The sequence below is a fragment of the Paenibacillus sp. 2KB_22 genome, assembly GCF_052115745.1.
Taxonomy (GTDB): domain Bacteria; phylum Bacillota; class Bacilli; order Paenibacillales; family Paenibacillaceae; genus Paenibacillus.
In genome coordinates this window covers 288,357-346,027 of the sequence record NZ_JBFRHG010000002.1, presented here as the reverse complement: position 1 = coordinate 346,027, position 57,671 = coordinate 288,357, and the positions used below count along the sequence as shown (strand labels likewise).

Below are 57,671 nucleotides of genomic sequence, written 5' to 3'. Positions count from 1 at the left end.
GGCATGCTGCTTGTAGGTAATGTAGGTGTGAACCGGGTGTTGGTGGATTGTTTGGACTTCAGAGATATTCGTGACATCAACCGCATGGTATTCCAGAACCCCGGAGGCTTCGAGTCAACACAGAAGGGTTACTTCTACCAACGGGCGAGACAATCCGAGATTCGTCTGGCACAACGTGTCATTAATGGAGAGCGCGTCTGGCCAGCGAGCAATGCATTATGGTTTTTCCGACCAGTGGGCGACTGTCCACCAACGTGGTATGACCAGCAAAATACAGGACGTTTCAAAGCACATTGTTTCTTCAGTCCGACAGGCGATGACTGTCCGGAAGTATATTAAACTTTAGGAGGAATCATTCATGATTAATCAGCCTTATCAACCAACGACTCAAACACTGGGTCAGCAAGCAAATTCCGTGTTGGGTCAACAAGCCAACTCTCAGGTTCAAGGTACGTCATACAAAATCGGTAACGGTATGCCTTCCATGTCGCCAACACCAGGGATGGTATCACCAAGCTCGACTAGTGTACCCCCACTCGTATCCAGTGGAAGCCCAATGACACCGACGGGTGCAGTGGTCACGACAACGGCTCCACAGTTTGAGCAATCGTACATTGAGAATATTTTGCGTCTTAACCTTGGTAAATTCGGTACGTTCTACATGACATACGAAGGCAACAAAGAATGGAATGCTCGCATATTCCAAGGTGTTATTGAAGCAGCGGGCCGTGACCATATTATTATCAGCGACCCGAAGACAGGAAGACGGATCATGCTATTGATGGTCAACTTCGACTATGCTACATTTGATGAGCCATTGTTGTATCAATATCCGGGCGTGGTAGGTAACTACCCACAAGCTCCAAGCAGATTTTAATTGGCACTTCACAACGATTTTAATGGATAGTTGACATGTCTAACACATAGTGAATTGCAGGCTGTCCCGAGAATGTGGAGGTTATCCGCAAACGGGACAGCTTTTTACATAAGCATTTATGCGAAATTGACTCCAATAGATCGAGCCAGACGTAACCTTTTGATAAAAACATGGCACTTATATATGAACGGAACAAGCAACATGCCTATAAGAAGGGAGTTCACAGCATTGAAGTCTTGGATTGAAGGAGCGATGAAGGGGGAACCCGAAGCATACGCACAACTGATGTCTCAATATCGCGGGATGGCTCTTGCTGTTGCCTACAATCGTTTGGGAGACACATTTTGGGCTGAAGATGTCGTACAGGAGGCATTTACAGAGGCCTTTGGCAATCTGTCCAAGCTGGAGGATTCGGAGGCTTTTCCAGGATGGTTCAAGGTAATCGTGGAGAGACAGTGTTATCGCTGGCTACGACGCAAGCAGCATACCCTGATTCCCGTTCAGCAGTTGGAACATGTTTTCCAGGAAGAGGATCAGGCGCATAATCCGGAAAAACAAGCGATGCAAAACGAAATGCATCGTACGCTGCGTGATTCTATTGCAATACTGCCATCATCGATGCGGCTAGCTGTGGAACTGTTTTATTTGGAAGGATACTCGCTTAAGGAAATATCGGATTTCCTCGGGGTCAAGGTACCTGCATTAAAGAAAAGACTGTTCGATGCCCGATCCAAACTTAAGCGCTCAATGCCAGTAAGGGATCTGGTTTCGGTGTTCAGTGATTTGTATGAAGGAGGGAAAGGATTGTTACACATTATGAATGGGGATCACGCTGCCAATCGTTTAAGAGAGAGTGGAATTGAGGGAGATATCCTCGTATGGAGAGAGTTGTACACGTTCGGACCGGTAGTCCAAGATATGGATGATGCGAAGGAGCGGAAGAATCGGGCATCCGTATTAGAACTTCAGTTGGGCATTCCACAGACGGAATACTTGCAGATTGAGGATCTTGAACGCAAGTTGCATTCATTTCAACAATATAAGGAGATTGTCCTATGGTTTGAATACGACCTCTATGATCAGACAATGTTATCTTACCTGTTACATTATTTCAAAGGACAAGCGCTCCAGAATACGAAATTGAATCTGCTCTGTATTGACTCATATCCAGAGATCGAGCACTTTAGAGGACTGGGACAGCTTACCTCCACACAGATTGAGCGGCTGTCTGGCAGCTGGCATGTGATTAACACGGACGAGCTACAAGCCGGTGCACAGTTCTGGGAAGCCTATACGTCCAGTGATGTCCGGCATCATCTGGATTACTTGCAGACGGACACTTCTGCGCTCCCCTTTGCAAAAGCTGCCTTTAAGGCACATTTGTCTCGTATGCCATCTGTATCTAACGGTCTAGGGATCATTGAGCAGACAACACTGGAGACCATAAGAGCAGGTGTGGAGCGTCCATATCCTTTGTTTCGTGAGGTAGGGGACAAGCTGCATATTCTTGGGATGGGTGATCTTGAATACTGGGCACATCTGAGGCGGATGACAGAAGGACCTCAAGCTCTGCTTCAAATGACCGGTGCAACAACGTTCCCTAATTTCATGCAGCATGATGAAACATTCCGTGACGGAGTCCTGTCGCTAACCGAACTCGGAATTCAGGTGTTGAATGGAGAAGTCGATTGGGCGCTGCTGAAGCAGGATGAATTCTGGATCGGTGGTTTGCATAACGAAAGCGGAAAACAAGCCGGGTGGCGCTGGAATCCTGCTTCTGAGACCGTAGTGGAGATTGAGTCTACATCGTAATTAGTGGATATAATCTGAGAAAAAAACAGTATTGCAAAAAGAGAGTATCCAGCGATGCGAAAGCATGAGCGAGGATACTCTCTTTGGTTTGGTTAGATCATGGTTTGTGAAATGTTAAAAAAAACAGCGTAATCATTACTTTTGTTAAAGAAAAAAGGCGTTTGTGCCATTTCGTTGTCATAGGACACGGATTGACTGTGTAGTGTAGAATTATATAATAAAAGAAGCATATCTTTATTATTCGACAGAACAAGGTGGAGGTGGAAGCATTGGGAAGTTGAAATTGCATATGAGCGGCAGAATGGCTAATATCCTACATTTTCGAAGGAGGTGGACCTATTTGCCGAAGAATGACGGCGAATAGGATGAAAATTTGAGTGACCCCTTACCGAGTATTTTAAATTTAGTATTAATCGGTTTACTTGTATTAATGAATGGTTTCTTTGTGTCGGCGGAATTCGCGATGGTGAAAGTTCGTGGAAGTCGGATTGAGGCTTTGGTGGAAACAGGCAACAAAAATGCAAAATATGCTTCCAATATCATACGCAATATGGATGCATATCTGTCAGCTTGCCAATTAGGTATAACGCTGGCTTCACTGGGACTTGGATGGTTGGGTGAACCTGCAATTGCACACTTGTTAGAGCCCATGTTTACCGCATTTGGACTGGGACCGGTTTATGTTCATGGAATCTCTATTGCCATTGCATTTGTAATTATTACAATCCTGCATATTGTACTGGGGGAACTTGCTCCCAAGACGATGGCGATTCGAAAGTCTGAAACGATCACGCTGTGGTCTGCAGCCTTGCTAACGTTCTTCTACAAGTTAATGTATCCATTCATATGGGCACTGAACGGTATGGCTAACGGCTTGTTGAGACTGTTCCGAATGGCACCCGCTTCCGAGATGGACGACGCGCATAGTGAAGATGAATTACGTATTCTCATGAAAGAAAGCAATAAGAGCGGTTTAATTGATAACACTGAATTAGCACTTGTTGATAATATATTTGATTTTACGGATACAACCGCCCGTGAAATTATGATTCCGCGGACGGAAATGATCTGTCTGAATGCCAATGAGTCCATGCTGGAAAATCTGGAGATTGCCAGTGAGAGTATGCGAACAAGGTATCCGGTATATAACGGAGACAAGGATCATATTATCGGCTTTATTCACATTAAGGATCTGATGCGATCCCAACTTACAGATACCATATCCGTAATCCGGCCGATCCTGGCTGTACCAGATACCACACTGATCAGTGATCTGCTCAAGCGTATGCAGCGTAGCAAGACACAGATTGCGATTCTGATTGATGAATATGGTGGAACCTCCGGTCTTGTCACGCTTGAAGATATCATGGAAGAGATCGTAGGCGAGATTCAGGATGAATTCGACCAGGAGCGTCCTGCCATTGAGCAAGTGGATGAGATGGAATACTCCATAGATGGATTGATGCTGATTGAAGAAGTCAGTGAACGATTCGGACTGGAGATGGATCGTGCCGATTACGATACCATCGGGGGCTGGTTATACTCCAGAGTAGATACCATTCCACCTGAGGTCGGTCAATCGGTTGAGTATGGGGGGTATGTATTTGTCATTCAAGAGACAGAGCATAAGCGGATTTCCCGAGTGAATGTGATTAAGCTGGAACTGTTGGTTGAAGAAGAAGGCGCATAGCCAGATCGAAATCGGTACAAATGAAGCTGTATGGTGACGTAATGGTCATCGTACAGCTTCTTTGCATGCTCATGATTCTTGGGGTGCGTGAATGACAATATCGGCGTAACGGTTCTCTGTGACCAAGCTATTTTTGATATAAATTCGCTTATAAGTAACATAAACATTCTCTCCAGGAGCGAGATCATGCTGGATATTCAGCTTTTTTCGAGTGGATTTGGTTGTCGTCGGTGTCTTTATCGTGATGATATCGTACATGTCAACGAAAGTAACCTCGTAGGAATTGTAGTCCCCCACCTTAGTGGTGGATAACACCGGATTTTGTTTATACTGGGTTAAGTGATCATTCACCATGCCGAGTGTTGCAGGTAACACGTAAAACAGAAGAGCCAGAGGCAGAACGCAGAAAGCAACCCCGAAAACGCGTAAAAATTTGACGTGGGAATGGGTTTGGCCACTCTGTCTGAGGAAAAGAAAAGCAAGGATGGGGGATAGTACAAGTCCCCAGATCATAAAGGGCAATACATAGCGGTCAATCCCCATGCTTATCCAGCTTTCCCGGGCTGTAGCCAAGAAATATATTAAGGTCCCGATGGTAAGTGCACTCATTATAATGACAAGCCAACGTTTGAACGAGCGGGAAACTTCGATGTGTAACTCATTCGAATTGGAGCTGTGACGATGTCTTCTGGATTTGGATTGAAGTTTACTCAAGGGATACACCTCATTTGCAACTCATGTTGGTTAATTTGGTTTTGTGCATACATTACTGAATACATACGGAATGGAATAATTTAGGTTTCACCTTGTTAGAAATGTATAAAAAATACAAAAGACGCTGCCGACAGAAACATCGGAGCGTCTAATTTTTTTGAAACCTGTCACCTGATCCGTCCGTTTATACCCTTACACAAAATGAAGTATAGAAGCGGAGGATGGATCAATATGCGGAAAATGAAAACGAAGAGTGCAGCATCTATTCTAAAAATAACACTTGTTGCCTTGTTCATGGTGCCAACGCTCCTGGTTATACCTACGTCTGAACCAGCCGTTGCAAGCCCGATTATCAAGGTGTCCTCTGGTGCACTTACAGCTCCACCACCGCCAGAACCATCCATCCATTCTCTCGCTAACACTCGCGAACGTGGACATATCTATCAAGCGGTCGGTGCAGTCATCCCTGGGGGAGGACTGTCGGCTATCGTCAATACCAAGACCACGACCTATACAGCAATGAAGACACTTTCCGTAGATTATCGACTTGAGCGCTGGACAGGAACAGTATGGGTGACTTTCAAAGCCAATTCCAACACTGCAACGAATTCAAACTTACTGAATGCTACATCGGATTGGACTGTTATGCCAGGATATTATTATCGCGTTACCAGTATCCATACAGCGTATGATGGAAGCACCACGGATACAAGCAAACATGTCTCTGGCACCGTGTTGTTTTGATCTTATCGGCTGGTGCTGCCGGGAAACTTCTGCTCTTGAAAATCGTTGGCAATCGCAGTCATTTCTTCTTCCGAAAGGGTGCCAAACAGACTCATATTGTTGGAACCCATCATCCACTGAAAGGAGTTATAGGGTGGGCCGATATACATTAGTGCTTCCGTGCCGTCCGCCAACTTGACTGTGCTCATATCACGAAGCATGGCCCCTTCAATTTTCTCCCCAGGCATGACATAAACATAATCAAACTGGATGATCTCATCCTCTATGCTCTTGCCTTCACTGGTATATTGAACTCTCATTTGGTTGGACTCATAATAATCGTCTGGATTCACTGGGTTTTCCGTATCAAGTACGAGTTCGAATTTGACCTTATTGAATCGCTCGGGAATGGCCTTGGATAACAGAAAGTCACCCATGAACCCTTCGCGGGCGATTTTTTCCGTAACAAGTACCGGACGAAGCATATGGCTCGATAACTCATACGAAGGTGTATTAAGAGCCTCTTCTTCTTGTACTTTAAGAATGTCATCTAAGCTCGTTTCCGGAGGTGGAGGCGTTTTGGCTGTTGACGGATCAGCCCCCAGATGGGTCGTGCGATCCTCGATGACAATGGATTTCATGCCATTACCCCAATCCTTGATGGATTGCACGAATGGGGATACCGCTTGTGTACCGGACGGCAGGCTGAAAATAACGGCCCCAATGGTCACCGATGCAGCTACGACAACGGAAAGTCGCAAGGTACGTATTCTTTTTTTACGTAAACCGATTCTGTTAATTTCCCTGTGTACCTTCTGCCAGGATTGCTGCATGGATTCGGTATGGGAGGCGGAAGGGGCAGAGACGGCCTGATGGAAAGCCTCATCAAAAGCCAGATCAAACGCAGCGTCGAAATATTCGTCTTCCAGCTCTGAATCGAATCGCTCCACGTTCTTATCGGACTTGCCTTTGCTCAATGCTTCCACCCCATTCCTTATGTAATTTCTTCTTGATACTGCCGCGGGCTCTGAACAAGCGTTGCTTCACAATGTCTTCGGAGGTATCCAGCAGTTCGGCCATCTCTCGGTAGGAGAGACCTTTTTTCCACCGTAACTCCACCAGTACACGATATTCCGGTTTGAGCTGTCCGAGATAATATTCAATGGACTCTTCCATCATCTGCGTTTCTACCATGCTTTCCACGGAAGCTGCTGTCTGATTCATCGTCTCCATATCTATAAAAACACTATCCGTATCCAATTGGTTACGGTTATTTTTATTTTTTCTCAGATAATTAATAGCTGTGTTCCGTGTGACGACCTTGAGCCAGGCTTTCAGTTTGACCTCGTCTTCGAAAATGGGTTTGTTTTTAATGATTTTGATAAAAGCTTCCTGAATAATATCTTCCGCTGCAGCACGCTCCTTGATGATATAAACGATAAGACCATGTACCATATTATAATATTCATAATACACTTCTTCCTGAAGTGCAGAGCCTAAATTATGGAAATCTGAGGCGAGTAGTAACTGGAGCCGATTGGCCATGATGTTCTCCTTTCTGGTGAACAATCCACAAACATTGGTATCATTACATTTTACAACATAATATGGAAACGATACAATGGGAGGTTGGTCCGGGACAAACCAGATGAGGGAAGTGGGTATAGTCTATGGAACAGTTTGCTGAAAACTAATAAAAGGCCGTCTCGCCAACCATAAACACATGGTTGCAAGACAGCCTTATGACCGTTCATTGAGAATATTTACTTCTGAGCATTCTTCCGTAATCTGTTAGAATGCCCAGTCTCCCTTAAGGAAGATGGCTTCACGTTCACCGTTTGCCGTAATACCGTAGATGTCCGTCTCGGGCGAGCCCATCATGAAGTCCACATGGGTGATACTGCTGTTCATGCCACGAGTTGCAAGTTCTTCAGGAGACATCGTTTTGCCACCTTCGATATTGAATGCATAGGAACTGCCAATCGCGAGATGGCACGACGCATTCTCATCATACAATGTTGTGTAATACAGGATGCCACTCTCAGAGATCGGTGAATGAAAGGGAACCAAAGCGACTTCGCCGAGGTAATGTGATCCCTCATCCATCGAAATGAGTCTTTCCAGCGTATCCTGACCTTCTTCAGCATGAAAATCAACGATGCGTCCGTTCTCGAATGTCAGTGAAAATCGATCAATGATACTGCCACCGTAGCTGAGTGGTTTGGTGGCTGTCACCTTACCATTAACGCCATGCTTGGATGGAGCGGTGAATACTTCTTCTGTCGGGATATTGGCAACAAAAGGGGTTCCTTGCTCATTTACGCTACCCGCCTGTGCCCAGATATGACCTTCTGGAAGCTCGACTGTAAGATCCGTCCCTGGGGAGAGGAAATGCAGTGCTTGATACTTTTTGTTATTCAGTGCTACAGCCTTGGTTTCCAGTCGTTCAATATGCTGTTCCCAGGCCGCTACAGGGTCCTCCAAATCAGCTCTCACCGCAGCAAAAATGGCTTCCCACAGCTGGTTGACCTGCTCCGTTGCCGGGAGATCCGGGAATACTTTGGCTGCCCAATCGGGGGAAGGACAAGCCACACCCGTCCAGCTCATTTTATCCGCCTGTTGATACTGACGGTACTTGGCCATTGCCTGACCGAATGTACGCTGATGGGTCGAGATCCGCTCAGGGTTAATACCTTTCATCAGGTCCGGGCTGGATGACAATACGGTAAGGAAGGCTGCATTATTGGCCGCCAGTTCTTCAAGCTCCGCTGCATGCCATTTCGGCGGCTCTTGGAAGGATTCCTCAGGGGCCATCTCAAACCGCAATCGATTCACCGTTTCATCACCGTATTTTACAATCACCTGCTTGGCACCAGCCTCGTATCCCTTACGCACCAACAAGCGTACGAATTCAGCGGTATCAATCATCGCACTAATGACAAATACTTGCCCGGGCTGCACGTTAGCACCTACTCTTACAGCAAGTTCAGCGTAACGATCCAGTTTTTGTTCAAAACTTAACATATGATTTCCCTCCAATTGTTGAATTTTTGGCCTGTTGACGCAGGAAAAGAGAGGAGTGATCTCCTCTCTCCTAATCCATCAAAGGGGATTAAAATGCCCAGTTTCCTTGCAGGAAGATAGGCTCTTCCGTACCTTCGGAGGTTACACCGTGGATGTTCATTTCTCCAGATCCAATCATGAAGTCTACATGAGTGAGACTGGAGTTCATGCCACGTTCAATCAACTCTTCTTTGGACATCGTTTTACCACCTTCCAGACAGAAGGCATAGGCATTACCAATCGCCAAGTGGTTGGAAGCATTTTCGTCAAAGAGTGTATTGTAGAACAAAATATTCGTATCAGAAATCGGTGACTGATGTGGAACAAGGGCTGCTTCACCCAGATAGTGTGCACCTTCATCCATCTCGATCAGGTTTTTGAGTGCGTCCAGTCCCTGCTCAGCGGTATAATCTACAATTCGACCGTTCTCGAATGTCAGGGAGAATCCGTCAATCAGGTTGCCTCCGTAGCTCAGTGGTTTCGTGCTGCGGACGGTACCGTTAACACCCGTTTTCAGCGGAGCTGTGAATACTTCTTCGGTAGGCATATTGGCAATAAAGACATGTCCTTGCTCATTCACACTTCCACCGGATACCCAGATATGTCCTTCTGGAAGTTCAATGGTCAAGTCTGTGCCTGGAGCTGTATAGTGGAGCTTCTTGTATTTCTTGTTGTTCAGCAGGTCAGCGCGGGAATCGAGATTTTGCAAATGGGTTTTCCATTCGGCAACAGCATCCTGTTCACCGATCCGTACGGTTTTGAAAATAACATCCCACAAGCGGTCCACTTGCTGTGCCTCCGGCAGGTCCGGGAATACTTTAGCTGCCCATTCCGGAGAAGGAACGGCTACAATAGACCAGCTGAATTTGTCAGCCATCTGATACGAACGATATTTTTCGAGCGCTTTGCCGCGCACTTTTTGGCTAGTAATAATGCGTTCCTGAGCTACACCGTTCAGCAGATCCGGATTCTCAGCGATGACGTGCAGTACAGCGGCGCCTTCTTCGACGAGTTCAGTCATTTCAGCTGCAAACCATTTCGGTTCAATGGAGAAGGCTTCATCAGGTGCAAGATCGTAATGTAGACGTGTAACGGTTTCATCGCTCCAGTTTACTTTGACCAATTTGGCACCTTTACCGTAAGCTGCTTTGACAATCAGTCGTACAAAATGCGCTGCCGAGATTGGCGCGTTAACCACAAGCGTCTGTCCAGGGTGGATATTGACACCGACTTGTACAGCCAGTTCAGCATACTGCTGCAGATTCGTTTCGAAAGTATTCATGCTATTTTTTCCTCCAATGTGATAATAATATCGTAGCTTGTTGGCTATTATAGATGTTGGTCAAACACGTATTTATAATCCTCATTACAACTATGTAAGGACTCAAATGGTTCCTTCATTGAATAAGGTATACGTTGCTACGTTATATATTGTACAATTAACCAATAATAATTACCAAACTAGGTTTACCAGAAATGTTGGAGACCGCCTGTAGATGAAAGATTAAAGGAGAGAATGATTGTGAATATTGAAATTATAAGTGCTGAAATGCGCCGTGAAGGTGAAAAAGGATACGTGGGAAATACCGTTTACCGCACAGAAGGCGAAAAGTCAGTATATGAGATTACCTTCATGAGCAAGAACGGAAAAGATTGGGACTATAGCTTGCATTTCACGGAGCAATCCGGTGATGAAGAAGAGTTACTGCGTATGGACGAGTTGCTTGAGAATGATGACGATCTGTACAATCAATTGCTCGATGCTGCTTTGGAGGCATTTCCGGCTTAACTAGCCGAGATGTTCTTGTTCTATTGTGTTGTGTCGATGACTATACTAGACGGTGTATGCCCGAAACAGGGTGTATACCGTCTATTTTATTGGAAATGTTGAATAGATGATCCAGAAAAGGGAAGTCTACGAGATGAATGGAACCAGAGAGACAATCCGCCTAATGGGAGGTAACCGTGAATGGCATCTGACAATCTGATTACAGAAGGGTTGACGGGACTTGAAGAAGTCGCGCCCGATATTCTCAGTCTACGTACACTATTCGTTAATGTCGTGTTCATCGGAGAGCCAGGAAGCAGGAACTGGGTCCTCGTGGACACCGGAATGGCGAGGTTCACAGATCATATTGTTCAGGTTGCAACAGAACGATTTCAAGGTCCGCCATCTGCGATCATATTGACGCATGGTCACTTCGACCATGTAGGAACCGTTATTGAGCTGGAACAATTCTGGGGTGTGCCCGTGTATGCTCATCCGCTTGAAATTCCGTATTTAACGGGATTGAAAGATTACCCGCCAGCGGACCCTTCTGTAGGTGGAGGTTTAATGTCCAGGTTGTCATTCGCTTATCCTAATGAAGCAATCAATCTGGATGATCGGATATTCAGTCTACCCAAAGATCATTCCGTTCCAGGTCTAACAGGATGGGAGTGGGTGCACACGCCAGGTCATACGCCTGGACATGTGTCGCTGTTTCGGGAAGCGGACCGTCTGTTAATTGCGGGAGACGCGATCATTACAGTGAAGCAGGAATCGCTGTGGAGTGTGTTGCTTCAGGACAAACAGTTGCATGGCCCGCCTTCCTATTTTACAACCGATTGGGAGGCTGCTCATCAATCCGTTCAGCATATAAGGCATCTGGAGCCAAAACTTGCGATTACCGGGCATGGGCATGCCTTGAGCGGAGATATGCTGAAAGAATCCTTGAAGCGGCTTGATATCGACTTTGAAGAGAGTGCTGTGCCGGATCACGGCAAATATGTGGATTAATTGAACCAACATAAGAAAGCAAGCAGAGACAGCGGCAGCGGATTGCAGCTGTCTTTTTTGTTTTTCTAACATGAATTTGTTCTCTATCATAGATTGGTATTTTGTGCTCGGGCATGATATAGTCGAGCCGTATAATATAACCTTAGTATGCAGGAGGTACATATAACGATGACACAACAAAATGCAGCATTTGAAGAACAATTTGGAGGAATACCGGCCATTTGGCTTCGTTTTAATCAGTTTGAAGCGGCCGTTATTCCAAGCGTAGGTGCCAACCTCGTTGCTTTCCGTGATACAGAAAAGGGTTTCCGTTACTTGAGAGAGCCGAATCAGGATCAGATGGATGAGTTTATGGCTGCACCAGCGGTCTATGGAATTCCGATTCTTTCTCCACCGAACCGTTATGAGGATGGACGTTTCCCCTGGAATGGTAAAGTCTATCAATTGCCTGTGAACGAACCGGCTACAGGTAACCATTTACATGGATTTTTGCATGATGCCGATTGGAAGGTTGAGGGATACGGTTCTGACCAGTTGGAGAGCTATGTGCTGCTTAGCCAGGACGTGAAAGAAGGACATACATTCCATCAATACCTGCCGTTTACGTTCACAGTGACGCTTCGTTACTCTTTGAGTAGCCAAGGACTTCAGCAGCAATTGATCGTCCGCAACACCGGAAAGGAAACCATGCCGAATTTGTTTGCATTCCATACAGCAATTGCAGTACCTTTTGCACCGGACAGTCAATCCTCGGATTACACGGCCAAAGTTACGATTGGACAACGACGTGAATTGAATGAGCGTTCTCTGCCAACAGGACAATTTCAACCGCTTACACCTGAGGAAGAACAATTGAAGAAAGACGGAGTTAGTCCGTTCTTTGCTGCCATGGATAATCATTACACTGCAGAACCGCAGAATGGTCGTAACTATATGGAACTTACGGATCATCGTACTGGAGACAAACTGGTATATGATGTAGGTACTTCCTACAAGCACTGGATGATCTGGAACAATAACATGGGTGGCGAATTCTTCTGTCCTGAACCACAGATGAACCTGGTTAACGCTCCTAATGTTGAAGGCATCCCGGCAGAAGAAATCGGATTGGTCGGTTTGGAACCAGGTGAACTATTCGAACAGAGCAGCCGATTGTATCCAATTGCGTCACAAAAATAATTCACGCTCATTTTGCGCTACGCTTACAATTTTGTCGAAAAGGTGAAAACCTGCTCGCAAATCATGTATAATATGACGAGATACACAAGCTTTGTAGAGACCCAAACCATCTTTTTGGAGGAGGACAAGCAAGTGGAATACCGCATTGAGAGAGATACGTTAGGCGAAATGAAAGTACCAGCCGACAGGCTGTGGGGAGCTCAGACGCAGCGCAGCAAGGAGAATTTCCCGATTGGCAGTGAACATATGCCTATGGAAGTTATCCGTGCCCTTGCCATTTTGAAAAAAAGTGCTGCGGCCAGTAACCATAAATTAGGTAAATTATCTGCCGCTAAGTCCGATGCCATCGCTTATGCAGCAGACGAGATTATTGCAGGTCGTATTGATGACCATTTCCCACTGGTCGTGTGGCAGACTGGTAGCGGAACGCAATCCAATATGAACGTGAACGAAGTGATTGCGAATCTGGGGAACCAACTGTTGGAGCAAAAGGGAAAAGAAGAGCGTCTGCATCCGAATGATGACGTGAATATGTCCCAGAGCTCCAACGATACATTCCCAACGGCGCTGCATGTCGCAGGTGTTCTGGCTGTTGAGGATCAACTCTTGCCGGCAATTGCGGTATTAAAAGCGACTTTTGCAGACAAGTCGGAGGCATTCAAGGATATTATTAAGATTGGACGTACTCACCTTCAGGATGCAACACCAATTACGCTTGGTCAGGAGATTAGTGGTTGGGAAGCGATGCTGGGCAAGAGTGAGCGTATGATTCGTGAAAGTGTACAGTACCTGAAGGAGCTTGCGATCGGCGGTACAGCTGTCGGAACGGGCATCAATGCTCATCCGGACTTTGGGGACTTCACTGCCAAGGAGATTGGCAAACATACAGGGAAAGATTTTGTATCTGCACCGAACAAATTCCACGCCCTTACAAGTCATGATGAAGTTGTATATGCGCACGGTGCCGTTAAAGCGCTTGCAGCTGATTTGATGAAAATTGCCAATGATGTTCGCTGGTTGGCCAGTGGCCCTCGAAGTGGATTGGGCGAGATCCGTATTCCTGAGAATGAGCCAGGCAGTTCCATTATGCCGGGTAAAGTCAACCCAACTCAGAGCGAGGCCATTACGATGGTGGTTACGCAGGTCATGGGTAATGATGCAGCGATTGGTTTCGCGGCAAGTCAGGGTAATTTTGAACTGAATGTATTCAAACCGGTTATTATCTATAACTTCTTGCAATCCGTACAACTCCTGGCGGACTCCATTGTTGCGTTTAATGACAAGTGTGCCGTAGGCATAGAGCCTAACCTGGATCAGATTGAACATAATCTGAACAATTCGCTCATGCTAGTTACAGCGCTCAACCCGCATATTGGTTATGAGAATGCAGCCAAAATTGCGAAGCTTGCGCATAAAGAAGGCTTGTCTTTGAAGCAGGCGACGTTACAAACGGGCCTTCTTACTGAAGAGCAATTTGATCAATATGTCGATCCAGCCAAAATGATCGCTCCAAAGGCCTAAAATCAGCCCAAATGAGCAATATAGATCAATGAAGAGGACGACCTGCACAAGCAGGTCGTTTTTCTTATGCTTACCGATGAACTTAAAGCTTGTCAGACTATACGTATCCATATAAACTACATATGCACCAGTTTTAATATAATGGAATGGGATTCGTATATATTTGGAGGTTTCCGCGTTGTCAAAAACGAGAAGATTTACGATACGCTCCAAAATTCTATTGGGCTATCTTGTGGTTGTGCTTTTGTTTGGAGCTGTTCTGTTAGTGCTTACGGCCCAAATTAATGTGCTACAGAAGGAAAATGATTTTATCTCTCATCATGATCTGGAAGTACATAATCTGACCAACGCAATTGAAAAAAATGTCTTGAATATGGAGACAGGACAGCGTGGATTCATGATTACAGGCAATGAGAGTTACTTGGAGCCTTATTCCCAAAGTCTGTCCCAGTGGAGTTCCAACTATGATCAGTTGAACGCTCTCATTAGCGACAATCCTTCACAGCAGCAAAGCTTGCAAAGCATCAAAGCCCATATTACGCGCTGGATAGAGATTGCTGGGGAGCCGTTGGTGGAGTTGAAAAAGCAAGGGGACCAAGCAAAAGTTGTTGCTTTCTTTCAATCTGACCCGGGTAAAACTGAAATTGATCTAATTCGCTCCCAACTTACCACCTTCCGAAACACGGAGATCGCTCTGACCGAGGCGAGGGTTACTGAGCTTGCCAAACGCAGTTCCACACTGTTGACAATTATGTATACGCTGTGGGGGGTTATCGCGGCGTTATCAATTGCTGCGGCTCTTGTGATATCAGGCAATATCGTCAAAACGTTGCGAGATGTTATGCAGACGATCAGTGATATCTCCAAAGGTGGAAACCTGAAACAGCGAATTCAGGTGCGGACACATGATGAAGTGGGGGACCTGGGCCACGAAACTAACAAATTACTGGATGAAGTACAAGAACAGAATCGGGTCAAAGATCAGATCGCGGGGATTGCCACACTCTTGCAGAACCCGACCAATCTGGAGGGTTTGTCCCGCTTGTTCCTGAACGAGCTTGCCATGTTGTTTGAAGTGCCTTACAGCGTCTTATATTACTGGAAAGACAATCGACTGCTACGCGTGGCGGCGTATGCTGCGGATGGAGAGAAAGAACGTTCGCTCGGTAAAGTGTCGCTTGCCCCAGGTGAGGGGCTTGTAGGTCAAAGTGCTGTGGAGAAGCGAGTCTTGCGCATGAATGATCTGCCACAGAATTATATTCGAATCTCTTCGGGTCTCGGATATACATCTGCCACCTCTCTTACCGTAGTACCCGTCCTCTTCGAAGGCAGAACCATTGCGGTCATTGAGCTTGCTTCAATGAAGCCATTGCAAGAGAATGATATGAAGCTGATGCAAGAACTGGCGGATATTTTTGGTGTTTCTTTACACTCGACCGTCACTCGCATGGAATTACAGCAGTTATATGATGAGTCACAAGTTCTGAATGAAGAGTTACAGGCACAATCGGAGAAACTTCAGTCTCAGACCGAAGAAATGCTGTCTCAGACGGAGGAACTGCAAATGCAGACCGAAGAGCTTCATATGCTTAATGAACGCCTGGAAATACAGAAGAGCGCTGCTGAGACATCAGCCAATGAACTTGCAGTTGTGGCAGATCAGTTACGAACAAGCTCGGGGTACAAATCCGAATTCTTGGCGAACATGTCTCATGAACTGCGGACACCGCTTAACAGCATGTTGATTTTGTCTGAAATATTGTCTGAAAATAAAAATGAACACTTGAATAATGAAGAACAGAACTATGCTTCGGTCATTCACAAGTCAGGCAAGGACCTGCTGAATCTGATCAATGATATTCTGGATTTATCCAAGGTAGAGGCTGGGCAGATGGAAGTGGATTTTGATGATGTCTATCTGAGCAGTCTGCCTGAAGTCATGAACCAGTATTTCCTGAAAACAGCGGAACAGAAAAAAATAGATTTCCGGATTCAGCTCCAAAGTCCTTTACCAGAAACCATCGTGACGGATGAGATGAGATTGCACCAGATTCTCCGAAATCTGCTCTCGAACGCATTCAAGTTCACGAGTGAGGGTGAAGTTGCCTTAACCATCTCGAAAATGAGTCTGGCTCATCCTGAATTGAAAGATCAAGAGACCGACGTGATTGCTTTCTCCGTCAGTGATACAGGGATTGGCATTGCGGAAAACAAACTTCTACAGATCTTTGATGCATTCAAACAGGCGGATGGGGCTACGGCACGTAAATATGGCGGAACGGGACTTGGGTTGTCGATCTCTCAATCGCTTGCGAATTTGCTGGGGGGTTCAATCTCGGCTACAAGTCGTGAAGGACATGGCAGTGTGTTCACACTGTTCCTGCCACTGCGAAGAGATGAACCTGAGACTATGAATGCATCGCGGTTGTTCTTGAATGAAGTGGCTACCACTACACCTGAGGTCAATAAGCTTCCTTCAATAACTTCCGGACAATCTGATGTTTTATTGACACCTCTGGAAGAATCTTTGCTCAGTGGTCGTCAAGTGCTTGTTGTTGATGATGATATTCGAAATGTATATGCGCTGGCTAACGCTCTCGAACAATACGGCATGAATGTCATATCAGCCCAGAATGGGTACGAATGTCTGGAATTGCTGGAGCGTGGAGGAGTCAAGCCTGATATCATCATGATGGATATTATGATGCCGGAACTGGATGGTTATGAGACGACTCGCCAGATCCGTGAACGACTCGGCATGACCCAGCTTCCGATTATTGCACTGACAGCCAAGGCCATGAAAGAGGATCGGGAGAAATGTATTGCAGCAGGTGCTTCGGACTATCTCAGCAAACCGCTTAATATCAAAGATGTATTATCCCGTATGAAATTATGGATGAATCACGAAACCATGGAAATTTGATCATAATTGAACTAAAAGTTATTTACACTGACACTACGATGACAGAACAACCCTCCAATCGCTGTTATCCCCAGATTTTTTCGATTCCCTTTTTTAAAGGGGGAAATCCTGGGATAAAGGCGAACGCTTCGCTTTTTCAGGTTTTTTCTGCCCTCTCCGTTATCGTGTAAATGGATTACTTCAATGTTATGTGGATCATAGTAACTTATAAAACCTATGCTGATTACAGGAAAGTGCGCTGTAATTAGGTCATAGGTTTTATTTTTTTGCCGTGTAAGCTTTATTGAGACAGTTGATGTTATAATACTTAACAACAAATAAAAATTAAAGACTGGAATATGGATTTAATTCGAAAAATAATGTGAAATTTAGTTTAGCTTATTAGAATGAAATAATATCGTGTTATATATATGGGAGGTAGTGTCCATGCAACTTACGGTTAAAGAGGCTTTACAGGTATACCCGTTGTCCGAGGCCAAACTGGTTGCGGGTGGAGAAGGGACTTCACGGATGATGAAATCCGTTAATGTCATGGACGCTCCTGATATCGCGGATTGGATCAAATCCGGAGAAATGTTGTTCACCACCGCTTTTATTATGAAAGACAGTGAAACAGATGCACTGCGTTTGATGCGGCGCTTGAATGAACGTGGCTGTGCAGGGCTGGGCATTAAGCTGGGACGCTTCTGGCAGTCCATTCCCCAAGGCATTGTCGAGGAAGCGGATCGACTTCGTTTACCATTGCTGGAGCTTCCTTTTCAATTCACCTTCTCGGACCAGATGAATGCCTTGTTCAAGGCTGAACATGAACGCAGTAACCGATTGCTGCATGAGGTTGTGCAGAAGCAAAAGAAATTAATGCAGTTTGCACTGCAACAGCAGCCACACCGGAATGTGTTTGCCGAACTTGCCACGGTGTTGAACTATCCGCTTGCCGTCATTGGTTCACGTGGGCATGTGCTCTATGGCAGTGAAGGCATTGCAGGGGATGCTGTAACCCAGGGCTGGCCATGGAAATCCGTCATGCACCGAGTGAAATGGAATCAGGGAAGTTGTCATCGCGTACCGATCAAGCAGAATGATGAAGAATACGGATCATTGCTGGTATTTACCGATTCAGCCTTATCGCTTCGGGCAGAGGAGGAACTGTTCCAACAGGCTGCCGATGTATTGGCATTCTATATGGATATGACTTATCGCGAGCATATTAATCCAACCGTTCAAGATGAGATGCGTACGCTGCTTTCACAGTATCTGGATAACAAAATGACCATTCAGGAATTGACCACTTTGAGTGAAAACAAAGGTGTACATCTGTTCCAGGGAACTTATCAGTGCGTACTGATTACGCTTGAGCCGACTCTGTTCGCCGAGGGAAAGCTGCTTAAACAGATTCATCGTGAATTACAATACAATCCACTGATGCAATTCACGGCCTCACAGCATTTTCAGATCGAAGATGGCATTCTGTCCATCTATACCTGTCCAACAGGGAGAGACTATGGAGAGGAACTGTCAGGTTTTTTGTTGAACCGGTTCGGTGATGTGCTGGCAGCACAAGAAGCAAAAGGGGCACCGGCACCGCGTTTCTGGATCAGCAAAATGAAACACGAACCCAAATCGCTCCGTGAAGCGTACCAGGAGTGTCTGGATACCCGACAACTGGCTCGTCGATTCGGTATGAAGGATCGTGCTTTGCAATTTGAAATGCTCGAATTTGCCTATGTGTTCCAACATGTACCGGATAACATCATGGAGAACTACTGTAATAAAGTACTTGAACCGTTACTTGCCAGGGACGGTGATCCCAATCAGGTATTGATGAATACATTGGAGTCCTTTATCGAGAATGATGGATTGATCAATGAAGCTGCCAAGCAGCTGTTTGTACATCGCAACACGGTCACTTATCGTATGGAGAAAGTAGGCAGCTTGCTGCAAATGGACTTTAAGAAAACGAATGATCTGCTGAAATTAAAGCTGGTATTCACCTTCCGCAAGTTTGTGCGGGACAAAGCAGCTGCAAGACCGCACAATGTGCAACTCTAAACCGCGCATTGTGCAAGATGACAATGCTACTGGGTCTCAGACCCATGAACCGCATTCCCTTGATGGAATGCGGTTTTTTCATGTTTAAGGACAATAAAAGCTGAACTTCCCGTGCATAGCAAACAAATCACAACTCTGATGTTATGTTATATTACAAAATTGCGTAAATATTGTTGTCGCGATATTGAACGACACTTAGAATGAAGAACAATAATCCACAACAGACCGGAGGTTCTAACATGAGCGACTTAATTAAACTTGTTAACAACTGGTCTATCACGCAGTTCGTGCATACGTTTGGCGGCTTATTTGAGGAATCACCATGGGTGGCTGAACGTTCCGGGCTTTTACGACCTTTCGATTCATTTGAACAGATGATGAAAGTGATGAAGAATGTGGTTCAGGCATCGGATGACCAGGTGAAGTTGCAGTTGCTTCGAAATCACCCGGATCTTGGAGCACGAATCAGCATGAGCAGTAACTCCGTTCAAGAACAGGCAGGTGCAGGCCTTGATTCACTCTCGCAAGAGCAATACAACGAACTTCAACAATTAAACAAAGCATATACAAGCCAGTTTGGCTTTCCTTTCATATTGGCCGTAAAAGGCCATACCGCGAGCTCCATCCTCGAATCCATGAGGCAACGTCATCGCCGAGGCAGGGAAGAAGAATTCGAGACTGCATTGAAGGAAGTATTCAAGATTGCAGGCATTCGCTTGGAGCAATGGCTTGCACAGATCGGTCATGAACATGAGTTCGTGAGCAAGCCAGCCGCAGTGCAGCAGCGGACTATGTATTACGGAAAAGGGGATGTGTGGATGTACCGTTCCTACGCCAAACCGTTGACGGGTATACAGTCCATTCCGGAATCTCCTTTTATGGGACGCAGCAATATTCTGTTTGGATTAAACATTAAGGTCGCTGTGCAGGGCGATGAATTCTTGCCTTCTTTTGCAGAAGGGGATAATTCGCTGGTGGTCGCTACCGATTCGATGAAAAATTTTATTCTCAAACACGCAGCGGATTACACAGGGGCAACGGTGGAAGGATTTCTTGCGCTGGTAAGTCGTCGTTTCCTGGAGACGTATCCGCAGATGAGCAAGGTTCAGATGACAGCGGACCAGATTCCTTTTGAAGATATACCCATTGGATTAGAAGGAAGCTATCGACCGAGTACGCTCGTATTTCGTTATTCGCAGAATGATCGTGCGACAGCTGCCGTGGAAGCAGAACGAACAGGAGACTCAATCGAATTAAGCAACCATTTCAGTGGTGTAGCCGATCTGAGACTGATCAAAGTCAAAGGCAGTGAATTTGCCGGATTTATGCAGGATGAATACACCACTCTTCCAGAGACATGGGATCGACCGTTATTTATTTTCCTGAACATCAATTGGCGTTATGAAGATCCGAGAGATGGCATGGATGATCAGCGTGGACGGTATGTAGCGGCGGAACAGGTCAGAGATTTGGCTGCTGCGGTGTTTCATGAGTGTCGATCCGCTTCCATTCAACATCTGATTTACCAGATTGGACGAAGGTTGTTAAGTCGATTTGAGCAACTGAGTGAAGTTTCATTTGAATCCAACAATCGGACCTGGGAGACGGTGCTGGAGGAAGTGAAAGAGGGAGAAGGCAAAGTGTTTACCGAACCGAGACCACCTTATGGATTCCAGGGTTTCTCGATGACAAGGGTTGATCTGGGAACAGACGGCCGTGACGCCGAGAAAGAAGGTGATGTCTAGTGTCGATGTCTGATGGCCGAATTACAACACATGTGCTGGATACTTCCAAAGGCGTCCCTGCTGCGGGTGTTCGGATCGAACTGTATACCCTGAATAGGAATGGAGAACAGGAAAGCAAGACAAAAGTAGCTGAGTCGGTGACCAATGCGGATGGGCGTTTGGATGCACCGCTGCTGGATGGAGGCAAGTTGGAGCCAGTGATATATGAGCTTCAATTCCATGTTGAGAGTTATTACGCACATCGTTCATTGGAGGAGCTGGGGCAGGCATTATGGACTATCGTTCCGATACGTTTTGCCGTATCTGATGCCTCAAGCCATTACCATATACCATTATTGATTGCTCCAGGAGGTTACAGTACATACCGGGGAAGCTGAACATGCACATATCCGGTTCTGATTCAGGGGGAGGGTCATCCACATGACAACATTTGATACCATCATCCGGGGGGGCCGGGTGGTGCTGAGAGATCGGGTAGAGCAACTGGATATTGGCATTACTGGTGAAAAGATAACAGACATATCCACACGCCTGACCGCTGGCGAAGCGACTTGCATCATAGAAGCTGAGGGGCTTACAGTGATGCCAGGTGTCGTGGACATTCATGTACACTTCAATGAACCCGGACTCGCCAGTTGGGAGGGATTCCGGTCTGGTTCGGCAGCCCTTGCCGCAGGGGGAATCACGACCTATGTCGATATGCCGCTTAACGGCGTACCACCAACCACAAGGCCGGAAGCATGGGAAATGAAAATGAAAGCAGCGACAGACCAATCGTATGTTGATTATGCCTTCTGGGGAGGTTTGGTTCCCGGCAACCGAGATGAACTTGCTCCACTGGCACGGCTAGGGGCTGCGGGATTCAAGGCATTTATGTCCGAGCCGGGTGGAGATGGGGAAGACATCTTTGCCAGAGCTGATGACCATACCCTGCTGGACGGGATGAAAGAACTTGCAACATTAAACCGTGTGCTGGCACTTCATGCAGAGGACGAAGGCATCGTTGCCGAACATGCTACGAGAAGCATCGCTGAGGGGAAGATTGAACCGATGGATTATATCCGGTCTCGTCCTGTGGAAGCTGAAGTCGTCGCGGTTGCTCGAGCGTTGAAATACGGCGAACAGACCGGGTGTGCGCTGCATTTTGTGCATATTAGCACCCGGGAAGCGATAGATCTGATTGCAGCAGCCAAACGGCGTGGGCAAGACGTAACTTCGGAGACATGCCCTCATTATCTGACGCTGACCGAGAAGGATGTGGTCCGATTGGGTGCTGTAGCAAAATGCGCTCCACCTCTTCGCAGCTCTTCTGAACAGGAGCAGTTATGGGGTGCACTGACTTCAGGATTGATTGATGTTATTGCCTCTGACCATTCTCCTTGCCCGCCATCCATGAAACAATCTGATAACTTCTTTGAAATCTGGGGCGGCATATCCGGGGCACAAAGCACACTGCTAATCATGCTGGAGGATGGACATCTTCAGCGAAATATCGACCTCCCGTTGCTCGGAAGAGTGCTCTCTCTTCAACCTGCCAGAAGGCTTGGTCTGGAGAGTAAAGGGGAGATTGCAATTGGCATGGATGCAGATCTGGTTCTGATTGATTGGGAGAAGAGTACAAACCTGAACACGGAGGATCTGCTCTACACGCATAAACAGAGCCCTTATGTGGGACGTACCTTTAAGTGTCAGATTGCAGACGTATTTTGTCGTGGGCAGCGCGTCTACAACTCGGAATTTGGGTTATCTCATGTGCCTATCGGGCAACACATTGCGGCTTATTCTTCTAGTCCCATCGAAGCGGGAACGGAGGAGACGTCATGACGGAGTCTGGAGTATACCGGTCATCCGGTACCAATAACGCACCGCTTCCTTTGCCAAATGTGGAACAGGTGGAGCTGCAAGCCATGCTTGACTGGCTGTCGACATATGGTGCGGATGCACAGGGCGGCGTCACACGGCTGTTGTATGACTCGGCTTGGTGTGAAGCACAAGGTGCCCTTGCTGCCAAAATGCAGGAAAAAGGGCTGTCTCCCGAGTTCGACCAGTCCGGTAATCTGTATGGCACACTGGAGGGTGAGGGTAAGGGATCAGCGACTGGTACTGAAGAATTACCAATCGTCACCGGATCACATATCGATACCGTGGTGTACGGTGGCAAGTATGATGGTGCTTACGGTGTAGTGGCGGGTGTCCTTGCTTTGGAGTATTTGCAGAAGCATTTCGGAGCACCGAAGCGCACACTTCAAGTGGTATCCCTATGTGAGGAAGAGGGGAGTCGATTCCCTTTTGCATATTGGGGTTCACGCAGTATAACAGGAACAACGTCTCTGCAAGATGTGCAGCATTTGAGGGATCAAGATGGCGTTACCTTTGCACAAGCGATCCGCGATGCGGGCTTTGGACCCGATAGTGCATATAGACCGGCCGCAAAAAAATATGGTGCTTTTATTGAGCTTCATATTGAGCAAGGTCAGATTCTGGAACGTCTCGGACATTCGATTGGCGTTGTATCCGATATTGTAGGTCAGAAGCGGTTCAGTATTACGGTAAGCGGGGAAGCAAATCATGCGGGAACGACGCCGATGTCCTGGCGCAAAGATGCACTTGCTGGAGCAGCTGAGATGATTACTGCAGTAAGGGATATCGCATTGGAAGCAGGAGAACCGCTGGTAGCCACGGTTGGGCGAATCACTGCCGATCCGGGTGTTGGGAATGTGGTTGCAGCACGGGCGGTGTTTTCACTGGATATCCGCCATATCCGGCAGGAAAGTATTGATCGTTGCTGGCAGGATATGCTTCAGGCTTTTAGTCGGGTTGCAGCCGAGCAGCAGCTCGGACTGGACTGGGAAGAACATCTGTCGGTGACGCCTATTCCTATGAATGCAGAGATGATCTCAGACATCCAAGATACCTGTGAGCAGGAGCAGTTGTCCTATTGGCTAATGCCAAGCGGTGCGGGACATGATTCGCAGATTTTTCAGCCGGCTTGTCCGACAGCCATGATTTTTGTGCCGAGTCAGGACGGTATCAGTCATAATCCACTTGAATATACAGCTGAATCAGACCTGATGCACGGTTTTCGGGTTCTGGTCCGGCTACTATATAAATACGGTTACGGGAGTTGAATGCAGATGTCCAACTATAAAGAGTTATCTCCGTCCTTGCGGACCATTATGACCCCGGGACCGGTTGAAGTTGATCCACGTGTTCTCAGAGCATTATCCTTCCCGATCCTGGGGCAGTTTGACCCCGAGTTCACGTCCTTGATGAACGAGACGATGGCGATGCTGCGTGAGTTATATATGACAGATAACGAGTGGTGTTATCCGGTCGATGGCACATCCCGTTCAGGCATTGAAGCTGTGTTGGTCAGTCTGATCCAGCCCGGTGACAAAGTTCTCGTCCCGATCTACGGACGATTCGGACATCTGCTGGTTGAAATCTCGGAACGCTGTGGTGCAGAGGTCGTTTTCTTTGAAACGGAATGGGGGACGGTATTTGATCCGGAAGAGGTGATCAAGGCGATCCATGCCCATAAACCGAGTCTGGTTGCGATGGTGCATGGTGAGACTTCCACCGGTCAGATGCAGCCTCTTGCCGACATTGGCAAAGCCTGTCGCGACCTTGATATATTACTCGTCGTGGATGCTGTAGCAACGATTGGCGGGACTCCGGTGGAGACGGATGCCTGGCATCTGGATGCGGTGATGGGCGGAACGCAGAAATGCCTGTCCGTTCCTTCAGGGATGGCACCTCTCACGTACAACAGTCGTGTGGAACAGAAACTGATGAGCCGCAAAACTGTTGAACGCGGACTCCGAGACGCAACCAGTGCGCGGGCAGAAGGCCGCACCATTGCCAGCAATTATTTTGACCTGAGCCAATTACAGGATTACTGGAGTTCGGCCCGGCTGAACCACCATACAGAAGCCACCTCCATGCTCTACGGTCTTCACGAAGGATTACGTATTCTGCTGCAAGAAGGATTGGAGGCCAGGTTCCAGAGACACCTGGTGAATGAACGTGCGTTGGTTGCCGGAATTCAGGGAATGGGACTACAACTGTACGGGGATATGTCCAGTAAACTTCCGGTGGTCACCTGTATTACTATCCCGGAAGGAATTGATGGTGAGTCGGTGCGCAGCATGTTGCTAAACGATTTCAGCATTGAGATTGCCAGTTCATTCGGACCGTTGAAAGGGCAAATCTGGCGGATCGGTACAATGGGATTCAGCTGCCAACGCAAAAACGTACTTCATGTGCTGGGAGCGCTGGAAGCTGTTCTTCTCCGTCATCGTTACGTATTACCAGCCGGTGAAGCGGTGCAGGCGGCATTGGATGTGTATGCAGGGAAGGAGGGCGCTTTATGTTAAATCAGATGCCAATCTCCAGAGAGGTCATGGTTACTACTCCTCATTATCTGGCGAGTGCAGTGGGAAGCTCGATCCTCCAGCAGGGCGGGAATGCTTATGACGCTGCTGTTGCGGTCAGTGCAGCACTGGGCGTGGTATATCCGCATATGACCGGACTTGGCGGGGATGCCTTCTTCCTGATTCATGACGGAGCCAGCGGTGAGATTACCGCCTATAACGGAAGTGGTCGCTCAGCCGCAGGCATTCATGCCGATACGTTCAAAGCGATGGGTATGAATGCCATTCCTCAGCGTGGTGTACTTAGTGCCATCACGGTTCCGGGAATGGTCGATGCCTGGTGGGAAGTTTGGTTCCGGTACGGTAAGTTACCGTGGGAGCAACTGCTTGAACCTGCCGCGCAGTATGCGGAAAAAGGATGCCCTGTATCCCGGAATCTCCGCCTGTGGATGGAAAGGGATGAAGATTACATCATGGGGCATACACCGCTGCGAGCGGTATTTGCGCCTTTGGGTACACTTTTGCAGGAAGGCGATCTAATGATCCAGCCTGATCTTGCTGCCTCGATTCGTCTGATTCAGACAGAAGGGCGAGATGCTTTTTATACAGGAGAACTCGCGGATCGTCTGACTTCGGCTATTCGTGAGGATGGGGGCATGCTTGCACCAGAGGACTTTGCGGGTCATCAGGGAGAATGGGTGAAACCGGTCAGTACAGGTTATCGTGGCTACGAAGTTCATCAGATGCCGCCCAACTCGCAGGGTTTCTCCATGCTAATGATGTTAAATATGCTGGAGCATATTGATCTGTCCTCGGTTGCACGTACCTCACCGGAATTCTATCATCTGATGGCGGAAGTGGTAAAAAAGGCGTTTCGTGATCGTGACCAATATCTGACGGACCCGGATTTCAGAGACATTCCGCTGGAACATCTGTTATCCAAGGATTACGGAGACCAATTGTGGAATGAGATTCAGTCTGCTCCACCTGTGGCACAGCCGTTTTTGTCCAAAACGATAGGGCAGGACACAGCTTATGCAGCAGTAGTCGATAGCGAAGGTAATGCCGTTTCCTTCATTCAAAGCCTGTATTTTGACTTTGGTGCAGCCTATGTCCCAGGGGATACGGGGGTGATCATGCAGAACCGGGGGTCGTTTTTCTCCTTAGACCCGAGGGATGCCAACGTTTTGGAACCCAACAAACGCTCATTCCACACGCTCATGCCGGGCCTTGTTACACGAGATGGCAAACCCTATATGCTCGTGGGTACACAGGGGGGAGAAGGCCAGCCGCAGACCCAATTATCGGTGCTTACCGGCGTACTTGATTACGGGTTCAACATTCAGGAAGCGATCAGCTTGCCGCGTTGGGTGTATGGACGTACATGGGGCGAAGAAGGCGATACGATGCGTGTGGAGAACCGATATCACGATGACGTATGTGCAACCCTGGCCAAGTGGGGACATAACGTTGAAGCGAGAGCACCGTGGGACGGTATTATGGGACAGTCGCAAGGCATTGTCATTCGTGAGGACGGCATGATTAGCGGCGCGGCAGACCCAAGAGGCGATGGTATGGCTATTGGGTGGTAACAGTTACATGAACAGTTATAATTTCAACTGGATAATTACACGATAACAGCGAGTTGAACGATATAGACAGACACAGATAGGGGAGATTGGCATGGGAACGATCCTGCTGAAAGGCGCACAGCTTGTGACGATGAATGCAGAAGAGGAAGTGTTCATTGGAGATCTGTTGATCGAGGATAACAAAATCAAGGAGATTGCAACGCACATCGATGTTCAGGCTGACCAGGTCATTGATGCGCGCGGCAAAGTGCTGTTGCCAGGCTTCATCCAGACGCATATTCATCTGTGTCAGACCTTATTCCGTGGACGTGCGGACGATCTGGAACTGATGGATTGGCTCCGTCAACGGATCTGGCCGCTGGAAGCAGCGCATGATGAGGAGTCCGTGTATTATTCAGCAATGCTCGGACTTGGCGAATTGATCTCCAGCGGAACCACGACCATTCTGGATATGGAGACGGTACATCACACAGACTCGGCGTTTCAGGCGATGGCACAGAGCGGCATCCGGGTCATCTCCGGCAAGGTGATGATGGATCATGGAGACGAGGTTCCGGAACCTCTGCGTGAGAATACAGCAACTTCGCTGCAACAGAGTGTGGATCTGCTGGAGAAATGGAACGGGTTTGGCGGAGGTCGCATTCAATATGCGTTCTGTCCACGCTTTGTTGTATCGTGTACCGAAGAATTGCTGATAGAGGTACGCGACCTGTCCAATAAATATCATGTCAAAGTCCACACCCATGCCTCCGAGAATCGCGGAGAGATCGAACTGGTAGAACACGAACGCGGAATGCGTAACATCGTATACCTCGATCATATTGGTCTGGCTACCCCAAGATTGGTGCTGGCCCACTGTGTATGGCTGAGTGAGGAAGAGAAAGAGATCATCCGCAAGCGCGGAGTCAAAGTCACTCACTGTCCTGGATCGAATATGAAGCTTTCCTCCGGAGTAGCGGATATTCCTGATCTGCTGAATCGTCAGATCGCGGTTGGGATCGGGGCTGATGGTGCGGCGTGCAACAACAATCTGGATATGTTTCAGGAGATGCGCCTCACAGCGCTGATGCAGAAGATTCCTCATGGCCCTACAGTGATGGATGCCCGGACCGTATTGCGCATGGCTACCATGGGTGGTGCGGAGGTGCTCGGCTTGTCGAAGGAAATTGGCAGTCTCGAAGTGGGCAAAAAGGCAGATATGTTACTGCTGGATCTGGATGATTTCCACACGTACCCTTCTTATGAGACGGATGTCTATTCACGCGTGGTCTATTCCGCAACACGTAGTTGTGTGGACACCGTAATTATCGATGGCAGCATTGTACTCAAGAATCGCAAGATTCAGACAATTGATCGTGGTATTGTGCTGCGTGAGTCGGATAAAAGCATTGCGAGATTGATGAAGCGCATCTGATCGAAGGAAACGTATGCAATTCAGAAAGGATGGAGACCGATATGGAAATGCATGATCTGTGTACAATCGCAGCCCGTGAAATGCGCTGCTTGCTCGCAACAGCGATCAAGGTAGAGGGTCATGCTTACCGTAAGCAGGGAGTCTCTATGCTGTTGACCGAGGAAGGCCAAATGTATGGCAGTATCAGTCCGGGATGCCTGGAGAGTGATCTTCAGGCCCGGGTGAGCCATGTGCTGGATACGAAGCAGATGGAGTTCGTGGAGTACGACATGCGTCCCGAGGATGATCTGTCCTGGGGGGAGACAATTGGCTGCGGCGGACTCGTTGTTGTGCTGCTTGAACCTGTGTGTGGTGAACTCCGATCTACGTTGCAGAAGATGCATGAGTGTTTGCAATCCGGCGCTGCAACAGCGTTAACCCGAACGTTCCAAGATGATTACACAAGGGTTCAATATGAATGGAAACGGATTGGGACTACGGAAAAAGGGCACCAGCCAGTCTTGCGTCCTTCGCTCGTCCCCCCTCATGATCGTGTGGCATATTATAATCTAACTTCATTGCAGGTTGATGTACAACACAGCAGTGGGAATATCAAGCATGAACATACGGCATTAACACAACATTCTCGCGATATACCTCGCCTTACGCTTGTGCCTGAAAGGGTACCTGCTACGTCAAACGGATCTCACTCTACCACTCCGTCCGGTGATTCACAACATATCTCTGAGGCTGATATACCGACTAACGATGCGATTTCAACGAATCCCTGGGATCTCCCGCAGCAACTTACTTCGCAGTACACACCCAAACCTCGCCTGATTATCATCGGAGCCGGAAATGATGTTATTCCTGTTGCCAGACTCGCCCGGTCCGCAGGATTCCGTGTAGTGGTAGCCGATTGGCGAGAGTCCTTATCCACTTCGGAACGATTCCCTGAAACCGAACTCGTACTGGGTTTCCCATGTGAGATCATGCCTCTGTTAAAGGTAACCAAAGGGGATTATTTGATATTGATGAGTCACAATTTCCCCCGCGAACGTGAACTGTTGGAGATGTTAGTGGACTGTGAGTATGCGTATCTTGGGATCATGGGTTCCAAAACACGAACAGCCCGTCTGCTGGATGGTTTACCACCGTTGAAATATGTACATTCTCCCGTTGGTTTGAGCATCGGGGCGGACGGTCCCGAACAGATCGCCATCAGCATTGCAGCGGAATTGATCGCATGTAAACATAAGGTTTCTTCCTTGAGTTCCGAGGTGGGGCAGAAGGGAAGCGTTGCACATGCGAATGACGGGCATAGTTCTGGCAGCAGGTAAGAGTTGTCGCCTTGGTCGGGATAAACTCTCGGTTGTCATGCCAGACGGGAGGTCACTGGCTGCATGGTCACTGGAAGCTGCGCTGAATTCGGAGCTGGATCAAGTGGTCTGTGTGGTCAAACCGGAAGATTCGTTGGCATGGCTGCCTGTAAAATGGATTGATTCTGCCACTTATGCCTATCATCCCACAGCGAGACTTCGAATTGTTGTCTGTGCAGACTATGCTTTTGGTATGGCGAATTCTCTTCATTCTGGCGTGTTGTCGGCCATGGAGTACAAACCGGAGGGCATTCTCATGTTGCTGGGTGATCAGCCTCTATTAAAAGCGAAGGATATTAATCGGGTGACTACAGCACTGGCGACTCACAAATTGTGTGACTATGTGGCAGCTACCGACGGTGAGGGTGGCAAGCCGCCCGTTGCTTTTCGCTCCCATATGTTCGGACCTCTGTTGTCTCTGCATGGAGATGAGGGGGCACGCAAGATTATGCGCAGCGCTAACTATTCAGGCGTGCATGTACCACTGTCTGAGACTAGTTTCTGGGACGCGGATACAGAACCGGAATTGGAACGCATTTTGAATCATGTATATGAATCGGGGCAGGCAGACTATATAACAGGAGAAGATTAATGACTATGTATAATTTAATTACATGATGAGGTCAGCCAGGCAGTCTGGTTGGCCTGTTTGTCTTTTTTTCACGTGTGGTGAAAGAAACTTCATGTTAGCTTTTGATAGATCATAATGCATCAAGCACAAATAGAACACAGGTTTTATACATTTATCCAAAACGATGTGAAGGTAATTGACGTTGCTGCTTAACTCTCATATGATTTGAAGAATTATCTGGATCAGACGGTTGAATGTCCTGCCCATGGAAGAGAGAGAAAGGGGATGCGGCGATGGTAACACCGGCATACGGTTCTGGAGCATTGCCATCGGTATGGCAGCCTGAGAACCTGCAAGAACTCCAAACGTTAAGAAGTAGACTCAAGGGGATATGTTGTTTCACGGCAGGCGGAACATTGCTGCGAACCCAGTGGGAAGGAGGCTTGATTCCTGCACCTGAACACATGATAAGCCTGGCTCGTGTTCCTGAAATGAGAGGGATATCTAATCGTGGAGATGAGATCGTCATTGGCGCAATGACCCGATTAAAGGAATGTGCTTCACAAGGGTTGCTGTATCAACTGCCGATCCTGCAAGAAGCGGTGAATGGAATTGCTGCCCCTTCCATTCGTAATGTGGCAACCATTGGCGGGAATATTGTGTCCGGAGTAGGGGATACACTGACTGCTTTGCTTGTATATGATGCGGAGCTGCACTGGTTGACGGATAGCGGAATTGAAATCCGCAGTGTGTCTTCCTGGCTTCAGGGTGGACCGGATGGCAGGCGTAATCCAGGGGACGTATTAATCTCGATTCATATCCCGATGAGACCGTCCTCTCTGCTTGATGTGGACAGAGGGCACAAGCCTGCTGCACGAGAAGTTTCCTTTTACCGCAAGTTGGGTCGACGGGAGACGTTCAGTGCATCGCTGGTGACGGTTGCGTTATACGGTGAAATTGATTCGGATCATCGCTGGACTAAGATTGCGATTGCTGCAGGCGGGGGCTCAGGCATGGCAATGAGACTTCTGGAGTCAGAACAACAGCTTCTTAACAGCGAAGCTTCTGTCATGCAAGCGGCGACTCTTACAACAGCTGTGACTGACGAATTTACGACTTATGGCGATGCATTTGCAACGGAACATTATCGTAAACAGACCGCAGGCAACCTGCTTGGTGCCGGGCTATGGGAGGCACTTCACGTATAGATAAAAGGGATCAAGCAAAGGGGGAGAGGATTATGCTGCTGAATCGGAAACAGAGCGGGAAACGCTGGCACCTGCGGCCAGATGGGGCACCCAAAGTAACAGGTCAGCTTCAATATCTGACGGATATGACGCTACCTGACATGATTCATGGCAGAGTATTGCGAAGCGAATATCCGTATGCTCGCATATTGTCTATAGATACTTCGGAAGCTGAGGCGTTGGAAGGTGTCTATGCGGTTCTGACCTCCAAAGATGTGCCTGGTCTGAATCGTTTTGGCATAGCAACCCCGGATCAGCCCGTGTTCTGCGAGGATATTGTCCGTTATGTTGGGGATGCCATTGCAGCGGTTGCTGCGGATTCCCCGGAACGTGCGGCACTTGCGCTGGATGCGATTCGCGTAGAGTATGAGGAATTCACTCCGCTGAATAGCACAGACGCTGCATTGGCTCCCGGCGCACCAGAGCTGCATGAGCATGGTCCAGGTAATGTGCTGCATCGGACGGAGATCAAACGTGGAGACGCCGAGCAAGCTTTTGCCACGTGTGATCATATCGTGACAGAGACGTATTATACGCCTCGCCAGATGCATGCGTACATGGAGACAGAAGGTGGCCTGTTTGTCCCGGATGAAGAGGGAAGGTTGAATGTATACGCTGCAACGCAACATGGTTATAAAGACCGGATGCAGCTTGCGCGCATTATTGGCTGTCCCGAAGAAGATATCCGGGTAGTGTCTTCACCGATTGGGGGTTCATTTGGCGGAAAAGATGAACTCAACGTACAGCCTTATGGTGCTTTGCTGGCCTTGAGATGCGGACGTCCTGTGAAAATGCATAATTCACGTAAAGAATCCGTGCGTGCAGGGTTGAAACGGCATCCAATGAAGATTGAGATGCAAACGGGTATGACTCAAGAAGGTATCATACAAGCGCATCGTGTCCGCATTACAGCAGATACGGGAGCGTATGCCACCCTGGGTGCACCGGTGCTGAACTTCTGTACCGAACATTGCCTTGGACCCTACGCCATTCCGAATGTGGATGTGGAAGGTGTGTCTGTGTATACGAATAATGGATTGTCGGGTGAGTTTCGCGGATTTGGCGGGAACCAGGCGATTTTTGCCATGGAAGGCCAGATGGATCGGCTTGCAGAAATCATGAACATGGACCCTTGGGAGTTCCGCAGACGCAATATGAGGGAAAAGAATGATCCCGGACCGCTGAATCAACGCATTCTGGTCACGGATGGACTGTCCCAAGTATGGGAGGCATTGGATCGCTCCGAACTGTGGCAAAAACATCAGCATGCCCCGACAGATCCTACTTTGCCGCCATGGATCAAGCGTGGTGTCGGAGCAGCAATTGCCATGCATGGTGCAGGGCTCGGTTATGGCATTCCAGATCCTGCGGGCGGTCGCTTGTCCCTGAATAATGAAGGCAAGATTGAGGTGGCATTCAGCTACGAGGAATTCGGTCAGGGGCTCGTTGCAACGCTGGAAATTATGTTATGTGATCTATTCCAATGCAGTACATCGGATCTCAGTATCATCATTGGAGATACGGATCGTGTGCCTCACAGCGGATCAAGTACAGCTTCACGTTCAACAACGATGGCCTGGATGGCCCTTCAACGTTTACAGACTCCTTTTCGTTCCCGTGCTCTCGCTGTTGCATCTGAGTTATCGGGCATTCCGGTGGATGAACTGGCAACAGGACCTGGGGGGATATGGCGCAAAGGCCAGCTTTCTGCCGAAACTTCAGAAGTAGAAACAGATGTGCAAAGGACAGGAAAGAGCGAGCACGAGGAAATGCCAGGGCTGAATGTAGCAGTTCAAGATGCTGAACTTGAAAGTGTATCTGATCCCATAGCGAAAGCAGGAATGCGTTCAGGCTTCGTGATCCCGTATGCTGAACTCGCGACGCAGGGCGAAGCCGATGAATGGATTTTTGATACAAAGTTTGATTATCCAACTACGCCGGACAATGTGGTAGGCGGGCATTATTTGTATACGTATGCGGCGGTTGCGGCAGAGGTGGAAGTAAATACTCTGACCGGAGAAACCAAGCTGCTCGATACACGCCATGTTGTAGCGGCAGGTCCAGTTATCAACCCTATGGGCTATATCGGACAGATTGAAGGCGGCAGTGTCATGGCGCTGGGATTCACGTTGACCGAGGATGCGGTCATGCAGGACAGCCGTTATGTAACCACTAACCTTGACACGTATATGATCCCAACCATTCAGGATATTCATACCAATCTGGAGGTTGAAGCTATTGAAGACTTACCCGAAGGGGATGCGTTTGGACCGAGGGGGATCGGTGAGATTGGTTCCGTAGCGCTTGCGCCAGCCATTACTGCCGCAATACATCAGGCGACAGGCGTATGGGTTAACCGTCTTCCTGTACCGAGGGAACAACTGGTCAGACCTTTAAATGTACCTTTGCAGGAAGGAGTGAGTCCATCATGAATAAGCCACTTGAGAATCACTGGACAGCCGTTGTGAATGGTGAACATAAACATCTGGAGATTGCGCAAACGACCCGACTTGTCGATGTGCTTCGGACTCATTTGCAACTGACGGGTACCAAAGTATCCTGCGAAGTTGGTCGCTGCGGCTCATGTATGGTTCTAATGGATGGAGAGCCCGTGAATTCCTGTCTTGTCATGGCTTATCAATGTGAAGGCAGTGACATTATGACCATTGAAGGTCTGCATGGCGAGGAGAAAGGCACCCTGCATCCGATTCAACAAGCTTTTGTGGAGGAAGGTGGCTTTCAGTGTGGCTACTGTACTCCCGGTATGGTGATCTCAACCAAGGCATTACTGGATGCACATCCTGAGCCTTCTCAAGAACAGATTGAAACGGGGTTGTGCGGGAATCTGTGTCGTTGTACCGGCTATGGTGGCATTATTCGGGCGGTACGCAAGGCAGGGGAACGCTGTGCGATAAAGGAGACGTCTGCCGAGGAAACCGTTAGTTGAGTTGGTGCGCAGGACGTAGGACGTAGGCATAAGAACAAGAACAAGGAGAATTGAAGAACCATTCTTTAAGCATTCGATCCAGGAATGCTTTTTTTGTTTTTTAGGTTTTCTGCCAAGTAAAATCATATAACGGGAGATGAGGTTTAGGCCCGATTCTGGTTAGATAATGAATCGTTTTCGATTTTTATCAATTTGGGTTGAATGAAGAAAAAATAACACTCAAAGTACTGGTACAAAAGAATTTCAAACATTTACTTTCACCATATATTTACAAATATTGGTACGCGTGCTATGTTTAAAATGAAAGCGCCATCATGAATGGGTTCATTGACATTTCATTATCATATTTCACTTGGGAAGGAAGATGGAATTGATGAAAAATTTGCTCAAAAAGGCAACCGCAATGATGCTGGCATTGATCTTACTGCTTGGATTAGTGACAGCGCCCGTTCATGCAGTCCCCCCACTTTTCACCATCGAAAGCGAAAATGCGCAGCTTACCCCAGATCTTCAAGTGGTCACTTCAATCTATGGACAACCCAAGCCCGGATTCTCAGGGGACGGATTTGTCTGGATGCAGAACTCTGGCACATTAACCTTCACAGTTACTGTCCCGGAAACCGGCATGTACGCAATCTCCACACGATATATGCAGGAGCTCAGTGCTGATGGAAGGTCACAAAATTTAAATGTAAACGGCGTTACGAAAGGTGCGTACATGCTGCCTTACACGACAACATGGTCAGACTTCGATTTTGGCTTTCACAAGCTGAATCAGGGTGCCAACACGATTGAGCTGAAGGCTGGCTGGGGCTTCGCGTATTTTGATACTTTTACAGTGGATTATGCTGATCTGGGTCCCCTGAATGTGCAGCCAGTTCTCACTGATCCTGAAGCTACACCGGAAACTCAAATTTTGATGAATTATTTAACGGAGGTATACGGAAACAACATTATTTCTGGTCAGCAAGAGATCTATGGAGGAGGGAATGACGGAGATTCAGAGCTTGAATTCGAATGGATTCATGATCTGACCGGAAAGTACCCGGCTATTCGTGGCTTTGATATGATGAATTACAATCCGTTGTATGGTTGGGAGGACGGTACAACCGATCGCATGATTGATTGGGTGAATAACCGTGAAGGCATTGCAACAGCTTCCTGGCATATCAATGTACCTCGAAATTTCAATACGTATGAGCTCGGGGACTTTGTTGATTGGAAAGAAGCAACGTATAAGCCAACCGAAACGAATTTTAATACTGCAAATGCGGTAATTCCCGGTACCAAAGAGTATCAATACGTGATGATGACCATCGAGGATCTGGCAGAACAATTGCTGATTTTGCAGGACAACAACGTGCCGGTTCTGTTCCGTCCGTATCATGAAGCAGAAGGCAACGGCGGACTGAACGGGGAAGGAGCTTGGTTCTGGTGGGCTTCAGCAGGCGCACACGTATACAAACAGCTGTGGAATCTGCTCTATACCGAACTGACCGAGACGTATGGCTTGCACAATCTGATCTGGACCTACAACAGCTATGTATATAGTACTTCTCCGGCTTGGTATCCGGGTGATGATCAGGTGGATCTCGTCGGATACGACAAATACAATACGATCTACAACCGTTATGACGGTTTGTCGGGCGTGCCCAATGAGGATGCGATTACCTCGATTTTCTATAAGCTTGTTGAGTTGACGGGCGGTACAAAAATGGTAGCGATGACGGAGAACGACACGATTCCAAGCGTAAAAAATCTGACAGAGGAGAAATCAGGATGGCTGTACTTCTGTCCTTGGTATGGCGAACATCTGATGAGTTCTGCATTTAATTACCCGGCAACACTGAAAACGCTTTATCAAAGTGATTATGTCATTACGTTGGATGAGCTGCCGAATTTAAAGGTTAACAATCCTAACCCCAGCGCATCCATTACACCTGCAAACGTCGAATTTGACAAATATGCACCCAATCAAGCCGACAAAGCCGTAACGGTGAATGCAAATGGTAATACGCTGACCGCTCTTCGGGCAGGCAACCATGTGTTGACCGTAAATACGGACTATACCCTGAGCGGAAGCACGCTGCTGCTGAAAAAAGCTTATCTGGCGACACTGCCAGTTGGCGAGCATTCGATTGTTCTGGATTTTAATCAGGGTCAGGACCCTGTGTTGAAAGTCAAAATCGTGGATTCAACACCGAGTACCGATGCTGCGATTTCACCTGTGAATGCAACATTCGATAAAGCGACGAATTCCGCGCAAGATATGAATGTATCTCTCACCTTGAATGGCCGTCAACTTACAAGCATCACGAAGGGGAATGTGACTCTTGTATCGGGTCAGCATTATACAGCATCCAGCGCTGCTGTTGTGCTGAACAAATCCTATCTTGCCACGCTGCCGCTGGGCCAAAACGTATTGACCTTTCACTTCAATGGAGGAAATAACGCTGTGCTTACAGTGAACGTAGTAGACAGCACAGTTACTATACCTGCCGGAGATTTGACGATTCAAGCTTTTAACGGCAATACAAGTGCATCTACGAACGGAATATCACCCAAATTCAAATTGGTCAACTCTGGTGATTCGGCAATTCCGTTGAGTGAGGTCAAACTTCGGTATTACTATACGATTGACGGGGAAGAAGCTCAGAGTTTCTGGTCCGACTGGGCCAGTATGGGCAGCGCGAATGTAACGAGCAATTTCGTTAAATTGGCGACGCCAGTTGCCGGGGCGGATTATTATCTTGAAGTGGGCTTTACAAGTGCAGCGGGAACATTGAATGCAGGTCAGAGCGCAGAGGTTCAAGCTCGCTTCTCCAAAAACAATTGGACGAATTACACCCAGACTAATGATTACTCGTTTAAGGCATCTGGCAGTCAGTTTGCAAACCATGATAAGGTTACCGGGTATGTGAATGGTCAGCTGGTATGGGGACTTGAGCCGTAAGCAAGAGAGAACAGTTGAGGGGCTGGATCAGGGGTTGAACCTCTGATCCAGCTTTTTATGATGTAGATGGTGTACATCCGCTAGACGGAATGTTCTTTTTTACGATCAGTACGTGACGATGTATGCATATCTGTTCATATGCGATCTATTATCTTTTTCGTATGGCCCATGATGAACTGAAGAAGCAGACCTGCGCAACATACAGTTAATAATGTACCAAGCCCGATTGGTCCACCAAACAGGAATGCTAGCATCAAAAATACAAAGTAAATCAATGTTCTCGATACAAATAAGGGGGTTCGCGTGATTTCGTGCAGAATTAATGTTAAGCGGTCAATTGGAATGGGTGCGAAATTGGTCTGTAAATAGATGGCCGTGCCGATACTTATGATCACTAATCCAATGACAAATGTCATTAGTTTGCTGTACCAAACTTCGGGCGTGATTAAAGATTCAGATACATATAGCCATATATCGATCCCCACACCAGTAATGAATGCGGTGACGAGCCCCAAAAACTCGGGTTTTTGCTGCTTCAAAAGCGAATTGCATCCAATTAATAGGAAAGCGATGATGACCTCCCAGCTTCCTACACTTAGCCCTACGTTGTGGGACAGCCCTACAAGAAGTGCATCAAACGGTGAGGTACCGAGTTCAGATTGGATGGTAAGGGAGATACCAAGCGTTAAGATTAGAATACCTGCGACAAAAAGCACATATTTCAATTCATTCAACCTCTTCTATAATATTATGTTGCAAATACAACAAAAATGAGATAAATTCAATGTAACCCTTTTTTATTACATTTGCAACAAATAATTAACATGTTAAAGGAATGTGAATATAGATGACGATTCGTATAGAGTTATGTACCATTGAACATGTATGTGAATTACAGGAGATCAGTTATGAGACGTTTAATGAAACGTTTGAAGCGCAAAATTCACCCGAAAATATGAATGCTTATCTGGAAAAGGCGTTTAATCGGGAGCAATTAGAGACTGAACTATCCAATGCGGAATCACAATTTCTTTTTGTTTATGTCAACAATAAAATTGCAGGGTACATGAAGGTAAATATCAATGATGCGCAGTCTGAGAAGATGGGCGCGGAGTCCCTTGAGATTGAGCGGATATACATCAGGAAAGAGTTCCAAAAACATGGCCTTGGTAAAGTATTGCTCCATAAAGCCATAGAGATGGCAACAGAACATCACAAAACGAGTATCTGGTTAGGGGTATGGGAGAAAAACGAAAATGCCATCGCCTTTTATGAAAAGATGGGGTTTGTCCAGACAGGAGCCCATGCTTTTTGCATGGGAGATGAGGAACAGATTGATTTGATAATGACCAAAACGATACTGTAACTGGTTCATTGAGGGGAAAGCTTGGGAGAAAAAATGCTAATTAAGCAGATTTCTTTCGGGCTTTTTTATGTTTTACCAGAACCGTTGAATAATAAAAGGTAGAAATGAATGAGAAACGTTTCATAATAAATATTATGTAAACTTATTATTTTCGATGACCATCATAAGCTGTATCTATGGCTTTAGTAAAAGTTAAAGTCCTGATTAATACATAATTGGCAGTCTTGTTTAGTTCAATATCCCTCAAGGGAGCAGGCTGGTCTCAAGGTATGTTATTACAATGTATTAGTTTATTTCTGCGTTTGGACAGCCAGTTGAAAATCGTTTTCGTTTGTCGTCTAATAGATCGTGTTACATTCTTAATAATCACTATATTAGTTGTATATATACCATGTTAAAAGAACTTTTTGCGCATGAAAAGGGCGTGCTAATTCATCATGTTAAACTATTTGGGTTTAGACGCGGAAAATGGAAAATGAAATTAATATTTCAAGTGAGAAATCAGGTGGATTGGACTCTTCGACGAGCCAAAATAAGGGTCGAAATCAATCAAAATATTAATTGGATAAATAAGGGATAAATCGTCCAAAAGGCGCTGCTGCGCCGATTACAGATCAATTTCATATGGATTTGCGATGGATTTAGTACCGCTTTCAAGTTATGCTTTTGGAAATTGGAAAGGAAGTGGGAAAAATGGAACGCGAACTGGCGTTGGAAATTGTCAGAGTAACAGAATTGGCTGCGTTAGCTTCAGCACCCTGGATGGGACGAGGCGACAAGAACAGTGCAGATGAAGCGGCTACTTTGGCCATGCGCGCCATGTTCGATTCCGTGTCCATTCGCGGCACGGTGGTAATCGGTGAAGGAGAAATGGATGAAGCACCCATGTTGTACATCGGCGAGGAAGTGGGCAACGCTGAGGGGCCTGAGGTTGACGTGGCTGTAGACCCGCTCGAAGGTACAGAAATCGTGGCCAAAGGACTAAACAACGCTCTATCGGTTATTGCAGTGGCGGGAAAAGGTAACCTGCTCCACGCACCGGACATGTACATGGAGAAATTGGCGGTAGGGCCTGCCCTTGTAGGCAAGGTCAGCATTGAAGACCCGGTTGAAGTCACACTGGAGAAAGCCGCTGCCGCATTGAACAAAAACATCTCGGATCTGACGGTGATGATTCTGGATCGTGTGCGACATGAGAGCACAATCAAGACACTCCGCAAGGTCGGCGTGCGGATTAAGTTCCTCAGTGACGGTGATGTTGCGGGTGCAATGGCACCGGCTTTCCCGGAGGCAGGCATTGATCTGTATGTCGGTTCTGGAGGAGCACCAGAAGGTGTGCTGGCTGCCGCAGCGCTGTCTTGCCTTGGGGGCGAGATCCAAGGTCGCCTGATGCCTGCCAACGCCGACGAATTCCAGCGCTGCCTGCAGATGGGGATTGATAATCCATACAAAGTGTTAACGATGCAGGATATGATCGGTACGGAGGACGTCATTTTTGCCGCAACGGGTGTGACGCCTGGGGAGATCCTAGGAGGGGTAAGGTATCTTGCCGATGATCGCGCCGAGACGGATTCGATTGTCATGCGTGCCAAAACCAAAACAATTCGATTCATTCGTTCCCAACACTTCCTGCCTAACAAAGAAGTGCTGCACAAAGTAAGACAGCTCCAATCCACGCCGGAACCATCGGACCGCATTCCGAATCATGTGAAAACAATGGAGCAGGCTGAGTTTAGTCAATCCTCCGTTGATCATGGCGTTACAACCACGTTGTGAGCTGGACTCTCCATTCATTGATCAAATAGGATCAACTGAAATCGTTGTACTGAGTTTGATAAGTACCTTGAACCCTTAAGGTTAGCGGCTGTATGGAGTTAATGAAAGTATCATCTCTGGCAAGACAATAATGAGGGCTTGGATGAACCTAAGCCCTCATTATTTTTTGTTTGAAAGCATTGACAACGGTTACATGGCATGAGAAAATGTACGCGCGTACATAAATATCGATTTTTAATTATTACACCATTAATAGGTGAGCTAGAAAGGGTTGAAATTCATGGCATCTCGTAAAGAAGTGGCTGATCTTGCGGGTGTTTCCGAGGCGACGGTCTCTCGGGTGCTTAATGGGGTAGGTCCTATTAAAGAAGAGACACGCCGCAAGGTTCTTGAAGCTTCCGAACAGTTAGGCTATGTGCCCAGTGCTCTTGCTCGCAGTTTTGCCAGAAGTAAAAGCGGGAACCTTGGCGTAGTATTACCTTATGTTCCGAAAGCGCATCTGTTCTCGGCGTATTTTTTCTCGGAAATGCTGAGTGGGATTGGAAGCAAAGCCAGAGACAATGGCATGGATCTGCTGGTTATGTTCCGGACACCCGGTGAAGTGATGAATTATACGGATCTGTTCCGGCGTCAGAAAGTGGACGCCTGCATTATCCTTGGTGCTAGAGATGATCATGAAGAACTGGCGGCCATGCAGCAGCTTCACCAGGAAGGACACCCGTTCTGTGTCATGAATCAGCATTTTGAGGGCCAATTGTTCACGGAAGTGGATGCGGATCATGTGGAAGGAAGCAGGCTTGCCATACGTCATCTTACGGATCAGGGGTATCGCAAAATCGCTTTTCTCAATGGTCCAGACAGCTATTCCAACAGCCAGGAGCGAATGGAAGGTGTCCGTCTTGGCCTGCAAGAAGCAGGTATGGAACTGGACCCGAGTCTATTGCTTGAGGGGAATTATAGTAGACGAAGCGGCATTGAGGCGGCAGCGATTGTAGCAGATCGGCTACATGAGATTGATGCTGTATTTGCGGCCAATGACCGGATGGCAATTGGTGTGATGCATGGTTTGCGTGAGCGGGGAATAGGACCTGCGGATTTTCCGGCATTTGTGGGTTATGACGACTCCGATGCCGCCGAGATGGCGGTTCCGCCACTGAGCAGCGTCAGGGTTCCATTTTTCGAGATGGGTGAACTTGCAGCATCGAAGGTTATGCATGGGTCTGTGGGTGAGACGCATCAAGTGAATAACCCTGTTCCAGCGGTAACCGAATCAGCGAGAGCGTTGTTGCCTACCGAACTGATCATCCGTGCTTCTTCTATCCGTCAATAGTTTATTGGTACACATATTGAAAGACTTTTTATTATTCCAAAGGAGGAAATGACCATGTCAAATCGTCTTCGTGTCGGAATGGTTGGATACAAGTTTATGGGGAAGGCCCACAGTAATGCCTATCGCAGTCTGCCAATGTTTTTCCCTTCTGCTCCGCTGCAGCCTGAGATGTCTGTGATCTGTGGACGTAACGAGCAGGGAGTGCAGGAGGCGGCGAATCAGTTCGGCTGGTCCGAAAGTGTAACCGATTGGCGTGAACTGGTGAAGCGGGATGATATCGATCTGATTGATATTAACGCGCCAAGTGATGCTCACAAGGAAATTGCGTTGGAAGCAGCCCGTCAGGGCAAGCACCTGTTTTGTGAAAAGCCACTTGCTCTGTCCCTCGCGGATTCGCGTGAGATGCTTCAGGCAGCAAAGGATGCCGGAGTCGCCCATATGGTGGGGTTCAACTATCGTTTCTCACCAGCGGTGCAATTAGCGAAGGATCTGGTGGAGAGCGGACGACTGGGCAAAATCTATCATTTCCGTGCGTTTTTCCTTCAGGACTGGATCATGGACCCTTCGTTCCCGCTGGTGTGGCGTTTGCAAAAAGAAGTGGCTGGCTCCGGTTCCCATGGGGATCTTGGCGCGCATTTAATTGACCTGGCTCGTTTCCTCGTTGGTGAATTCCAGGAAGTTATCGGTATGAGCGAGACATTTATCAAAGAACGACCACTTGCAGCCGAGATGACCGGGCTGAGCGCAAAGGGCAGTTCGAATGCGGATGCACCGAAAGGAGAAGTGACCGTCGACGACGCGACGCTGTTCCTGGCACGATTCGCAGGAGGTGCGCTGGGTAGCTTCGAGGCTACACGTTTTGCAGCGGGCCATCGCAGTACGAACTCGTTTGAGATTAATGGCAGTCTCGGCAGTGTACGGTTTGATTTTGAGCGGATGAACGAACTGGAAGTATATTTTACAAAGGATGAAGAGGACGTACAGGGATTCCGCCGTGTACTGGCAACCGATCCTGCACATAAGTATTCCGAAGCCTGGTGGCCTGCCGGACATACAATTGGATTCGAGCACACGTTCACGCATGAAATGCTGGAGTTGGTAACTGCAATCTCTGAAGGACGACAACCATCACCGAGCTTCCACGATGGGGTCGCCTGTCAGGCTGTTCTGGAAGCGGTAGAACGTTCGGTGACGGAGCGACGCTGGGTGACACTTGAAGAGATGTAAGTGAGCAAGCAAGGCGGAGGAAGTCAGGATTAGCGTTGAGCACAACTAAACTAGTTGAAAGCGAGTGGATAAACGATGAGTAAAGCACTGATTGTATGGGGCGGCTGGGATGGTCATGAACCGGAGCAGGTAGCAGCGATTTTTGAGCGTATATTGAAGGAAGAGCAGTTTGAGGTTGAAGTCTCCAATACGTTGGAGTCTTATGCAGATGCAGAGAAGCTGATGGGTCTGGATTTGATCGTACCCTTGTGGACAATGGGACAGATTGAGCAGGAACTGGTCAATAACGTATCAGCGGCTGTTCAGAGCGGTGTGGGCTTGGCCGGTCTTCATGGCGGGATGTGTGATGCCTTCCGAAATAACGTAGACTGGCAGTTTATGACGGGGGGACAATGGGTTGCTCATCCAGGTAACGATGGTGTGGAGTATATGGTGAACATGAAGCGTGGCTCTAGCCCGTTACTGGATCATATTGAAGATTTTCAGGTAAAAAGCGAACAGTACTACCTGCACGTAGACCCGGCAGTGGAAGTACTGGCCACAACTCGGTTCCCAGTGGTGACTGGTCCGCATGCAGCGAATGGACCCGTAGATATGCCTGTTGTCTGGACGAAACGATGGGGTGCAGGACGGGTATTTTACAACTCACTGGGACACCACGCAGACATTGTAGACATGAAACCTGTGACAGAAATGATGCGCAGTGGTTTCAAATGGACAGCAGCAGGCAAAGAGCTTGCCAAGAGTCGAGTAAGTGCAGCAACCGAAGTGTATACAGGTATGGCGGACAACCAGAACTAATGAGATTGTAGTTTGAACGTAAACGTAACTTCAGTGTCAACGATTCATCCTCAAAGGATAAACCATTTCTGATCCACGGCGAAGGGAGCCCCAGGCATGAAAACAATGAAAGTAGGCATTATTGGCTGCGGTAAAATCAGCGGTATTTATATGGAAAACTGTCACCGGTTCGAGGTGCTGGAACTTGTTGCTGTTGCGGATCTTGATCGGAAACGTGCAGAGGAGCAGGCTGCAGCCTATAACGTGCCAAACGTATACAGCGTGGATGAAATCTTGGCTGATCCCGAGATTGAGCTGATCATCAACCTGACGATTCCTTCCGTTCATGCGGATGTATGCTTGCGGGCCCTCGAATCAGGCAAACATGTCTATGTGGAAAAACCGCTTGCAGTTACCCGTGAGGAAGGTCAGGCTGTGCTCGAAACAGCGAAGCGTAAAGGACTGCTCGTGGGCTGCGCACCGGAGACGTTCTTTGGATCAGGCATCCAGACTTCACTTCAATTGGTGGAGGAAGGAGTGATCGGCAAGCCGGTGGCGGCGACCGCATTTATGATGAGCCGTGGTCATGAACACTGGCACCCAGATCCGGAGTTTTATTACGCATCAGGCGGTGGGCCAATGTTTGACATGGGTCCGTACTACCTCACGGCATTGGTTCAACTGATGGGACCGATCAAGTCCATTGCGGGCATGACAGGTAAAGCCATGGAAGAACGGACGATTACGAGTGAGAAAAAGAGAGGCCAAGTGGTTCCCGTCGAAATTCCAACTCACGTTACGGGTCTGTTGCAGTTTGAACAGGGTGCCATTGGCACGCTGATTACGAGCTTTGACGTATTTGGCGGAAGTGCACTGCCACCGATTGAGATATATGGCACGCACGGCACATTGCAGGTACCTGATCCCAACACCTTCGGCGGTCCGGTTCGTTACCGCTTGCTGGGTGAACAGGAATGGACGGAAGTTCCGCTTCTCCCGGGGTACCAGGAAAATACTCGCGGCATTGGTGTGGCAGATATGGCCTATGCAGCTCATAGCGGACGTGCACATCGGGCGAGTGGGGAACTGGCATACCATGTTCTTGAGGCCATGTGGGCATTCCACGATTCATCAGACGAACAGACTTTCTACCAGATGAAAAGCTCGTGTCATCGCCCTGCTGCATTGCCAGTGGATCTTCCATTATACACATTGGATAAGTAAGATAACTATTATGGCTTATATCATGGCGAACAGCCCCTTTCCTTCGAACACGGAAAGGGGCTGTTTTTATTAAATTTAAGGAAAAATTGGAGATAACAGCGATCGGAAGGTTGTTTTGTCATCGGAGTATCCAGTGTAAATATTCTTTGGTACAACCTATATAGTCATTTATGGCTCAAATCCCGCCTGACTGATCCAGATTTCATCCTCGGAAAAAAAGTCTTTCATCCGTTGAACAACAGTCTGATACGCATCTGGATGATACCAGTGCTCCATCCCCACTTGCTGGTAGAGCGACTCCATGCCGAGTCGCCGGGTGCGCTTGCCCTCACTGCCATCGCCCATGAAATAATCGTCAATGCATACACGCTGAACCAGAGGTCTCAAGATGGCTGCAAACTGTTCACTGCTGGGTAATACGGGAGCGATCGCAACTTGTGTTGGTATTCCGGCATCCCGCAACTGTTCCAATGCACGTAATCGGCCTGCAATCGGGGGAGCGGAAGGACTGAAATGTTTGCGCATATCGTCCAGATCTGTCTCCACAGTCATACTGACCCGAACCCGGTCACCTAACTGCAGTAGCAGATCTATATCCCGGGTAACGAGGGGACTGCGGGTTTGGACCAATACAAAATCGGGCGGATACTGTACCATCGTTTCAAGCAATGAACGCGTGATACACTCCTTGTACTCAGCGGGTTGATACGGGTCTGTACTGGATGACATGAACAGCGTGACTTTGCCTTTCGCCAGGGCACGCTGCAATTCTTTGGCGAACACTCGGGAGGCCTCCTGTTTCACATCAACCCAGCTCCCCCAATCCTCTTTGCGAAATAAAGAAACTGGCATCTGTCTGACATAACAATAGGAACAACCGAAGGCACAGCCTGTGTAAGGATTCAACGTATGTGTATATCCATTAAGGAAGCCTGTCCCTTTGTTCAGTAACGTTTTGGGTACTTTGTAAGAAAGGTTGGTTTTCATGAGTTGTCATACCTTTCGCGATAGTGTGCAGGTGTAAGACCTGTGTGTTTGCGAAATACAGTAATGAAATAAGCTGAGTTAGGTATACCGACATGGCGTCCAATATCCGTGACAGTAAGTCTGGTATGTTCAAGCAACTTTCGGGCTTCGGTGATTCGTTTTTCCTGAATATATTGAACCGGTGTGCGGCCTGTAATCCGCTTGAACACACGATGCAGATGATAAGGACTGCCATGACTTACGGTGGCAAGGACATCCAAGGTTAGAGGTTCGGCGTAATGATGTTCAATGTAATCGGTGATCCCATATATCCACTCCTGATCAGGTACCCGCTCGCCTGTAGGTTTGCAACGTTTGCAGGGTCTGAACTCTCGTGCCAACGCTTCTTCAACACGTTGAAATATCAGTACATTTTCAGCTTTGGGTGCTCTGGACTTACAAGAAGGGCGGCAGAAAATACCCGTTGTCTGCACACCGTAAAAGAACGTTCCATCATAAGAATTATCGTTGTGGATGATGGCATGCCAGTATTTTTCATCTATCGATTTGGGCAGTATGCGATCTTGATCCGGACTTTCCATGGTGCTCACCTCATCTCTAATTATACCCCTGATTCCAAGGAATTGACGAAGTTTCAACTTAAAAAGCAAGATATCAATATCTGGGATACCGTACCTTCCTTCAATCTGAATGAAATATAAGCTACAATATACAAGATGGTAAGCAGTTTATATCTCAAATGAAATTTATAGATGAAAGAGGTAGGTAGGCATGGTTCGTTTTGGCGTAGTGGGTACCAACTGGATTACAGAAAGGCTTCTTGAAGCCGCAGCACAGGTTGAAGGATTCAAATTAACCGCCGTGTATTCAAGAACTGAAGAAAAGGCTAATGCATTTGCAGATAAATATGATGTTGAACACCGCTTCACCGATCTGGAAGAGTTGGCGGCAAGTGATGTGATTGATGCAGTCTACATCGCGACACCGAATACGGTTCATGCGGAGCAGGCTGAACTTTTCCTGAGCAACGGTAAGCATGTATTGTGCGAGAAACCTCTGGCTGCGAATAGTGCCGAAGTTCGGAGTATAATCGATACAGCACGAGAACATCAGGTTCTGCTCATGGAAGCGATGAAATCTACCCTTGTTCCCCAGTTCAAAATGGTACAGGAAAACCTGCATAAAATCGGTCCTGTCCGCAAATACGTAGCAGGATACTCTCAGTATTCTTCGCGTTACGACAAGTACAAAGAAGGGATTGTCCTGAACGCGTTCAAGCCTGAACTTGCTAATGGAGCGTTAATGGATCTCGGTGTATATTGTCTCTATCCGTTGATTACATTGTTTGGTGCACCTAACCGTGTTCAGTCCCAAGCGATGATGCTGGAATCTGGCGTGGATGGACAGGGCAGCGTGCTACTGGATTATGATGGGATGGATGCGATCGTTACATACTCCAAAATCTCCAACTCTCATCTACCAAGCGAGATTATGGGGGAACTGGGCAGCATCATCATTGACAAGATCGGTTCACCAGAACATGCAGAGATACGATACAATGACGGTACGGTTGAGCAACTCACAGTCGAACAAAACCATCCGGCGATGTATTATGAAGTGGAGGAGTTCGTGAATCTGGTTCAGGAAGGCAAAAAGGAATCCGACATGAACACGTATGAACGTTCTTATGTTACGATGCAGGTCATGGATCAGATTCGGAAGCAGATCGGGCTTGTGTTCCCTAACGATTGATTCCAAAACAGGAAAGGTAGCTGAGACGAGATGAGCAGAGATGAGCAGAGCAACAATAGAGATGATCAGAGGAACAGCAGAGAAGATAACCGTGTTAATGATTCTGGTGGTTTGGAACTGTCACAGATTGTTTTCATAGGAAGAACCTTCGAGGAATATATGAAGATGTTCAACTTAACGGTAGAGGAGATTACTGGCAAGTCGATTCTGGATTGTCCCGGCGGAGCATGTTCGTTCAGCAGTCAGGCGCGCAAGTTGGGTGCAGACCCTATAGCGGTAGATATTGCCTACGAATACGGGATCGACGAGCTTGAAGTAAAGGGATATCAGGATATTGAGCATACGATGAAACAGATGGAACCCGTGCAAAACATATATGTGTGGGATCAATTTGGATCAATCCAGGGGTTAACGGAAGAGCGAACTCGTGCCATCACAGATTGCATCGCAGATATGAGAATGTTCCCTGACCGTTACGTAGCATCGGTGCTCCCAGATCTTCCTTTTGCCGATGAACAATTCGATCTGACGTTATCTGCCCATTTCCTGTTTACGTATGCGGATCGATTGCATGTTGATTTTCATGTTGCAACCGTAATGGAGCTGCTGCGTGTGAGCAAACGAGAGGTTCGCATTTTTCCAACAGTGGATCTGTCTGGCGAACGTTACAAGCACATGGATGAATTAAAATTAATACTCGAACAGCGTGGATACGCCGTTTCCGAAGAACTAACTTCATATGAGTTTCAAAGGAATGCTCACACCATGCTTCACATTGTTAAACATAATTGAACATGATAGGAGGTTTTTCGGATGAATAAAGTCCTTATACTTGGGGGTACACGCTTTTTTGGCAAACGTCTCGTGGATCACTTACTGTGGGAAGGGAAGTCGCAGATCACAGTCGCCACTCGTGGTAAAACGGATGTCGACTTCGGACCCGAAGTGAATCGGATCAAGATGGATCGTGAAAACCCGGAATCTCTGGCAGAGGTTGCGCAGACAGACATGTGGGATGTCGTGTACGACAATATCTGTTATTCACCAGATGCGGCGAAATCGGCATGCGAGGCATTCGCTGGGCGAACCAAAAGATACGTTTTGACATCCACACTTTCGGTGTACGGTTATCCCAGACCAGGATTTAAGGAAACGGATTTTGACCCGTATACATATCCGTTACAGTATGGGAGTGCGGAGGATTTTACGTACGGAGAAGGCAAACGGCTTGCGGAGGCTGTCTTTTTCCAGGAAGCAGATTTCCCGGTTGTAGCGATGCGAATTCCAATTGTACTTGGGATTGATGATTATACGAGAAGACTTCATTTTCATATTGAACATGTGCAAAAAGGAAAACCGATTGGCATGCCAAATCCGGATGCGGAGATTGGATTTATCAATTCCACCGAAGCGGCAAGATTCCTCGCTTGGCTTGGACATTCGTCCATTACCGGGCCGGTGAATGCAGCCTCCAAGGGTGCGATTACGTTGTCAGCCATGATACATTTGATCGAGACGGTCACTGGCATGCAGTCCCAGATCCTTACGGAAACGGTGAAAGAGGATATGTCACCCTTCGGAATTGAGCAATCATGGACGATGGAGACAACGAAGGCAGAACAAGCTGGATATACGTTCGAACCTCTTATGGACTGGTTCCCAGGACTCGTTCGTGAGGTCGCTCTCGCATTACAGTCAGAGCGGTAGAGCGGGTCATTCTAACACATGAACATCAAACAGGGTGCAACCGGAGCGTAATCTCCGGTGCACCCTGTTTGATGTTGTATATTTTTTTGAATTTGAACGGGACTTAATATAGTCCAATCTTGCGTTTAACTCTATTATGGCTCACGTGGGGCAGAGGCAGAGGCCCGTATGCGCAGTTCTGACGGTAGAATAATGGTTTGGGCTTCGGAAGGAGCCTTGCCTTCAATTCGGTCAATCAGCATCTGTACGCCCTGAAACCCAAAGTCATATGCTGGCTGTGCAGCTACAGTTAGGAAAGGATCAAAAGCAGAAGCCAGATCCAGATCGTCGAAGCATACGACAGAGATGTCTTCTGGCACACGTAGTCCTCGTTTGCGCAAAAGCCGGATGACCCCAATCGCCAGCATGTTGTTGGCGGCAAAAATGGCTGTTGGTTTCTCCGGTTGTGAGAGTAGTTGATCCAGTCCCTCTTCATCGCTGAAATCCCGGTACCCGGTTCGAAGCACAAGCTCGGGATCGATATCAACTCCGACCTCACGCATACCCTCTATATAACCTTCCTCCCGCAGTCTGGCGGTAGAAACCTCTGAAGAACCATTGACCAGAGCAATGCGCCGGTGCCCCAATTGCACCAGATAACGGATTAGCTCAATTGCACCTTCCCGGCTATCTCCGGCAATGATATCTGACGTAATGCCCGGGACGGTTCGGTCCAGAAAGACAAACGGTATGTGACGTTCCTGCAACTGTTTCAAATGAGTTAGAGAACGATCTCCCGCCGGGGCAAAGAGTACACCATCGACGCGAGTTGACAGAATTGCATCTACGTAGTCCTTTTCCTTATTGTAATCCTCGTCACTATTGCCGAATAAAAGACGGTACCCACGAAGATGGGCTGCATCTTCAGCACCACGGGCGAGTGTTGTATAAAAAGGATTGGTAATATCCGTAATAAGCAGCGAGAGCATCTGGGTTCGCTGAAGCACAAGGCTGCGTGCATTGGAGTTCGGGATGTAGCCAAGTTCGTCGATCACCTGTTGCACACGTTCGCGTGTCGCGGAACTTATGCGGCCTGTATGGTTAATGACCTTGGAGACCGTCATGGCGGAGACGTTGGCTTTTTTGGCAATATCGTAAATGGTAATCATTAGGGATCTAACCTTTCCGCAACATAGTCTTACCATTCTATAGGATAATGCCAATTGACAGCAAGATAGGCTCGTGCTATGTTAGGGTTACCGATAACCCTAAAGGGTTCTGAACGTCACTACTACATAAACCATTTTGTTAAATTCGCTCATGCACGTTCCATTTTCTAGAATAGGGGAACTACATACATAGCTGATTAATGAGATGGTTTATTGGTATTTTTTTAAATATGTAAACGTATTCAATATTCAAGAAGGCTCTTGATAATCTGTGTATACAGTTCTTATGTGCCACCTGGGTATCGGTTGTAATACCGTCATTATCTCACGCCATTCAATACACTTGGATCAGACAAAAGATTTCTCAATTCAACCCAAATTCTATGAAACGAATTGAAGGAGGACACTTTAGTATGACACATCAGGATTATCGCTATAAGCAGGCTTTTCCCAAGATTGGTATTCGTCCGACGATTGATGGAAGACGCAAAGGGGTTCGTGAGTCACTGGAAGAGCAGACGATGCGGATGGCGACATCCGTTGCCGAGCTGCTTGCAGCCGAACTTCGTTATCCGGACGGTTCCGCGGTGGAATGTGTTGTCGCTGAGACTTGTATTGGCGGTGTGGCCGAGGCGGCCGCAGCATCTGAACTGTTCAGTCGTTCCAATGTGGGCGTAACGATCACCGTGACACCATGCTGGTGTTATGGTACGGAAACCATGGATATGTCGCCATCCATCCCTACAGCCATCTGGGGTTTTAACGGGACTGAACGTCCAGGTGCGGTATATCTGGCAGCGGTACTCTCCGCTCACGCACAGAAGGGGATTCCGGCCTTTGGGATCTATGGAGAGGATGTGCAGGACGGCGGAGATACTACGATTCCCGATGACGTGCGTGAGAAATTGCTTCGGTTCAGTCGTGCGGGTCTTGCGGCCGCTAGCTTGAAAGGGCAAGCGTATCTGTCCATTGGATCGGTATCCATGGGGATTGCAGGCTCGATTGTGAACGATTCATTTTTCCAGGAGTATCTGGGCATGCGCAATGAATACGTGGATATGAGCGAACTTACTCGCCGTATCGAAGAAGAAATCTACGACCCCGAGGAGTATAAGCTCGCGCTGGCATGGGTGAAGGAGAATTGTAGTGAAGGTCCGGACAACAACGCTGCCCATCTGCAAACGGATCGCAAACGCAAAGAGTACGAATGGGAAACGGTTGTGAAAATGACCCAAATCGTCCGTGACCTCATGGCGGGCAATCCAAGACTGGCAGAGCTGGGGTTCACAGAGGAATCGATGGGTCACCATGCAATTGTATCCGGCTTCCAGGGACAACGGCAGTGGACGGATCATTCTCCGAACGGAGATTTTCTGGAGTCCATATTAAACTCTTCCTTTGACTGGAATGGCAAGCGCGCGCCTTATCTGGTTGCAACAGAGAATGATAGCTTGAATGGTGTGTCCATGTTGTTTGGTTCGCTGCTGACCCATACAGCACAGATTTTTGCTGATGTGCGTACGTATTGGAGTCCGGATTCAGTACAGCGTGTGACGGGGCACCAGTTGGAAGGAAACGCGAAGGATGGCATTCTGCATCTGATTAACTCCGGTTCCGCAGCTTTGGATGGCACAGGACAACAGTTCAGAGACGGGAAGCCTGTCCTTAAGCCTTTCTGGGAAATTACAGATGAGGAAGTTCAGGACTGTCTGAAAGCCACATCGTGGAGACCGGCATCCGTAGAATATTTCCGCGGGGGCGGCTATTCAGCGGATTTTCTGACCAAAGGTGGCATGCCTGTAACGATGACACGTCTGAATCTGGTCAAAGGGCTGGGACCAGTGCTGCAGATCGCTCAGGGTTACACGGTTGATCTGCCTGAAGATGTACATGATACGCTGGATCAGCGAACAGATCCAACCTGGCCATCCACCTGGTTTGCTCCTGTACTAACTGGATCGGGAGCATTTACTTCTGTATACGAGGTTATGAATCAATGGGGCGCGAACCATGGCTCCATCTCGTATGGGCATATCGGTGCTGACCTGATTACGCTCGCTTCCATGCTTCGCATTCCTGTAAATATGCACAATGTACCCGAGACGGAAATTTTCCGCCCGCGTGCATGGGGATTATTCGGCACAAGTGAACCTGAGAGTGCAGACTACCGTGCTTGCAGTGTGTTTGGCCCGTTGTATCGTTAACATAACGTTCCATTCCTGTTAAACGCCATGTTCCTTATGAAATGAAGGTAACATGGCGTTCTCTTGAAGGCTGTGTTCAGATAGCGACCATGGCTTATCTCGTAGAGTTAAGGAGGCTTGGGAGATTGGGCGATCAAGCAACACATGTACTTGCAGCCGATTACGGCGCCGGTAGTGGACGTGTAGTCCGGGGTTCTTTTGATGGAAGCAGACTTTCGTTACAAGAAGTGCATCGATTCAACAACGAACCCGTGCAGCTGGGAAGCAGATTGTATTGGGATTTCCTGCGACTTTTTCATGAATTAAAACAAGGCATTGTGAAAGGGACGCAAGGCATCTCTCCAACGGTCCGATCTATAGCTGTGGATACGTGGGGAGTGGACTATGGACTGGTAGATGGGGCGGGAAGATTATGCTCGAATCCACGTCACTATCGGGAGGCACGCAATGCGCAGTGGATGGAAGAAGTTCTGTACCTTGTGAAAGAAGAAGAACTGTACGCCATGTCCGGCGTTCTGCCGCAGCAAATCAATACGGTATTCCAATTGCTAGGCAGTGTGCGAGAGCATGTCGAAGGTTTGCGTCCGGATGTACGCATGTTATTTATGCCTGATTTGTTTCACTATTTTCTATCCGGTCGGCAGGCTTGTGAGTATACGATTGCAAGTACCAGCGGGCTGTTGCATGCAGGAGAGGCGCGTTGGAATGAGCACCTGATTGGACGTCTTGGTATACCGGAAACATTATTTCCAAAACTCGTTCAGCCTGGTACCGTGCTGGGGCAGTTAACGAATGATTTATGCGCCGAATTACGGACTGGACCGATGCAGGTAGTGTCTGTGGGCTCACATGATACCGCATCGGCCTTGGCAGCCATCCCTGCGATGGATTCGGATTTCGCTTTTATCAGCTGTGGAACCTGGTCTCTTATGGGTGTGGAGCGTGATACACCTGTATTGGATGACCGAAGTCTTGCATTGGGATTCACCAATGAAGGGACCGTAAGTGGTAAAGTACGTACCCTGAAAAATCGTTCAGGTTTGTGGCTGCTACAGGAATGCAAACGGCAATGGGAACGGGAGAATCAATTTTTTACACATGAAGAACTGATCCAATTGGCTGCCTTGGCAACGCCGCATATAAGTTACGTATCTCCGGGAGATGGCGTATATTTGGCGCCAGGGAATATGGCTGAGCGAATACGGCAACAATGCAGTGCCAGCAGACAGACTGTACCCGAAACGACTGGAGCGGTTGTACGCTGCATTCTGGAAAGTCTTGCTCTGGAATTCAGACAGACGCTGGATGAACTGCAGTTGATTACAGGTACAAGACCTGGTGTCATTCATATGGTTGGTGGCGGTGTGCACAATCGACTATTGTGCCAGTTTACAGCCAATGCAGCCGGTGTACCGGTAGTGGCAGGCCCGGCAGAGGCAACTTCAGCCGGGAATTGCATGCTGCAATTCCTTGCTCATGGAGAAGTGAGTAGCTTGACCGAGGTTCGGGAGGTCATGGCTGCTTCCTTTTCCCCCGAGACCTACGAACCTGCGGATTCAGAGGTGTGGCAAGAAGCTTATGAAAACTACCAAAGTCTGAATCAAATCATAAGGTAATGAACAGATTCAATGCTATGAGCATGGACGTAAAATGCTAAAAAGAAAAGTTCGAGGAGTGGTGAGGAACATGTCTGAACAGCAAATAAGGGAAGAGTTGACGAAATATGCCCGCAGAGCAGTTGCCCAAGGACTGGTCGTAGGCCCAGGTGGTAATCTGAGCGCCCGTTCGGAGGGGACGATGTTGTTGTCTCCGAGTGGTTACGCGCTTGAAGATCTGGAGCCTGAAGAATGGATTGCAATTGATATTGAGACAGGAGAGACTCGGGCCGGAGCAACACGCCCTTCCTCTGAAGTATTGATGCATCTGTACAGCTATCGTGTGAATCCGGATATTCAAGCCATTGTACATACACATCCGGCATATACAATCGCACTCAGTCTCGTTTTCGATGAATTGCCACACTTGTTTCCTGATCAGTCGGCATTGGTGGGCGATATTGGATTCGTGTCATACGTTCTGCCAACGACCAAACTTCTCGCGGATGCAGTCTCAGCAAAAGTAGAGGAACATACGGCGCTCATCCTCGTCAATCACGGATTGGTCACAACGGGTAAAAACCTCCGTGAAGCCTATTACCGCACCCAGGTAGTGGAAGAAAGTGCGAAGGTGTATATGATCGCCAAGGCAGCCGGGGAACCCAAAGTGCTTACTGCCGAAGAATACAAGGAAATCCAATCCCTTGAAAGTGAAGCATACCGTGTGCAGTTGCTGCAACAACTCAAGTCCTGAGACCTTATTTGTTCATTCGTGAGTGTGTTTATGATTCAAAAATATTACTACCTTAAGGGCAGTTTACATCCTCCAGCTAAATGTTGGAATAAAGGATGTGAAATGCTCTTTTTTAATGTCGAATTAGAAAACGTAATAATGAAGCGGGAGTGAATAATTCGTACTAATTTGATGAGATTTGTTGAAACTGAGATGGCTTGAAGTTATACTATCGTTAATCATCAATGAGTAACAACTAAAAGCATAATAAATAACAATTAAGTATTTAAGAGGGGGAAATGCAGTGGGTCCTGAGCTAAACGAAATGGAGTTGGAATACGAACTGCTGAAGCAGCTTCGAGACGCCAGCGCTCCCATCGGGGCTAGTACGTTGGTTCATACTTTGGGCAAAACGTATGGTCTGAGTCAGGCAACCATCGGAAGAAGACTTATGGAGATGGATGTTGAAGGTTTTACGGTTCTGGAAGGTCGCAAGGGAAGGACTTTGACCGAACAGGGTCTGGACCGAATGAAGACACTGGAAAGAGATTTGCAGCAAAAAAGTGTGAATTCACAGTTAATTCAGATGTTAAATCATTCCGGGGAAAAGGCTCTGCTGGATGTTCTCGTTGCCAGAAGGGCACTTGAGCGGGAGATCGCTTCCCTGGCAGCACAGCGTGCCTCGAAAGAATACATATTACTGTTGCAAGCATCGATTGCGAACCAGTATGAATTGCTTTCCAAGAATATTATACCATACGAGCAGGACCGGGAGTTTCACAGATTGCTGGCTTATGCTGCGCAAAACCAAATTCTTCTGCACGCGGTTGAACTGGTATGGGAGACAAGCCGTGATTTTCTAGAAACAGCATATATTCGCCGGAGAGTAGGAAGTGAATTAGTTGTGGACCATCAGCAGATTCTGGATGCTATTGTAGCCGGCTCTCCAGAGCAGGCTGAAGCGGCAATGGTGAACCATATTAACCAAATGATCAATGATGTCAAACGTTATTTCGCCATGCAAAACCAATAAAACACCTTTGAACGAAACCCGGTGTTAAAGGAGCTGAGCTTGTGGACACACTCTATCGTTTAGGCATAGATATCGGAGGTACTTTCACGGATGCACTTGTGATGGACCATCAGAACAGGGTGATTGCGGCGCTGAAGACGCCATCGATTGCAGCAGCTCCAGAACAGGCGATTTTCAACGTACTTGATCAACTCAAGGCGAATGGCGTGAACATTCGTGAGATTGATCTATTTGTGCATGGAACAACACTTGGCGTCAACACGTTAATCGAACGAAATGGTGCTGTTACAGGCCTGTTGGTCACTAAAGGATTCCGCGATATTCTTGAAATCCGGCGGTTGCGACTTGAGGATACAACCAATCTGTACGGTGACAAGACAGATCCTTTAGTACCGAGAAATCGCGTGAAGGAAGTTGATGAACGGGTGATTGCGAGTGGGGGGATACTCCAGCCACTGGATCAAGAACAGCTGTTGCAAGCGGTACATGAGCTGGTGGAGGATGGCGTTACAGCTTTGGCCATCAGTTTTTTGCATGCTTATGTGAATCCTGCGCATGAACAGCTTGCGGAAGATCTGATCAGGGAACGTTATCCACAACTGTTCATCTGCCGAAGCAGCGCCATCTGGCCACAACAGCGTGAGTTCGAACGAACACTTGCAACGGCCATGAATGCTTATGTAGGTGAACGGATGGGGTCTTACTTCCTGCGTCTGCAAGAAGGGATTCAGGCGTATGGCCTCAAAGCCAACTTGCTGTCCACCATGTCCAACGGTGGAATTATGACAGCTGCCAGAGCGGCTAATGAGCCGGTACGCACGCTTCTATCCGGGCCTGCTTCCGGCGTAATCGCCGCGACCCATATCGCTGAACGAGCTGGGATTCATCAGGTCATCACATTTGACATGGGCGGGACAAGCGTTGATGTTGCTCTCATTGACAAAGAACCAACCTATTCATCCGAGAACAAGGTTGGTGATTTTCCTGTCATCATTCCTGCTGTTGATGTAACGGCTATAGGGGCAGGTGGTGGTTCAATTGCCTGGCTTGATTCCGTAGGCGTACTCAAGGTTGGACCACGTAGCGCTGGAGCCAACCCTGGTCCGGCATGCTATCAGCGCGGGGGGGAAGAGCCGACAACCACAGATGCTTATCTACAGCTTGGTATCTTGCATGCTGATCGTTTCCTTGGTGGACAAATGCGTCTGTATCCCGAACTTGCAGAGCGTGCTCTATCCAATCTGGGAGAGAAGCTTGGACTGAATGCTGAACATACTGC

The 57,671-nt window shown here is 47.7% G+C and carries 47 protein-coding genes (2 of these 47 cut by a window edge); 38 read left to right on the top strand and 9 right to left on the bottom strand.

Annotation, left to right across the window (positions count from 1 at the left end; all coding sequences use genetic code 11):
- From AB4111_RS12425 to AB4111_RS12410, 4 genes are all read left to right on the top strand, one after another.
- Window positions 1-339, top strand: the 3' portion of a protein-coding gene (locus tag AB4111_RS12425) for a cell wall hydrolase (RefSeq protein ID WP_442031869.1). 84 nt of this gene lie to the left of the window's left edge; 339 of the gene's 423 nt are visible here — the last part of the coding sequence; its start codon lies beyond the left edge, outside the window; it ends in the stop codon at window positions 337-339.
- A gap of 76 nt (window positions 340-415) precedes the next feature.
- Window positions 416-877, top strand: coding sequence for a spore coat protein GerQ (gerQ, locus tag AB4111_RS12420; protein ID WP_442032758.1), 462 nt, complete (start codon window positions 416-418; stop codon window positions 875-877).
- Between the two features lie 228 nt (window positions 878-1,105).
- Window positions 1,106-2,689, top strand: coding sequence for a sigma-70 family RNA polymerase sigma factor (locus AB4111_RS12415; protein WP_442031868.1), 1,584 nt, complete (start codon window positions 1,106-1,108; stop codon window positions 2,687-2,689).
- Between the two features lie 373 nt (window positions 2,690-3,062).
- Window positions 3,063-4,379, top strand: a complete 1,317-nt coding sequence (locus tag AB4111_RS12410; protein ID WP_442031867.1) for a hemolysin family protein — start codon at window positions 3,063-3,065, stop codon at window positions 4,377-4,379.
- A gap of 69 nt (window positions 4,380-4,448) precedes the next feature.
- Here AB4111_RS12410 and AB4111_RS12405 read toward each other — a convergent pair whose 3' ends face one another.
- Window positions 4,449-5,093: a hypothetical protein gene (locus AB4111_RS12405; protein WP_442031866.1), complete on the bottom strand. Its 645-nt coding sequence runs from the start codon at window positions 5,091-5,093 to the stop codon at window positions 4,449-4,451.
- A gap of 231 nt (window positions 5,094-5,324) precedes the next feature.
- On the opposite strand from AB4111_RS12405, the gene AB4111_RS12400 reads away from it, so the two are divergent.
- Window positions 5,325-5,837, top strand: a complete 513-nt coding sequence (locus tag AB4111_RS12400) for a hypothetical protein (RefSeq protein WP_442031865.1) — start codon at window positions 5,325-5,327, stop codon at window positions 5,835-5,837.
- A 2-nt stretch (window positions 5,838-5,839) separates the two neighbouring features.
- On the opposite strand, the gene AB4111_RS12395 is transcribed toward AB4111_RS12400, so the two are convergent.
- The 4 genes from AB4111_RS12395 to AB4111_RS12380 form a co-directional block, all read right to left on the bottom strand.
- On the bottom strand, window positions 5,840-6,793 hold the full coding sequence (locus AB4111_RS12395) for a hypothetical protein (protein ID WP_442031864.1): 954 nt from the start codon (window positions 6,791-6,793) through the stop codon (window positions 5,840-5,842).
- A complete protein-coding gene (locus AB4111_RS12390) occupies window positions 6,771-7,361 on the bottom strand; it encodes an RNA polymerase sigma factor (RefSeq protein ID WP_074095416.1) in 591 nt (196 codons plus the stop codon). The genes AB4111_RS12395 and AB4111_RS12390 overlap by 23 nt, the downstream gene beginning before the upstream one ends.
- Before the next feature lie 246 nt (window positions 7,362-7,607).
- Window positions 7,608-8,840: an aminopeptidase gene (locus tag AB4111_RS12385; protein ID WP_442031863.1), complete on the bottom strand. Its 1,233-nt coding sequence runs from the start codon at window positions 8,838-8,840 to the stop codon at window positions 7,608-7,610.
- Between the two features lie 88 nt (window positions 8,841-8,928).
- Window positions 8,929-10,161, bottom strand: coding sequence for an aminopeptidase (locus AB4111_RS12380; protein ID WP_442031862.1), 1,233 nt, complete (start codon window positions 10,159-10,161; stop codon window positions 8,929-8,931).
- Between the two features lie 234 nt (window positions 10,162-10,395).
- On the opposite strand from AB4111_RS12380, the gene AB4111_RS12375 reads away from it, so the two are divergent.
- From AB4111_RS12375 to AB4111_RS12285, 19 genes are all read left to right on the top strand, one after another.
- Window positions 10,396-10,668: a hypothetical protein gene (locus AB4111_RS12375; RefSeq protein ID WP_047843332.1), complete on the top strand. Its 273-nt coding sequence runs from the start codon at window positions 10,396-10,398 to the stop codon at window positions 10,666-10,668.
- A gap of 180 nt (window positions 10,669-10,848) precedes the next feature.
- A complete protein-coding gene (locus AB4111_RS12370) occupies window positions 10,849-11,658 on the top strand; it encodes an MBL fold metallo-hydrolase (protein WP_442031861.1) in 810 nt (269 codons plus the stop codon).
- A gap of 168 nt (window positions 11,659-11,826) precedes the next feature.
- Window positions 11,827-12,837 carry an aldose 1-epimerase gene (locus tag AB4111_RS12365; RefSeq protein ID WP_442031860.1) on the top strand — a complete coding sequence of 337 codons (1,011 nt, stop codon included), beginning with the start codon at window positions 11,827-11,829 and terminating at the stop codon, window positions 12,835-12,837.
- Between the two features lie 132 nt (window positions 12,838-12,969).
- Complete coding sequence (gene fumC, locus AB4111_RS12360) at window positions 12,970-14,358, top strand: class II fumarate hydratase (RefSeq protein ID WP_442031859.1); 1,389 nt, start codon at window positions 12,970-12,972, stop codon at window positions 14,356-14,358.
- A 178-nt stretch (window positions 14,359-14,536) separates the two neighbouring features.
- Window positions 14,537-17,281: a CHASE3 domain-containing protein gene (locus tag AB4111_RS12355; RefSeq protein ID WP_442031858.1), complete on the top strand. Its 2,745-nt coding sequence runs from the start codon at window positions 14,537-14,539 to the stop codon at window positions 17,279-17,281.
- Window positions 17,282-17,707: 426 nt separating this feature from the next.
- Window positions 17,708-19,330 (top strand): PucR family transcriptional regulator, encoded by a 1,623-nt coding sequence (locus AB4111_RS12350; protein ID WP_091019529.1) that lies wholly within the window; start codon window positions 17,708-17,710, stop codon window positions 19,328-19,330.
- Between the two features lie 239 nt (window positions 19,331-19,569).
- Window positions 19,570-21,075 carry a factor-independent urate hydroxylase gene (pucL, locus tag AB4111_RS12345; RefSeq protein WP_442031857.1) on the top strand — a complete coding sequence of 502 codons (1,506 nt, stop codon included), beginning with the start codon at window positions 19,570-19,572 and terminating at the stop codon, window positions 21,073-21,075.
- A 5-nt stretch (window positions 21,076-21,080) separates the two neighbouring features.
- Window positions 21,081-21,452, top strand: coding sequence for a hydroxyisourate hydrolase (gene uraH / locus AB4111_RS12340; protein WP_442032757.1), 372 nt, complete (start codon window positions 21,081-21,083; stop codon window positions 21,450-21,452).
- Window positions 21,453-21,495: 43 nt separating this feature from the next.
- Window positions 21,496-22,899: an allantoinase AllB gene (gene allB / locus AB4111_RS12335; protein ID WP_442031856.1), complete on the top strand. Its 1,404-nt coding sequence runs from the start codon at window positions 21,496-21,498 to the stop codon at window positions 22,897-22,899.
- Entirely contained in the window at window positions 22,896-24,203 is a 1,308-nt protein-coding gene (locus AB4111_RS12330; protein ID WP_442031855.1) for a M20 family metallo-hydrolase, read from the top strand. The genes allB and AB4111_RS12330 overlap by 4 nt, the downstream gene beginning before the upstream one ends.
- Window positions 24,204-24,209: 6 nt before the next feature.
- Complete coding sequence (locus tag AB4111_RS12325) at window positions 24,210-25,451, top strand: pyridoxal-phosphate-dependent aminotransferase family protein (protein WP_442031854.1); 1,242 nt, start codon at window positions 24,210-24,212, stop codon at window positions 25,449-25,451.
- Entirely contained in the window at window positions 25,445-27,040 is a 1,596-nt protein-coding gene (gene ggt / locus AB4111_RS12320; RefSeq protein ID WP_442031853.1) for a gamma-glutamyltransferase, read from the top strand. The genes AB4111_RS12325 and ggt overlap by 7 nt, the downstream gene beginning before the upstream one ends.
- 91 nt (window positions 27,041-27,131) lie before the next feature.
- Entirely contained in the window at window positions 27,132-28,454 is a 1,323-nt protein-coding gene (locus tag AB4111_RS12315) for a 5'-deoxyadenosine deaminase (RefSeq protein WP_091019519.1), read from the top strand.
- A 41-nt stretch (window positions 28,455-28,495) separates the two neighbouring features.
- Window positions 28,496-29,773 carry an XdhC family protein gene (locus AB4111_RS12310; RefSeq protein WP_442031852.1) on the top strand — a complete coding sequence of 426 codons (1,278 nt, stop codon included), beginning with the start codon at window positions 28,496-28,498 and terminating at the stop codon, window positions 29,771-29,773.
- Window positions 29,739-30,404: a nucleotidyltransferase family protein gene (locus AB4111_RS12305; RefSeq protein WP_442031851.1), complete on the top strand. Its 666-nt coding sequence runs from the start codon at window positions 29,739-29,741 to the stop codon at window positions 30,402-30,404. The genes AB4111_RS12310 and AB4111_RS12305 overlap by 35 nt, the downstream gene beginning before the upstream one ends.
- A 272-nt stretch (window positions 30,405-30,676) precedes the next feature.
- Window positions 30,677-31,591, top strand: a complete 915-nt coding sequence (locus tag AB4111_RS12300; protein WP_442031850.1) for an FAD binding domain-containing protein — start codon at window positions 30,677-30,679, stop codon at window positions 31,589-31,591.
- Window positions 31,592-31,623: 32 nt separating this feature from the next.
- Window positions 31,624-34,062, top strand: coding sequence for a molybdopterin cofactor-binding domain-containing protein (locus AB4111_RS12295; protein ID WP_442031849.1), 2,439 nt, complete (start codon window positions 31,624-31,626; stop codon window positions 34,060-34,062).
- A complete protein-coding gene (locus AB4111_RS12290) occupies window positions 34,059-34,577 on the top strand; it encodes a (2Fe-2S)-binding protein (RefSeq protein WP_442031848.1) in 519 nt (172 codons plus the stop codon). Before AB4111_RS12295 ends, AB4111_RS12290 begins: the two co-directional genes overlap by 4 nt.
- Before the next feature lie 373 nt (window positions 34,578-34,950).
- Complete coding sequence (locus AB4111_RS12285) at window positions 34,951-37,530, top strand: glycosyl hydrolase (protein ID WP_442031847.1); 2,580 nt, start codon at window positions 34,951-34,953, stop codon at window positions 37,528-37,530.
- 134 nt (window positions 37,531-37,664) lie between these two features.
- On the opposite strand, the gene AB4111_RS12280 is transcribed toward AB4111_RS12285, so the two are convergent.
- On the bottom strand, window positions 37,665-38,255 hold the full coding sequence (locus AB4111_RS12280; protein WP_442031846.1) for a YczE/YyaS/YitT family protein: 591 nt from the start codon (window positions 38,253-38,255) through the stop codon (window positions 37,665-37,667).
- 122 nt (window positions 38,256-38,377) lie between these two features.
- Between AB4111_RS12280 and AB4111_RS12275 the strand changes: the two genes are divergently transcribed.
- From AB4111_RS12275 to AB4111_RS12250, 6 genes are all read left to right on the top strand, one after another.
- Window positions 38,378-38,896 (top strand): GNAT family N-acetyltransferase, encoded by a 519-nt coding sequence (locus tag AB4111_RS12275; protein ID WP_442031845.1) that lies wholly within the window; start codon window positions 38,378-38,380, stop codon window positions 38,894-38,896.
- A 693-nt stretch (window positions 38,897-39,589) separates the two neighbouring features.
- Window positions 39,590-40,672 carry a class II fructose-bisphosphatase gene (gene glpX / locus AB4111_RS12270; protein WP_253436915.1) on the top strand — a complete coding sequence of 361 codons (1,083 nt, stop codon included), beginning with the start codon at window positions 39,590-39,592 and terminating at the stop codon, window positions 40,670-40,672.
- 280 nt (window positions 40,673-40,952) lie between these two features.
- Window positions 40,953-42,002 (top strand): LacI family DNA-binding transcriptional regulator, encoded by a 1,050-nt coding sequence (locus AB4111_RS12265; RefSeq protein WP_442031844.1) that lies wholly within the window; start codon window positions 40,953-40,955, stop codon window positions 42,000-42,002.
- Window positions 42,003-42,056: 54 nt separating this feature from the next.
- Entirely contained in the window at window positions 42,057-43,229 is a 1,173-nt protein-coding gene (locus AB4111_RS12260) for a Gfo/Idh/MocA family protein (RefSeq protein ID WP_442031843.1), read from the top strand.
- Window positions 43,230-43,304: 75 nt separating this feature from the next.
- Complete coding sequence (locus AB4111_RS12255; protein WP_253436905.1) at window positions 43,305-44,030, top strand: ThuA domain-containing protein; 726 nt, start codon at window positions 43,305-43,307, stop codon at window positions 44,028-44,030.
- A gap of 96 nt (window positions 44,031-44,126) precedes the next feature.
- Window positions 44,127-45,233 carry a Gfo/Idh/MocA family protein gene (locus tag AB4111_RS12250; RefSeq protein ID WP_442031842.1) on the top strand — a complete coding sequence of 369 codons (1,107 nt, stop codon included), beginning with the start codon at window positions 44,127-44,129 and terminating at the stop codon, window positions 45,231-45,233.
- A 168-nt stretch (window positions 45,234-45,401) separates the two neighbouring features.
- Here AB4111_RS12250 and AB4111_RS12245 read toward each other — a convergent pair whose 3' ends face one another.
- Together AB4111_RS12245 and AB4111_RS12240 are read right to left on the bottom strand one after the other, a co-directional pair.
- A complete protein-coding gene (locus AB4111_RS12245) occupies window positions 45,402-46,220 on the bottom strand; it encodes an SPL family radical SAM protein (protein WP_442031841.1) in 819 nt (272 codons plus the stop codon).
- Entirely contained in the window at window positions 46,217-46,801 is a 585-nt protein-coding gene (locus tag AB4111_RS12240) for a bifunctional transcriptional activator/DNA repair enzyme AdaA (RefSeq protein ID WP_442031840.1), read from the bottom strand. The genes AB4111_RS12245 and AB4111_RS12240 overlap by 4 nt, the downstream gene beginning before the upstream one ends.
- 190 nt (window positions 46,802-46,991) lie before the next feature.
- On the opposite strand from AB4111_RS12240, the gene AB4111_RS12235 reads away from it, so the two are divergent.
- Genes AB4111_RS12235 through AB4111_RS12225 form a run of 3 tightly spaced genes read left to right on the top strand, consistent with a single transcriptional unit; the run spans window position 46,992 to window position 49,679 of the window.
- Complete coding sequence (locus AB4111_RS12235; protein ID WP_442031839.1) at window positions 46,992-47,972, top strand: Gfo/Idh/MocA family protein; 981 nt, start codon at window positions 46,992-46,994, stop codon at window positions 47,970-47,972.
- Between the two features lie 30 nt (window positions 47,973-48,002).
- A complete protein-coding gene (locus tag AB4111_RS12230; RefSeq protein ID WP_442031838.1) occupies window positions 48,003-48,764 on the top strand; it encodes an SAM-dependent methyltransferase in 762 nt (253 codons plus the stop codon).
- A 21-nt stretch (window positions 48,765-48,785) separates the two neighbouring features.
- Window positions 48,786-49,679, top strand: a complete 894-nt coding sequence (locus AB4111_RS12225) for an NAD-dependent epimerase/dehydratase family protein (RefSeq protein ID WP_442031837.1) — start codon at window positions 48,786-48,788, stop codon at window positions 49,677-49,679.
- A gap of 134 nt (window positions 49,680-49,813) precedes the next feature.
- Here AB4111_RS12225 and AB4111_RS12220 read toward each other — a convergent pair whose 3' ends face one another.
- On the bottom strand, window positions 49,814-50,827 hold the full coding sequence (locus AB4111_RS12220) for a LacI family DNA-binding transcriptional regulator (protein WP_442031836.1): 1,014 nt from the start codon (window positions 50,825-50,827) through the stop codon (window positions 49,814-49,816).
- A 413-nt stretch (window positions 50,828-51,240) separates the two neighbouring features.
- Between AB4111_RS12220 and AB4111_RS12215 the strand changes: the two genes are divergently transcribed.
- The 5 genes from AB4111_RS12215 to AB4111_RS12195 form a co-directional block, all read left to right on the top strand.
- Window positions 51,241-53,031 (top strand): L-fucose isomerase, encoded by a 1,791-nt coding sequence (locus AB4111_RS12215; RefSeq protein ID WP_442031835.1) that lies wholly within the window; start codon window positions 51,241-51,243, stop codon window positions 53,029-53,031.
- 125 nt (window positions 53,032-53,156) lie between these two features.
- Entirely contained in the window at window positions 53,157-54,647 is a 1,491-nt protein-coding gene (locus AB4111_RS12210) for a rhamnulokinase (protein ID WP_442031834.1), read from the top strand.
- A gap of 70 nt (window positions 54,648-54,717) precedes the next feature.
- The gene (locus AB4111_RS12205; RefSeq protein ID WP_442031833.1) at window positions 54,718-55,380 is read left to right on the top strand and encodes a class II aldolase/adducin family protein; all 663 of its coding nucleotides are present in this window, start codon (window positions 54,718-54,720) and stop codon (window positions 55,378-55,380) included.
- 283 nt (window positions 55,381-55,663) lie between these two features.
- Complete coding sequence (locus AB4111_RS12200; protein WP_442031832.1) at window positions 55,664-56,392, top strand: FCD domain-containing protein; 729 nt, start codon at window positions 55,664-55,666, stop codon at window positions 56,390-56,392.
- A 41-nt stretch (window positions 56,393-56,433) separates the two neighbouring features.
- Window positions 56,434-57,671: the 5' portion of a hydantoinase/oxoprolinase family protein gene (locus AB4111_RS12195; protein ID WP_442031831.1), read on the top strand. 811 nt of this gene lie beyond the right edge of the window; only the first 1,238 of its 2,049 coding nucleotides appear in the window; its start codon is at window positions 56,434-56,436; the stop codon falls past the right edge of the window.

Coding starts and splice junctions, on each gene's coding strand:
- AB4111_RS12400 (WP_442031865.1), top strand. CDS start 5,325: ATGCGGAAAATGAAAACGAAGAGTGCAGCATCTATTCTAAAAATAACA.
- AB4111_RS12390 (WP_074095416.1), bottom strand. CDS start 7,361: ATGGCCAATCGGCTCCAGTTACTACTCGCCTCAGATTTCCATAATTTA.
- AB4111_RS12385 (WP_442031863.1), bottom strand. CDS start 8,840: ATGTTAAGTTTTGAACAAAAACTGGATCGTTACGCTGAACTTGCTGTA.
- AB4111_RS12380 (WP_442031862.1), bottom strand. CDS start 10,161: ATGAATACTTTCGAAACGAATCTGCAGCAGTATGCTGAACTGGCTGTA.
- AB4111_RS12375 (WP_047843332.1), top strand. CDS start 10,396: ATGATTGTGAATATTGAAATTATAAGTGCTGAAATGCGCCGTGAAGGT.
- AB4111_RS12370 (WP_442031861.1), top strand. CDS start 10,849: ATGGCATCTGACAATCTGATTACAGAAGGGTTGACGGGACTTGAAGAA.
- AB4111_RS12365 (WP_442031860.1), top strand. CDS start 11,827: ATGACACAACAAAATGCAGCATTTGAAGAACAATTTGGAGGAATACCG.
- AB4111_RS12350 (WP_091019529.1), top strand. CDS start 17,708: ATGCAACTTACGGTTAAAGAGGCTTTACAGGTATACCCGTTGTCCGAG.
- pucL (WP_442031857.1), top strand. CDS start 19,570: ATGAGCGACTTAATTAAACTTGTTAACAACTGGTCTATCACGCAGTTC.
- uraH (WP_442032757.1), top strand. CDS start 21,081: ATGTCTGATGGCCGAATTACAACACATGTGCTGGATACTTCCAAAGGC.
- allB (WP_442031856.1), top strand. CDS start 21,496: ATGACAACATTTGATACCATCATCCGGGGGGGCCGGGTGGTGCTGAGA.
- AB4111_RS12330 (WP_442031855.1), top strand. CDS start 22,896: ATGACGGAGTCTGGAGTATACCGGTCATCCGGTACCAATAACGCACCG.
- AB4111_RS12325 (WP_442031854.1), top strand. CDS start 24,210: ATGTCCAACTATAAAGAGTTATCTCCGTCCTTGCGGACCATTATGACC.
- ggt (WP_442031853.1), top strand. CDS start 25,445: ATGTTAAATCAGATGCCAATCTCCAGAGAGGTCATGGTTACTACTCCT.
- AB4111_RS12315 (WP_091019519.1), top strand. CDS start 27,132: ATGGGAACGATCCTGCTGAAAGGCGCACAGCTTGTGACGATGAATGCA.
- AB4111_RS12310 (WP_442031852.1), top strand. CDS start 28,496: ATGGAAATGCATGATCTGTGTACAATCGCAGCCCGTGAAATGCGCTGC.
- AB4111_RS12305 (WP_442031851.1), top strand. CDS start 29,739: ATGCGAATGACGGGCATAGTTCTGGCAGCAGGTAAGAGTTGTCGCCTT.
- AB4111_RS12300 (WP_442031850.1), top strand. CDS start 30,677: ATGGTAACACCGGCATACGGTTCTGGAGCATTGCCATCGGTATGGCAG.
- AB4111_RS12295 (WP_442031849.1), top strand. CDS start 31,624: ATGCTGCTGAATCGGAAACAGAGCGGGAAACGCTGGCACCTGCGGCCA.
- AB4111_RS12290 (WP_442031848.1), top strand. CDS start 34,059: ATGAATAAGCCACTTGAGAATCACTGGACAGCCGTTGTGAATGGTGAA.
- AB4111_RS12285 (WP_442031847.1), top strand. CDS start 34,951: ATGAAAAATTTGCTCAAAAAGGCAACCGCAATGATGCTGGCATTGATC.
- AB4111_RS12275 (WP_442031845.1), top strand. CDS start 38,378: ATGACGATTCGTATAGAGTTATGTACCATTGAACATGTATGTGAATTA.
- glpX (WP_253436915.1), top strand. CDS start 39,590: ATGGAACGCGAACTGGCGTTGGAAATTGTCAGAGTAACAGAATTGGCT.
- AB4111_RS12265 (WP_442031844.1), top strand. CDS start 40,953: ATGGCATCTCGTAAAGAAGTGGCTGATCTTGCGGGTGTTTCCGAGGCG.
- AB4111_RS12260 (WP_442031843.1), top strand. CDS start 42,057: ATGTCAAATCGTCTTCGTGTCGGAATGGTTGGATACAAGTTTATGGGG.
- AB4111_RS12255 (WP_253436905.1), top strand. CDS start 43,305: ATGAGTAAAGCACTGATTGTATGGGGCGGCTGGGATGGTCATGAACCG.
- AB4111_RS12250 (WP_442031842.1), top strand. CDS start 44,127: ATGAAAACAATGAAAGTAGGCATTATTGGCTGCGGTAAAATCAGCGGT.
- AB4111_RS12245 (WP_442031841.1), bottom strand. CDS start 46,220: ATGAAAACCAACCTTTCTTACAAAGTACCCAAAACGTTACTGAACAAA.
- AB4111_RS12240 (WP_442031840.1), bottom strand. CDS start 46,801: ATGGAAAGTCCGGATCAAGATCGCATACTGCCCAAATCGATAGATGAA.
- AB4111_RS12235 (WP_442031839.1), top strand. CDS start 46,992: ATGGTTCGTTTTGGCGTAGTGGGTACCAACTGGATTACAGAAAGGCTT.
- AB4111_RS12230 (WP_442031838.1), top strand. CDS start 48,003: ATGAGCAGAGATGAGCAGAGCAACAATAGAGATGATCAGAGGAACAGC.
- AB4111_RS12225 (WP_442031837.1), top strand. CDS start 48,786: ATGAATAAAGTCCTTATACTTGGGGGTACACGCTTTTTTGGCAAACGT.
- AB4111_RS12220 (WP_442031836.1), bottom strand. CDS start 50,827: ATGATTACCATTTACGATATTGCCAAAAAAGCCAACGTCTCCGCCATG.
- AB4111_RS12215 (WP_442031835.1), top strand. CDS start 51,241: ATGACACATCAGGATTATCGCTATAAGCAGGCTTTTCCCAAGATTGGT.
- AB4111_RS12205 (WP_442031833.1), top strand. CDS start 54,718: ATGTCTGAACAGCAAATAAGGGAAGAGTTGACGAAATATGCCCGCAGA.